The sequence below is a fragment of the Pantoea stewartii subsp. stewartii genome, assembly GCF_008801695.1.
Taxonomy (GTDB): domain Bacteria; phylum Pseudomonadota; class Gammaproteobacteria; order Enterobacterales; family Enterobacteriaceae; genus Pantoea; species Pantoea stewartii.
On sequence record NZ_VZPF01000021.1, the window covers coordinates 1 to 56,657 of the forward strand.

The window sequence follows — 56,657 nt, forward strand, 5'->3', positions numbered from 1 at the left end:
ATCACCAGTGCAGTTCAATGTGGCAACTGTTGAAAAAGGTCCATCACTTTATGAATACCGTCAGCCCATTCCCCGGGGGAAAACATGGGCTGGCTAAAGTGTAGCGGTATTAGGATCAGTTATTTAGCTCAGACCTGATCTGACAGTTACCGGTTATTTATACAGGTGTCTGTCAGATTAAATCTGGTTCAGATTCTTTTCTGCCCAGACTCGTTTTCCATCAAGTAAAGTTGCCATCGGCGTACGCCCGCAGCACATTTTTCCCTGATGAGTTCGCTCATTATTGTAATGCCACAACCAGTTATCCAGATCTGCCTGCAGGCTTTCCAGGTCTCCGCATAACTTCTTGCGGAACGTAACCTGATAAAAATCCTGCAAAATGGTTTTATGGAAGCGCTCGCAGATGCCGTTCGTCTGCGGAGACATCGCCTTCGTTTTTGTATGGTCGATATCGTTGATAGCCAGATAAAGCTGATAATCATGCTGCTCCACCTTACCACAGTATTCTGTCCCCCTGTCGGTCAGTATTCTCAGCATCGGCAGCCCCTGGGATTCGTAGAACGGCAGTACGCGATCATTGAGCAGGTCGGCGGCGGTGATCGGCGTTTTACTCGTATACAGCTTGCAGTGGGCCACTTTCGAGTACGTATCCACGAACGTCTGCTGGTAGATACGGCCCACGCCCTTCAGGTTACCAACATAGAAGGTGTCCTGCGAGCCGAGATAACCCGGATGAGCTGTCTCGATTTCACCACAGGCTTCGTCGTCGTGGGCCTTTTTCTCCAGGGCAGCGATTTGAGCGTCGGTAAGCACGATGCCTTCTCTGGCGACCTTTTCCTCAAGCGCCCTCAGGCGTTTACGGAAGTTCTCCAGATCGTGTCGTTGCCAGATAGAGCGCACGCCGCTGCCGGAGATAAACACGCCTTTTTTACGCAGCTCATTGCTGGTCCGGTGCTGCCCGTGGGCCGGAAACTCAACGGCATATTCAACAACCGCGCGTTCAGTGGCTTCGTCGGCGCGGTTCTTCAGGTTGGGAACCCGACGGTTCTGGTTAACCAGCGCATCAATACCGCCTTCAGCAGCCAGTTCCTGATAACGGTAAAACGTGTCGCGTGACACGCCCATGATCTTGCAGGCTTTTGATACGTTGCCGAGTTCTTCGGCGAGATTGAGCAGGCCCGCTTTGTGTTTGATGATGGGATTGTTAGTATGATGCATGAGAGTTACCTCGTGTTTTGTATAAGGATTCGACACCCATATCAAAACCGGTAACTCTCAACCTTTCAAGGTCCAGTGTCAGATCAAGTCGCGACTAATACACCTTATATCCGGGATCATATTCGACGGTTTGGTCGGTATCATGTGGATATGGAAAATATGCCGCCATTACTTAACCCTAGGTCTGTAGCTGTAAGTGTATGATATAAGTAATGTTATGAGCGCTACGCCAACATTTTACACGTATTATGAACAGACCCGTTGAGTGTGGCCAGCGCTGCCGTATTGGCGCCACTTTTATCAATGGTCACCACCTCCGGTTCACCGTGGTGGCGGATGGCCTTGCGGAAAAAACGTAGTGCTGCCGCAGCATCCCGTTTAGCCGTCAGCAGAAAGTCGATGGTCTGACCATCAGTGTCAACTGCCCGGTACAGGTATTTCCACTCACCTTTAACTTTTATGCAGGTTTCATCCATCCGCCATCGACGACCCACTGTGCGTTTACATCTGCGAAACACCTTATCCAGCAATGGTACCAGGCGAATAACCCAGCGGTGAAGCGTGGAATGGTCGACGATAATGCCGCGCTCCGCCATCATATCTTCGAGATCACGCAGGCTTAGGGTATAAGCCAGATACCAGCGGACGCACTGGGCGATAATATCGGTGGGATAATGCAGGCGTCGGAAAGATTTTCGGATCAGAGACATGGTCAGGCAACATTACAAAAAAAACAGCATGTTACCTGACGGTACCTTAATGCGACAGAACCGTATGACTGGGTGTATCACGTCCTCAGCGACAGCGAATGGAGCGGCAGGCGTCAGATCCAGTCATCGGCGTCGGTAAACAGCATCTGTCTGCTGAAAAGTGCGCTGGATATCGGTTTTAATGATGACGGGACGCAGGTTATGCCGGTGCCGGCCAGAATTGGTGGACGCGCCGAAGGGCTGAATGCACTCCTGAAAAGCTGTGGCTGGGAGGCCGTCAGCAACGACGACCACTGGAAGCTGGTGACCATCAGCGCTGGATGAGCAGTAAAGAACGGGTCGCCAGCAGGCAACCCAGTAGTGTCAGTGGGTGATGCGCTGCAGGTCTTCTTCAGTCAGACCTGTCATGGCCATCACTGTATTGCGGTCGATGCCGCTCTGCAGCATCGTGCGGGCAATTTTCAGGGTCGCTTCGCGCTCACCTTTCTCAATGCCGCGCTGTTCGCCAAGCTGGATGCCCTTCTCGAGGCCCTTCTCGAGGCCTTTCTCGAGGCCTTTCTCCAGCCCTTTCTGTTCCAGTCGTTGTGCAATAGTCATTAAAATCTCCTCGTGTTGCGGTGACCGACGGGCCAGTTCCTGCAGGAATGCCTCGGGTCTGGCCGTGTCTCCCGTCTGCAGCATCCAGTTCATCAAAGTGACCAGCTGCTCATCGGTAGTGTAACCCGCAATCAGCAGGGTGACCAGATGTTCGGTCAGCTCAGCCAGGTCACGGGTCTGCGCGTGCTTGAGCATCAGTTCCAGCAGGGCCATCCGGCGGTGCTTCATGATTTCATCGTCATCGATGGCGCCAACATCGATGAGGGGAAAATCACCGGTATACAGTTTTCGTGCTGTTCCCGGGCTGGCAAACAGCTCTGTCCAGTTCAGCGTCCAGGGCCAGGGGCTGCCGCGTCCGTGGGAAAACAGCAGCGGAATAACCAGTGGCAGCTGCTCATGACCGGCGTCCAGGTGTTTCTGCATGGCGGCTATGGAATACCGCATGAGTCTGAACGCCATATGCCTGTCAGGACTGCTCTGGTGCTCAATGAGCGTATATATGTATCCCTCACCCTCGGCGGTTTTCAGGGAGTACAGCACGTCGGCAAAATAGGTTCGCAGGTTTTCCTCAATAAAAGAGCCTGACTCCAGCTGCAGGGTGGTCAGGTCGCACAACTGCAGCAGCTCTGCGGGCAGATGCAGGGCCAGAAAATCCCGGGCGGTATCCGTGTGGGTCAGGAAGGTTTTAAACAGCCCGTCATGGGGAACCGGTGACTTCCCACCCTTTCCTTTTCTGCCTGACATTCAGCGTCTCCGTTGGTTTAAGTGTGCTCATCTGGCAGTATTATACCGGAGCGGAGGTCCTGGTACCTTCTGTTTCACAGGGGGCCGTTCCGGGGTGGTTCGGTCCCCTCCACTGTTATTCTGGTCACCCCGGGCTGACCGCATCGTCACGCAGGCGCATGATGGTTTGTCGTGAGGTTCCAAACTGGCGGGCAACGGCGCTGATACTGGCCCCTGCCTTCAGTTGCTCAAGCGCGGTCTGTCGCTGTTCGTTATTCAGCGCCGGTGGCCGACCAAACCGTTTCCCGGCTGCTCTGGCCCTTGCAAGGCCTGAATGCGTGCGCTCAATCAGCAGGTCCTTCTCAAACTCAGCCACCGCCGAAATGACCTGCATGGTCATCTTGCCGGCCGCGCTGGTGAGGTCCACGCCGCCCAGCGCGAGGCAGTGTACGCGAATACCGGCCTTTGCCAGCTGCTCCACGGTCTTCCGCACGTCCATTGCGTTGCGGCCCAGCCGATCAAGTTTGGTCACTATCAGCACATCGCCATTTTCCATGCGGTCAAGTAACCGCGCAAAGCCGGGCCGTTCGCTGGCAGATACTGAACCACTGATTTGCTCTTCAATCAGGCGCTGGGATTTAACGGTAAAGCCAGCTGCTTCAATTTCCCTGCGCTGGTTTTCAGTGGTCTATTCCAATGTGGATACACGGCAGTAAGCAAAAACTCGTGACATGGCGTAACTTTGTGTACATCGGTTATGCCCGGGTTTCGACACAAGACAGCTTTCCCTGCTGGAGCATAGCTGCGGAGGTTGTCACCGGTAACACGCTGACGCTTGAGCTTAACCGGGGGCGCTATACACCGGTTTACTATCTCAATGATTTTGAAGAACGGCTTGAAAGCCAGCGCAGGATCAAAGCGATGATGGCTTTTATCAGAGGAATGTCGGAAAAAGATGTAAATAGCAATAATGCTAAGTTAGCTCTTGAGCTAACTTAGCATTATTGCTATTATTTCTTTCACGGAGGAGATAAATTGTTTAACGTAAAATTGCACGACAATGCCGGTGATGAACTGGAAGCTCTGCCCGCAGAAATAGCCGCCAAAATGGTGCGACTGCTGGAGAAGCTGGAAAAGAATCCCCGCTCCCTGAGAGAGCCACACTGTAAGCCTCTCGGTAACGGTCTGTTTGAAGTTCGCACAATGGGTGGCGATATAGCACGCGGTTTATGGGTATATCAGACCGGCCAGAATATTTTCGTGTTACGTATCTTCATCAAAAAAACACCTAAAACGCCACCTGCAGAAATCGATCTGGCGTGGCGCAGACTGGAGGACATGATCAATGGCACATAAAACTCTCGCGGAGATGAAAGCAAAGCTGATGCAGGGTGATGAATTTCGGGCAGCCTATGAGGCGGAAGTCCGGAAAGAGCGTCTCCAGGAACTGCTTGCCGAGTGGCGCAGCCATGCCGGATTAAACAGCGCAGATGTAGCAGCAAGAATGGGTATTGCCCCGTCAACGCTTTCACGCATGGAAAAAAATATCACCTCTGCCAGTGTCGAAAACCTGTCCCGGTACGCGCGGGCATGCGGCGTGAACACGGCTACGCTGTTTTTCAGTTAACAGCATTCAAAGATGCGCGATGCCTGAGAATATGCGCGCGTCTGAAAGCGAAAAGCAGCCTTCGGGCAGGTACACATAACCTGATAAAGATGACTGAAGGCCATAGTGATTTTCGTTACACATGAGCGTCGTAATCGAGATTCAGTACCATACGCAGCAAAGCGGCAACGGGTTCAAACAGGGATTCAGAGATCGCCTCGCCCGATTTAACGCTAAAAAATAGCTTGCGCGCCAACGCAATATTCTCCACCACAGGAACAGACTCCCTGATGGCGAGAGCAACAATATGTTCTGCCCTCGCCTCTACGCCTTTTTCGAGAACCGTTGGGATCGGCGTGTCTACAGGATCGTAGCCTAGGCAAATGGCGATATGCGTAGGGTTGCGAATAACGACCGCAGACTGCTTCACATTCTGCGCTAAACTGCCACTTTGCATTTCGCGTTGTACTTCACACCGACGTTTTTTAACCTGCGGATCACCTTCAAGATCTTTGGTCTCCTGTTTGACATCCTCCTTACTCATTCGCTGCTGTTTCATCGTATTGTGCGTCTGAAAGGCATAATCAACAACGCTCAGTACCACGTAAAACGTCAGCAATGCATACCATATCCAGCGGATCATAATCCTGAAAAGGGGGATCGCGCAGCTCGCATTACAGTATGGAAGTACCTCATAAATTGCCAAAAAATAGCGGAAAAGAGAGATAAAAATCAGACATAATGCGATGACTTTCAGACAGGATTTAAATAACTCCACTAGGCTGTGCACTGAAAAAATCTGTTTAAGATTGTTCACCGGATTAATTTTTTCGCCTTTGAAGCCGACCGCCTTTATGGCAAGCATAAATCCGACCTGTGCGACCAGGCTTGCAATGGTCGCCGCCGCCAGCATACCGCCAAACAGGGCAAAAAATTCGCCTCCGGCATGCACTAATACCTGCGTCAACAGACTGAAGGCATAGTCAAAGGGTTGATTGATCAGTCGTGAAGCCAGCAACATCAGCTCAGCAATCTGATGAAACACCTCATCAGCAAAAAAATGAAAAAAAGCCAGTATTGTCAGCAGCTGGATGCCGGAGGTTATCTCCAGACTTTTGATAACCTGTCCCTCCTGGCGGCTATCACGCTTTTTTTTCTCGGTAGGCTGCTCGGTTTTTTCACTCATGACTGGCTAACCACTGGCTCACATGGCGGTAAAGGGTTTCACTCTCAAGCTTATAGTGGTGGAAAGCGTATGGTAATGAGAGCATCAATAGCAAGAGCGCCAGCGCACTTTTCACCGGCATGGATAAGAAGAACACGTTGAGCTGCTGAGCGGACCGATTGACCAATCCGAGCGCTAGGTCCGCCAGCATCATACAGAGCACCGCGGGCAGAGAAAAGCTCAGACACAGCTGGTACAACACGCGCCACTGTGCCAGCAAAAAGTGTAAAAATGGTATGTTGAAAGCCAGCGCCTTGCCGGGAGGTAAATAGTGGTAAGAATCGTACAACGCCGTCAGGAGTTGACTGAATCCCCCGGTAATAATGAAAAGCGCACACAGAAACTGGCTAAACAGCAGGCCGAAAATCGACGTCTGTACCGACATCGCCGGGTTGAACACGATTCCTATTGTGGCACCGCGTAGGGTGTCAATCAGGAATCCCGCCATGTCGACGGCCCAGAAGGGGAGCGCGGCGCAAAACCCCAGCATCAAACCAATGACCAGTTCGCCTGGGATCACCCTCAGCCATGACCATCCTTGGTGAATCACCGATTGAGTATAAAAAAGCGGTAGTACCGGCAGCACTATCGCCAACAGCACCCCGTTGCGGATCAGCGTCGAGCCGAGATTACCGGTCTGCAACAGCGGGAAAAGCAGCGTTAGCCCAAGCGGTCTCATCATCGCCAGCGCCACAGTGACCAGCCCGTCACTGAGTGAGAGAGTCACCTGTGCATACCCGTCTGTAAAAACACCTGACGGGTATAGGCCAGAAGTAGCCCCCCCAGCCAGTGATAGGTCGCCATAATAACCAACGCCACGGCAAGCAACTTGATCATAAACTGCAGCGTCTGATCCTGAATCTGGGTGAGCGCCTGAAGGAGGCTCACCGCAATTCCGACGACCGATGCGATCAGCACCACCGGCAATGAGGTCATGAGCACCAGCCACAGCAGCTGTGTAACGTAATGGATTAGATTGGTATCCGTCATCTAAAGCTCTGTACCAGTTGAGAAAGGATCAGGTCCCAGCCGCCAGCTAACAGGAAAATCAATAATTTGAACGGTAAAGAGATGGTCATCGGTGACATCATCATCATCCCCATCGCCAACAGGACGTTGGATACCAGCAGATCGATGGCCAGAAACGGCAGATAGATAAGCAGACCAATGCGAAACGCCTGCGACAGCTGGCTGACGGTGAAGGCGGGCAGCAGGATCAACAGTGAATCCGGCTTAACGCGACGCCGGGCCTCTTCCGGCCATGTGCTGGCTATCAGATGACGAAAATAATGCGCCTCTTTTTCATCGGAATTTTTTTGCAGAAACTGACGGTAAGGACCAAGTGCGTGGCTGTCCCAGCCCTGTAACCAGGGTAAAGTCGCCTCTTCTTTCGCCGGATGCCACTCGGCTTTTACCGCCATCACCGTCGGTGCCATGATAAAGAGCGAGAGCACCAGCGCCAGGCCATAGAGCGCCATATTGGGCGGCACCTGCTGAATACCCAACGCATTACGTAAAATCGAAAACACCACCGCCAGCTTCAGAAACGAGGTCCCCATCACGATGGCAAGCGATAGCAGAGAGAGTAAAAACAGCAGCGTTATCAGCTGCCAAGGAGAGTCAGGTAAAGGCATTATCTGTCCTGTTTTTACGGCGATAAATCAATTATCGCTGCACCATACCGTGCTCCCTATCAGGTATTAACCGTATCCTCCCCAATGCTCTGAGCGTCAGACGGATGCACAAACCATTGGGTGACTCGCACCAGATAACTCTCCCCGCAGGCGATCAGTTCACCCTCTCCTATCACACGGCCATTGAGTCTTAGCTTCACGTCGGGTGAGAGCCTGGCTTCGGTCGCAATAAGGTCCCCTTCACGTAATGTCCGCAACGTGCCAAGGGCGATATCAATTTGTCCTACCTCTACCAGCAGCTTTTGCGGCAGGGCGTCCAGGTGATACGATAAGGGCGAGGCAGGACCCGCACGATCGCTGTCCTCGGCCAACAGGCTTTCCATATCATTGACCAACGCTTCAATTTTCACGTCTCCCCCCTCTTCGATTCGGATACGCGCTGCACTTCCGGTCGCCAGTAGTACAACCAATTCACCCTCGCGCGGACGGCCGAAAGGACTCATCCGCAACCCTGTTCCAGGGCCAATGCTTGCCAACTCGTGGATCGAGGCCTGACACCAGCCGGCGTAACAGTCGAACGCCACCGGCGGTAAGATACGCACTGGCCGGACGCCGGGGCCTACTTGTCGGGCAATGGCGCGAAACCAGGTGGTGGGCCAGCCAAACAGCACACAGCGGAACGCGTAGCCATCAATCTGCCAGGCAAATACCAGCGCAACGTACTGGCTAAGCATGCTACAACGGCGCGGTTCTCCCGGCCCGTTGTGTAATTTCGCGCCGCTTGCCTGCAACAGCGGCGATAGTCCCCATAGCGCAACTCCCGCCAGCAGTTGGGCGTCGACGTCTTGCTCTGAAGCGGTCCCTAGGATCCCTTCACACCACTGCTGCCAGTCGCTTTCAGCTAACCAGACGCCGCACGGCGTATCTTCGGCAGTGACTGAAAACAGTCTCCCCTGCGGGCTGTCGGTCCAGCGCTGCGCCGTAACATGCACGGCTCCAAGTTTCATCCCTTCGGTTTGCAACATTCCTACAAGGATGCTCTCTTCAGGAGAGAGTCGCGTCATACACCACCTCCAGCGCAACGTTGTGCCCGGCGGCCAGCAGCCCGGCGTTCAGCCAGCAGGAAAAGTGCTTCAGCTGGCGGCATAAATCGCGCTGGGGCACAAGCACCGTCAGAAAGGTTTTACCTTCCCGCGTTTCAATCTCGCAAATAAGCCCCGCCACGGATCCGCCCACCAGCCGGTAGCGTTGTTTTTGCTGTCTCAGCGCAGACTCTCCCGTTCTACGGTCGGGCACCATCTGCGCTATCAGTTGAATAAACCGGGTGGTTTCCGTTGGCTGCCGTTTGTCCGGTTCAGGCTGCCTGGCGTGCCAGAGGCAACCTTCAGTTCGGTTAACGTTCATCGCTCAGCAGGCTCCTTAGTTTTTCTTTTTTCTTCAGAACGCTCACCAACTCCCGCTGCAGCTCGCTAAGCTGCCCCTGTAGCCGTTTTTGCGCATCCGCAAGCAGGCGCTGCTGCTGCGCCAGGCCGTATTCCTCATGAAATAAATTATTCATAGCCTGTTTCTGCGCCATCAGTTCGCCCGAGGGCAACGTACCGGACCAGAGAAGGAGCTGATTGAGCGCCTGTATTAGGTCTTTACGACGGCTCTGGCACTGAAAACACAACTGTTCCGTTTGCTGAAGCTGCAGCGTTAACTCCGTCATTTGCCGTAGCAGGCGATGCTCGCGACGGTCCTTGATCCTGAGTAAACAATTCAGCATCAGATGTCCGTCAAATAACGCATTTGCGCCAGCAGTTCGTCGAGATTGCATGGTTCATTACTCTGTTGTTGCAGGAAGTGACAAATATCGAAATAGCGGTCTACCGCCCGGTCGGCCTGAGGATCTTCTCCGCGCACGAACTCACCTATCCGCACCAGAAGCTCCACGTCGCGATACACCGACAGCAACTGCCGGATCGCGTTCGCCAACGCCTGGTGTTCACCGCTGGCCACCATCGGCATCAAGCGGCTCAGGCTAGCTAACACGTCAATGGCTGGAAAGTGGGCCGCTTCTGCCAGGCGGCGTGACAATACGATGTGGCCGTCGAGTAACGACCTCACTTCATCGGCCAACGGTTCATTCATGTCGTCGCTTTCCACCAGTACGGTGTAAAACGCGGTAATGCTGCCGAGGATGCCCTTACCCGCCCGTTCGAGCAGTCGTGGTAGTGCCGCAAAAACGCTGGGAGGATAGCCGCCGGAAACCGCAACTTCGCCACCGGCGAGCGCTATCTCGCGGGCGGCGCGGGCGTAGCGGGTTAAGGAATCGGCAAACAGCAGAACTCGCTTGCCGCGATCGCGAAACGCTTCGGCGATGGTGGTCGCCACCCATAGCGCCCTCATGCGTTCAAGCGCGGGCCGGTCGGACGTTGAAACCACCATTACGCAGCGCCGTCGGGTCGCTTCACCCAGCGTTTTCTCAATTAACTCAATCACTTCTCGACCACGCTCACCGATAAGCACCAGAACGTTGATGTCGCTATCCGGGCTGCGGCACAGCATCGACATCAGGGTGCTTTTCCCCACCCCCGCCGCCGCAAAAATCCCCATGCGCTGTCCTTCACCACAGGTCAAAAGACCGTCGATGGCGCGGATCCCGGTAAGCATCGGCTTCTCAATCAGCTGGCGCAGTAGCGGCGAAGGTGGCGGTGCATCATAATCTCGCCAGGGCCCCTGCGGGGCGGGGCCGTCATCAATAGGTAATCCCATACCGTCCAGCACTCGGCCTAAGAGATCTTCCCCAACTGGAACACGATGTCGCCGCCCCAAGGATCGCACCTGCTGTCCACAATACAGGCCTCCGGTACTGGCAAAAGGTGAAAGCTGCGCCGTTGCGCCGTCGATACCAACGACCTCCGCCAGCGCACCTTCTGGCAACAGGCAACACACCTCTCCCATAAAAACGCCTGGCAGATACGCTTTGAGCAGCGTCGCACCAACGTGCAATAAACGCCCAGTTTTTAGATAACCTTTTGGTACGTCCCGCAGTGGCGTCAGAGATTTTTCAATGGCGGCCAGCACCTCGGCTTTAATCATCGTCACCGGCAAGCTCCTGTGGTGTGAGATCGATACTGTACACAACCTGTACCGCACAGTTTTCTCCCAGCTCCTGCCAGGAGAGTACGGGAACATTAAACAGCCTCGTTTCCGTTATTTTGCGCAGAAAGCGGCGAGTATCGATCGAGGTCACAATGTTCAATTCACCGTGCTCTGCTAGTGCCTCCTGAATTAAGCTCAGAATGCGCGAACTTTGCCCAAGGCTCAGGGCCGCATAGGTCCCCATCGAGGTCTGACGGACAGACTCGCGGATCAGGTTTTCGATTCCTTCCCCCACGCGCAGGACGCGCAGCGCCTCACCGTTCGGCTGCAGCCGGTGCAAAATATGCCGACGCAGCGCCATGCGCACATATTCGGTCAGCATCAGTACATCTTTCTCACGCGGCGCCCATTCAATCAGGGTGCCAAAGACAGTGCGTAAATCGCGGATCGAAATACTTTCAGCCACCAGCCTCTGAAGGGTTTCCGTAATCTTGCTTATCGGCAGCTGCCGCTGCAGCTCTTTAACCAGCTCCGAATAGCGCTTCTCCATGGCATCCATCAGATATCGTGCCTCCTGCACGCCGATAAACTCTGCCATGTGACGCAACAGGACCTGGCGGAGCAATGCCGTGATGCGTTGATTACCCTCGGCAATCGCGAGCCCCATGCTCTGCGCTTTTTTTCCGGCCTCTGCTGTCAGCCAGCAGATACTTCCCATCCCGTCCGGCAGCGGTTGTACTTCGTACCCCAGCTGTTTATCAGGCTCCAGCAGCAGGTATGCGTTCTCGGGGATGGCGAATGAAAAGACCGGCTCCTGGTAGATCAGCACCGACATCCCCTGCACGTAGTCCCGGCAATCTGGCCTGATAGTGATTTCCGGCAGCGGTACACCGTACTCTTCGAAAAGCCTCCAACGTAAGGCATCAATATCCCGGGCCAGCGTGCCGGTATTGAGCGATGGCATTACGTGCAGCGTTAACGGCCTGGCACCAGGCTGCATTCGGTCTTCACTCATCTCTCCCGTCTGCGGTATATCGTGTTGTGTGTGCCTAGAGCGACGCCAGAATAAAAAGAACGGCAGCGAGGTGAACGCCGCCAAGACAAAAAAGTCCAGGAAGGGAAAACCGGGGATCAGGGCGAATAAAATCAGGACCGCGGCCGTCAACATCAGCGCCTGCGGCTGTCGACCAAGCTGGGTGGTTAATTCGCTGGCAAGATTCTGTTTCTTCTCCCCTGGCACGCGGGTGACGATAATTCCGGCGCTCAGTGAGATAAGCAGCGAAGGGATCTGCCCGCACAGCCCATCGCCAATCGATAAAACGCTGTAGGTTTGTATCGCATCACCCAGCGGCATGTCGTACTGCACCACGGCGATGATGATGCCACCGATTATATTGACCAGAACCACAATAATTCCGGCGATCGCATCGCCTTTTACAAACTTCATGGCGCCATCCATGGCACCAAGAAAGCGGCTCTCCTGCTGAACCTGCTGGCGAAGGTGCCGCGCCTGAACCGTGTCAATCCCCCCTGCCCGCAGATCGCCATCAATGCTCATCTGTTTTCCAGGCATACCGTCGAGCGAGAAGCGGGCGCTGACTTCGGCTACGCGCTCGGTCCCTTTCGTGATGACGATAAACTGGATGATGGTGATTATCATAAAAATAACCAGCCCCACCGTCAGGTTGCCCCCCACCACAAAGTGGCCGAAGGCGTCCACGATGTTGCCCGCATCGTGCTGCAGCAAAACCAATCGCGAAGTGCTGATGGTCAATGACAGTCGGTACAGCGTGGTAATCAGCAGCAAAGAAGGGAAAACCGACAGATCCAGCGGGTCATTGATGTAGATGGCAATCAGCAGCAAAATGACCGAAAACGCGATGTTAACAGTGATCAGGATATCCACCATGAACGTCGGTAACGGCAGGATCATCATCACGATGGCAATCAGCAGCACCAAGGCCAAAATAATGTCCTGACGCCCGGCGCAGGCGGCGAGCGCCTTCTGTAGACCTTGCATACTCATGCTTTTCATCATTGAGATTTGCATAGCGACTCCAGAAAAGCTTGCTGCCGGCGATGCACCCGCAGCCACAGTTCCGCCGCGCTATCGACAGCCGGACAACAGCTCATCGCAAGGGAATCACGCAGCTGAAAAATACGCTGCGGAATACCGGCAAAGTCAGCGGGCTTCCAGCGCTGAAGCGCCAGTAACAGCAGGTTGTCATCATAGGGAGCGAGCGGCATACACTGGCTAATGTGGAGTCGGTCATCCTGCCAGCTAAGCCAGGTTTGAAACCTCTCACCCTGCCAGTACATCCCGGCGGCGGCTGGGCGCGCGGGCAGTTCGGCTAGCTGTATAAACAGTAGAATATTAAGCTCTGTCACTCGGTCTAACGCCATTCGACCTCCCGCTTGCGTAGCGGCTACAGTGTTCCAGATAAGGCGCGCGCAGGTAATCAGGTGATAGCCCGATCTCCCTTCATACCGCGCAATACGGCGAGAATTTGTTCACGCTGATCTTCATCGTTAAAACAGGCTTCGGGCATCAGCGAGAACAGCGCATCCAGATGCTGTAAAAGTCGGTTGTATAAACGCACAGACGCGGCCCGCTGCGCCAGCCGTGGCGCAAGCCATTCATCAAACAGCCAGCTTTCATTGGTCATCTCGATAAGAAACGGAAGCAGCGTTCCTGAAGCCATCTCGCACGCGGATTCGATTCGCAAGCACTCCTGCTCAAGCCCTAAAAATACCAATAAGCGGCGAAGACGTACCAGCACCCCCGCCAGCCGCTGTTGTTGGGAGCCGACCACGCAGGCGGAAAGCTCAAAGGCCATCATGCGCAGCAGTACCTTCAGCCGCTGGCGACGGTCCGGCCAGTTCATGATGCGCTGAAACCACTCGGCTAATGAGGTAACCTCCTCGTCCATTGCCTGCTGGAATAGACGATTGATTTGCGCCAGCGCGCCTTTGCTCACTTGTCCCAGCTCCAGCATGCCAAACAGCGATATCTCCCAACCCTGCTCGCTCATCAGTTCAGCCAGCTTCTCGCTTAGCGCTTTACGTCTTTTGCTGTTTGGTTTTTCAGCGAGTAGTAACACTGCAACGCCCAACAGCTGTTGACCAAGGGATGAACCGGAATGTGGTTGCGTCAGTTGAGTGGGAATACCGTCCGCCTGCTCTTGCATCCGCTGTACCATCCGCAACAAGGCCTGCTGCCGTTGCTCCAGCCGCTCTTTGAGATCTGCTTGCTGCAAATCTTTGAACCGTCCGCTCAGCGCCATCCCCATGTCTTCGAGCGTTGCTATAAGCGCGCTGCCGGAGGTTTCTTCAAGCTCAATAAGCGCCTGCGTCATCGGTGATGGTGCATCTTCCACCTGCACCTGCGGTTCCCGCAGGCTGGCGTCATGATTCTTTAGCGCGGCCGTCTCAGAGACTCTCATCCTGCTCTCCTGTCTCTGAGCAACCTGGACGCAGCCATTGTAATAATTGTTGAAAATGGCCTTCAAGCGAGAACGCCACCGACAGCTGTGACGACGATAAAACCACACTGTCCCGGGGTAGCTCAGGGGCCGCAAGCAGCACAAAGCGCGAGCCGAACGCCTCCCGCATGCTCTGCTGAAGGTCAGGATGGCACTGCAGGGTCAACACCCCCTCATTCGCCATCTGTTCTGCCTGCAACGCGAGCCGGGCGCACAGCGTTTTGTCCGGGGGTTGCTGTTCAAACCAGACGCTTAATACCTGCTCTATGCAGTGATGGATGCGACCCGATACCGCGCTGACCAGCGCCCGCTCCTGGGCTTCATCCCCCAACAGGCGGATGACATGCTTTCGCAGCCAGCGGACTTCCAGGCGCCTGAGCGTATCGCGTTGCGATACGCGGGACTCACGCTGTCTGGAGGCCTCCAGGCAGCGGCAGTTTTTCTTCGCTTGCCGAATGAGGCCCTCGGCTTTCCGCCGGGCCGCATTGACTATCCCTTTTGCCTCAAAGTCCGCACGACGTACGCAGGCGGCCTGTTGCAGCAGCGCCGTTAACTGTACTGCCGGGATAATGCGCCCACCCGGCAGTGGCGCGGCAAGTTCAATCAGCGGAAGTCGACACATAGCGTTCGCTCCAGTAAATTCATCGCCAGCGGCGGTATCGGCAACCATAACGCACGTTCACAGGGCGCAAGCGTAATCAGCAGCGCATGCAGCACAGGATCGTTTTGTGCGGCGCGGGTCAGTACGGCAGTGCCCAACTGCAATGCAATTTCAACCGTCTGTGTCGGCGAAAACAGGGCACTGTGGTTTCCCTGGCAAAGTCCGAACAGTTGCCAGATAAGCCCGTCATCAAGCAGGTGTAATAGCTCCCGCCGGTAGTCCGGCAGCAGAAAATAGTCGTTGCAGCCGAGTACCAGCAGCCCCGTGGCCAGCGCAAAGGCCTGAAGACGAGGAGCAAGCTGAACCATGCGCTGCTGCCGGAGGCTAAGCGTGACAGGAAGACGCGGCGTTCCTCTGCGTACCTGCAGTGCCTGATTCAGACACCGGTCGAGCGGTGGGTTGGCTCCGTAGCGCCACTTCGCCGCAGGAGCAAAGCCAAGCAGTGTCAGCCAACGAGGGTGGGCGTAGCGCGCGGGTGTCCACAGATAACGATGCATCCGTAACAGGGCTTCATCGGGGATCCGGGTGGCTAGCCTCTTTTGCGCCAGACTATCAGCATCAGCGAAATCAGCAGCAGCATTGCCAGCAGCAGTGGGGGGAGCAAAGCCCAACGATGTAGATTTATCCACGCGATTGCCCTCCACGGGGTGGCCGTTGGCGCGTTAGCCATGCTCTGCATACGAAACTCGGCTGGCTGCATCAGAATGCCGATATGCTCTTTCTGCACGCTAGGGATAGACTTTTCAACTAGGTTGCTTATCTGCACCCGGAAAGCTTCAAGATTGACCTGCGGTGAATACTTGATAAATACCGCCACGGAAGCCGCTCCAACGGCCCCGTCGTCGTTGGCACTGCCATAAGCAATGGTCACGTCGGCGTGGATCACCCCGTCCATCTGACTCAGCATCCGCTCAATTCTCTGCTCGTTGAGAAAAACAATTTTTTGCTGCTCCTCAGCGGGCGATACCACCAGTTGATTCGGGGGGAACATGGTTTCCGCAGAAACGTAACTGTGTCGTGGAAAACCGTTCAGGCGCAACAGTTCTACGGCGTTAATAAACTGCGATTGTTCCACCCGTAGCGTTACGCCCCCGGCCTCGGGCTGCTTATCGGCATCGATATGGTTCTGCATCAGGATCGCCAGCATCTGATTGGCATCATCCTCGGGCAGTGCGCTGTAGAGCTCAACGCGGCAGCCTGTTAGCAGTAACGCCAGCCCGAGGATCAGAGCCAGACGCAGAAATTTCATGTCATATTGACCAGTTTGTTGACCGACTGAGAAACTGCACCGACCACCTTAGCGCCCAAGTCCACGCCTACGGTAGCCCCAAGCGTCGTGGCCTGCTGCACAAGCATCTGATAGGGGGCCAGACTGCCTACATCCCCCTGCGGCGTACCGGCAAAGAGTAATTTATTGAAGGCGGTAATTTGCTCGCCATCCGGCGCGGGTACGGCGGTTGCCGATGGCGCTGCGGCCATGGTGGCAACGTCCATCGCGGTTACGCTGTTAATCGCACTCATTAGTCACTCCTGTTAAGCTTATTTAAGCCAGTTTTTCACTGTTTCAGCTTCTGGAAGGGCAACGTCTGCAAGCGCCTGGCGCGCCAGGACGGATTCGTTCAAACCGGCCAGCAGCACCGCGCGGCATAACGCCTGCAGGCTGGTGTTCTCAACCAGCAAAGGCAACGCTGGCAGAATGGCACGGACTTGTCGTTGCAGACCGTGGTTTATTCCGGCAAAGGCCGCCTCGGCCATCAGCCGCCTCTCCTTCTCCGTCAGCATCATATTTTGGTGATAATGCCACTGAGCATATCTTTGATAGTTTTGATCATCGCACTCTCGTAGTTAATAAAAGTGGAGTACTGCTGTACGGCAAACTGGGCTTTGAGCATGGCCTCCGGATTTGAGATGTCCTCGCTGTTCATTTTGCCCTCAATCGCCTGTCCGGACTGATGCGCCAAGCGCGATAAGCTGTCAACAAGCTGCTCAACGTTCATTGCCACCTCCGATTACGCGAGCCGTTACGGTTTCAATTATGACCGCCGTGGTGCGGTTACCTATCAGGTGATGACCTGAAAGTGACGACAGGTTGTGCCGGGTTGTCCGTTGGCGGAAACAGACGAGCCAGCAGGCGGAAAAAGGGTACGCTCACCTGCTGTCCGGTTACCGGACAGCCTGCTGCCCCGAAGCGCAAAAATGCCAGCGTTCCCCAGGCGGCATTGCTCACCGGGCGGAAGATCGGGAAGCTCAGGCCGACGGAGGTCATCATAAACGGCTGACCGACAACCGCTGCCGTAAGTAACGCACGTGATCCCAGAGACACCATTCCGGCGATACTCTGGCTCTTGCTCACGTCATAAAAAAGGTGCGCAATGAGGTACACCGCGTTGGCGATGCTGTCGTGCCCCATCGGCAAGCCATGCTTGCAGTGATAAATCAGGCAGGCAATATCGGCAATAGCGATGGCCAAGCCAAATCCGGCGAGCAGCAGCAGCGGTGCCGAGCTACCGCTGAATACCTCCAGCACGATCCCCGCACCACAGCACAAAATCTGCCCTCCCAACACCATGCTCTGCCAGCTGAAAAGGCCTGCAGGGATCATGTTTGCCGCCCGTTCAGTCATTCTGGCGAGCATACTCTTCTGCCCCTGCTTGCAGGTGTCTTCAGCTTCCTTATTCGCGGCATCATGCTGCGGTGCGGGTAAAACCGGAACCGTCAACCCCTCGACCATCTCCCGCACCATCTGCTGCACTTCAGCACTAACCGCCACTCCATAACCAGTGCGACCAATATCTACCATGTCAGACTGATCGTGGGTGCGTTCCGCTGCGCCCGATAACGTTCATAGCAAGCAACCACTAAATCAACCATTCTCTGAAGCTCTTCCTGACTAGGTGTATCGCTCTTTTTATAGGCCTCGACTAAGGTGGGCGCAGGAGTAGATGATAGGGCAATACAGCCCTGCATGCGCTTAACCCGTTCTGTGTACATGTCAATCCCACCGCCCGCGATGGTGAGCACCACCGTGATACCGGACGAAATTTTGGAGAGCATATGGACGGTGTTTCCTGACAGATGTGCGGATGGCAGAAAGATAGAGGAGACCACAATTCCGATGCGGAATACGAAGGAAGCGACATCACCGGCTGTTTCCGCGTTTGAGTCGCTCATACCGCAGGTCGTCATCAGAATCTTCGCCGCCAGCACGATAGAATCATTTCCCGTTTTCAGCTGTTCGCTGTCGTTTCGCACCTGAATAAGGTTATAGAGCGCGCAACAGGCATCACCTGCCGCAATAATCATGGCTGTACCGGCCACAACGGTAAGAGGAATTCCAGCGCCGCCGGACAGTACCGCCGCCGCTAACGACAACCCAAACGAGACGCTAGACATGGTAAAACGCACCAAGTGCTGAATAAAATACCCGGTATAAGCCTGTCGCTTCAGCTGTTTTTCCTCACTCAACGGCGTCGCGATAATAGGTTGCGCCGAGCCAGGCGGAAGCAACACCGGGTAGGTAACGTCGGCATCATAGCCCTCGGGATCGTCACTGTATGCACTTGTTAGTGATGGCAAGCGGGAATAGTTGTCTACTCTTAGCATGTTGTTCCACATTGATTTCCCCCTGTACGCTATGCCAGAAGCTGGCTCAGCATCTGCTCTGCATAGACGCGCACCGTGCTATAAGAAGGGTCTTCGTAGCTCATCATCAACGCGGTCTGCAGCGCCTCTCTGGCTTCAGAAATTTCACCCATCGCTTTCAGACAGACCGCTATCTGATACACAGGCTCTGGATGACAGACGTCCAGCATCAGCGCGTAGCCGTAGTAGTTCATCGCCAACACATATTCCTTTTGCATCATCAGCACGCCAGCAAGCGCAATATGCGCGCGCCAGCTCCAAGGATGAGTCATTACACCATCCAAGAAAAATCAACTAGCGCACGATCGTAATCCCGCTGCTGCCAGGCGGCATAACCTCTGGCATAAATCTCATCCGGGGAGAACTCCAGCGCCTTTTTGATTACCGGGTTGTGCCACAGCGTCTGCTCAAGAGATGTTGTATCCATATTCTTCTCCAACTCATTCAGTAGTGTGATGAACGTCGCTTTCTATGGCTACGTAGTGTATCGGCGGTTATTTCCAGCCAATTCTCGCCGTTGTGAAACACCATGGCCGCCCCCAGTTTGTACAACAGTCGCACCATTTGATGCCGCTGCATCGCCAGCAGGCGATCCCACACATCGGTTATCACCAGCATTCTGACGGCGCGCAGCCACGAGACTTGTTGAAACAGGCGGCGGAGTACCCTCCATAGTTTCACCAGCGATGAAGGCTGGGGCTGACTGTCCGGTACGAGATGAAAACTGCTCAGGATCAGGTTATCTTCATCGATACGGTAGACGAGACGGTAGGGATATCGCTCCACTTGCTGCCCAAGCAGCAACCCGCAGCCAGGCAAACAGGCATAACGCGGAACCAGTCCCTCCTTACGCAGCAGTCGCGCTATTTCGTCCATACGATAACCTCCGGCTTTTAGCGCGAAATCGCGCGCAGGACCTGACTAAACACCTCGACGAGATTGCGGCCCATCTCCATCATTTGCCGCATGATTTCGCGGGCCTTCATCAACGTGTCGTCCAGCGTTTTGGCATACGACTGCGCCCCTTTGTTCTGCAGCTCGGCAATGGCTTTTTCCACATCTGCTTTGCGGGTTTCACTTCCCGAAACCCAGCTACCAATGCCGTTGGCCACCTGCCCCATGGCGTTGCCTACCGTCATCCCGGCCTCGCCAAAAAAGGATCCGCCGACCGTCAGCGCCCCGGCAAACATTCCGCCAATCGCCCCGGCTTTAGCGGCATCATAGCTATCGTCGATGGCTTTAACACTTTGCTGAAAGGTGTTGATCTCAAGCCCCCAGCTCAGCTTCTGTTTCTTTTGGTTATAGAACTGCATCGTGTCGCGCAGCTGCTTCGCAAGCATCAGCAGCTTGCTCCAGATCTCATCGAACATAGCGAAAAAATCGTTCGCATCGAGCGCTCCTTTACCACTGCCCTGAACGTTAACGCTGTCGTTAACGGATAACGTCCGATTTGCGGGGATCCCGGTCTCCTCAATGGCCGGGCTAGCATCCAGAAATACCATTGAATTTTCAGAAATAACTGCTCTGGACATCTCTCCTCCTCAGGCCCGTTGTCCTGCAATATTTGCCAACACCGTGCCGCTGTTATCGATAATTTTTGAGGCAATTCTTAGCGCATTGGCGCCATCCTGATACGCTTCATTGAGCCGCTTTTGCTGCGTTTTCTTACGGTCTTCCGTCCAGTTCTGCATAAAATCGATATAGCCCTGCTGCACAATCAGCCGTTCAATCTCTCTTTGCAGTTTTGCGTTGGTGACGGCCACGATGGATGCCGAAATACGATTCGCACCGCCGACCGTAGCCCGTGTGATAAGCAGGGCTTTGTGGGCACAATCGCTAATAACGGATTTCACAATGCTGCGGCGGAGCTTTTGCAAAATGGCGTCGAGAAGTTTCTTAGCCACCACCTCTTCGCTTTTTTTCAGCAGATCCTTACCGGCACCTTCGATAGCCATTTCCACAAGTTTCGCAACGCCTTCGCGGGTAAAACTTTTACTGATGCCGCGTACCATGTTCGATTCGGCCTCCAGCTCATGAGCTGCGGCTTCTATCGCCATATCGCCAACCTCAACCATCTCGCGCTCAAGCGCCATGCCAAAGTCTTTGCCCATCACCCGGCTGACTTCCTGTCCCGCTTTCTCCGCCAGTGTTTTCAGTTCACTCTCTGCACCTTTGACAACGGCATCGATAAGCGCTTTACCCACCCCCGAGTCCAGCACCTCTTCTGTGGCTTTGGTGATAGCTCGAGCGGCGCTAATACCGCGGCCGATCTGCATAATATCCAGCGCCAGCGCCACGCCTTCACAAGCGGTTTGCACCGTCCCTGCCGCATTGATGATGTCGTTGCAAACCGACTTATTGGCCCCCAGCAGCAGCGCGGTCTCTGCGCCCGCTTTAACCATCCCGGCCCCCCCTGCCGACAAATATGCCGCACCATCGGCAATCGCCAGCGGATCGGCGGTCAAAACGCCTTCAGCCATCTTCAGTACGCCGACCACGGCCTCAACGCCGCTGATTATCCAGTCAAAGACCGCGCTGAAGATCCCGGCTTTCCGCGCCTGGTCGGCCTGTTCAATCGCTTTATTGATTTGCTCCTGATATTCCGCAACCTGCTTGTTACGCAGTGCTGCTTGAACCTCAGTTGCACGTTCCAGCTGTTGGCACAGAGCATTGGCGTTGTTACCAGAAACGTTCAACACTAGCTGCGTCATCATCATGGATAACATCACGGGGTCCATTTCTAGTACGTTGCGCACCGTGGGGCGTTTCGCACCTTCAGACTGAGCGCCCACAAGCCTGCGTAGCGCGTTATCCGCCTCCTGCAGGCTCACGCGTCCCCGGCGTTTCACGCCCTTATCCTCGTCAGTAAACAGCGCCAGCGCGTGGAGGTGTTCACCTAATGCCCCGCAGGTGATGTGGGGTGTCTGTATCCGAGCGGTGACAGGTCGATGGAAAGACTCATCGCTGGCGGCTGGAGCACCGTTAATTTGCATCCGACTCATGATCTTCTCCTGTTTTGCTCAGGCCCGCGCGCGCACGTCGGCGTATATCCGCCACACCCTTGTTCTCATGGTTATCTCCCTGATGCTCCACGCCGCATACCAGCAACGCTGCCTGAAAGGCTTTGGCCGCCAGCGGAAAATTACCGCAGGCGAGATAACACTCCCCGGCGGCGCAGGGTACCTGCGCCGCCGATACTCTTATTTTCGCGGCACGCCCATAGGCGTAGATGGCATCACTCCAGGCAGCATCAGCTTGGCAACAGGCGCCCAGTTCAAACCAGTACTCAAAAGACCACGCATCGTAGATAGTCAGTACCTTAAAGATCCGGGCCGCTGCACCGTATTCCCCTGCGTTTGCCAATTGCCGCGCATAACGCTGCAAAACATCTAAATCAGCACTGATATCCGTAGCAAAAAGCATCCGCAACGCGCCGCCCTGCTGAAAAAACCGCAGCACTATCTCTGACTCCCGACCGTCCGTTTTCATCATCAGTACATCTTCTGTGCAATCATGCTGAGTAAGTCACCCCATTTGCTGAGTAATCCGGTCATCTGGGTGACAACCGCATTGATCTCCTGGGTCATTTTCTGAATGCTGAGTTGTCCCTGGGTCATCAGGTCGGTATCGCGGTTCGCGCTGTTATCAAGAGCCGCTTTGACCGCCTGCAGCGAGCCCTTATCCAAGCCATCTGTACCACCATGCTTGCTGATGTAATCGTCAATCGACATACCATCGACGAGAATGCCGTTATCGCGCATATATTTGACGACCTCATCGGGTACTGGTTTACGGGTTTTATCATCACCTTTTGCGGCGTCGGCAATAACCTCATCCATTCGATTAGACATATCCTGTGTATTGCGCGCACGATCGGTGCTGGTATTTATTTTGCCAAAAAGCGCGTTGGCACTTTTTTGCAAAACCAATTGCAAATTATCAAGAACCGAAAAACCGTAGGCGAATGGATTATTAATATCCTGATCATCCGCAACGGTATTATCATCGCCTGCGCCCAACTTGATATTCGACGTTGTTAAGCCCGAGGCGTTAAAGTCAAAACGATGACCTACTGATAGATTTCCACTCATATTTTCACCTCAGTAGCACTATTGGTCATTAACCATATTTTTAAGTCGCGATTGCAGTTGCTTTAGAGCAACGTTCAATGCTTGCATATCCTTCCCGGTCTGACGTTCCAGCCCCGCGATACCTTGAGGCATCAGAGCCTGCAGGTCGTTAAGCTTTTTCGCGGCGGCAGGGTCAGTTGCGGAACGCGCCACGAGTTCAGCCATCGCCATCTTCAGCTTGGTGAAGTTTGAATAGCACTGACACAGTCGGGAATATTCTCGCTCCATTCTTTTTTGTTCAGCCTCAATATTAGTTTTCATCATCAGGTTCTACAGGTTGATTGTGATAGCGATATGCAATCACCTTGATAATATCCTCGGCCTGAATCACCGCTTCCAGCAATAAGGTGAACTGCTGATATTGTTCCTGGGTGGCAGGTCCCTTCATCGACTGCAGCAATCGTATTTTTGCTGCCTGCAATATTTTTAATCTGTCCTGCGCCTGGTTAATCGAATTTCGCACACTATCTTCTAAATAAGTCAGCGTTGGCATCGCGTTATAGGCTCAAAAATTGAAAGAATAGTTAACCAATGCGTCAGGGAATCTGAGCGCCACCGCCGCGTCGGTCAGGGCAACGACTTCGCCTCCCTGCGGTAGCTGACTCCCCGTCCTCAGGCGCTCGCCATCTTCCAGCAGCAGGTAGAGCCCCTGCTGACCATGGACAATAGCGGCAATCGGCGAGGGGAAGCGCTGAATGCCCTCCCCGGACGACGCCACATTCTGGTAGCTCAACGCAATTCCGGGGAATTGCTGGCGCAATTGCGCCAGCAGATGGTTTAAAGATTGCTGCTCATTCATATTCAGTACGCCGCTGATAACGAACGCCTGACCGACTGAGGTCACGCTGACTTTTTCCGCCAGCCTCTGTTGCAACAGGCTGGCGATCAACGCGTTGATTTGGGTTTCATGAAGGTTGTCGATATGCAGATGTTTCAGACCGGGGATCGTCGTCAGCTGCTGCTGGATACCCGCCCAGCGCTTGCCCATCATGATATCGGCGTTAATGCTAATCTCGCCCGGTGCGTGGCTTGTGAGTTCTATCTCGTCATACCCCGCTTGGGTCAGGACATCTCGCACCTGCCTGATAAGCTGATCGGTGCACTCCACATTATCCTGATACAGCACTCCCCATGCGCCCAGCTTCAGGCGCACGCTTTGCAGCCTGTCGCTCTTTTCACAGTAGCCAGAGAGCCGAAGCGTGCCATTCTTTTCCCAGGTTGCGGCGACCTGCGTCAACCCGTTTTGCTGCAGTAGTTCCGCCACCCGTGAGGGCATCGGCGGCGGTGACGGTGGGGTCCCGCGACAAAGCAGAACCAATCCGGCAGCCCCCATTAATATCAGGCACGCAAATGCCATCCCCCAGAACAGGGCTGGACTTGTTCGAGGAAGCGGATAGCGAGATAGATTAGCGTGGTGTTGACCAAACGCCATTGTTAGCCCCAGAGCATGCACCACGCCCTCTTCGGGTAATGGCTTGTCGGGCTGATGCCGCCGACCATTGACCCACACCGGAGCATTCCCTGTATTGATCATTAGTCCTTCTGGTGTCGCGGTGAATTCAAGTCTGTCGCCGCCGCACAACGGAATACAGAGATCGCAGCCACGCTCTCCGACCGAGAGATGCCCATCCGCCAGCCACACTTCACGGCCGTGCAGCACCCCACCGAGTAAACGGATTTTCCACTCGCTATTCATGGCTGCTGTCGCTATTTACTACGGTGGCCTTGATGAGAAACAGACGGATAACGCTATGGGTTTGGTTGAAATCGTTGCGGAACAAATGCCCAATAATCGGAATATCGCCGAGCAGCGGGATCTTGTTCTGCGCTTGCGCCTGTTTATCCTGCTTAAAGCCCCCCAGCAGTAGACTCTGCCCAGGATGAAGGGTAGCCTGAGACGCTATCTCTGAGTTTTGAACTTCCGGTAAAGGCTCATCCTGACTCAACGGCGGGTTTTGCTGTCCGTCCTGGATATTAAGACTAAGCATGATATTTTGCTTACCCTGCTCCACAAGCAGCCGTGGGGTGACCCTGAGGAGCGACCCCGTGGTGATGGATTCAAGTTTTGCGACTTTATCGCCCTGCAGTTTGGTGTAAAACGTTATGTTTTTATCCAGCACCGCCTGAATGTTATTGAGCGTCACCACCGACGGTTGCGACAAAATATAGGCGTGGGAATTTTTCTCGAGTGCCACCAGACGCGCCATAAAGCTGGGCGTATTGCTAATGACGGTGGAAAATCCTCCTCCGGTTTTACTGTCCGGGCCGTTAAACGAGATGGAACCTCCACCCAGAGAAAGCGCTGAACTCCAGTCAATACCAAGCTGGCTGAGATCCCCAGCATCAACATCAATAATCGTGACTGAGATTTCTATCATCTGTGGCCGTCTATCCAGCTCACCGATGAGTTTGCGGTAACCCGCCATATTAACCGAACGATCCCGCACAATGACGGCATTTTGTCGCGGATCAGCAGAAAACATCGGTAATCCCTGCGTTGCAGCAGAACTGCTGTTCGTGGTCGGCGCACTATTATGGCTCATATCGCGCAGTACGCTGACAATCCCTGGGACGACGACGTTTTGATCGCGGTATTGGTAATGGTCATCCACCGCAGTGGCATATTTGAGAGGGTACACCACAAGGCTGACCGCATCATCCCGGCGGCGAGTCATCTCTCCATCCAGCATGGACGCAAGCTGGGTAATGCGATCGGTGCAAGCGGGTACGCCGTTAATATCGATGACATTAAAACCCGGGATGGTACGTGCTTCGCAGCTACTTTTTTCTGGCACGTCTCGTTTACGCAGATAACGAATAAAAGTGCTGGCAGACAACGTGTTTAACGTAATGACTCGATGCGCCACACGTGATGCGGGGTAGACAAACAGCGTATTGCCATCAAGCCAAGTCACAAGGTGATATTGCGTGGTTAATCTATTCAGAATTACATCAGGAGAAGCTGGCGGGATTGCACCGCTAAATGTTTCCACAATGGCCGGGTCGATAACCACCGGCGTGTCATAGTTATCTGCTAAATTTTGCAAGATCGCTGCCAGCGAAATTTTTCGGGCACGCAGAGAAAAATCTGCCCCTTTCCAAGCTAGCGTTTGCGCATGAGCACACAGACAAAAAAACAGCGCAGGAAATACCACCATTTTTATTCTCATATTGGCCTCAAATCTTTCTATCTTTGTTAAAAACAATGATGATGTTTGCCAAATATCGTGTTAGCGCCAAATGCTTTTCAATTTCAATGGCCATTTTTTCAGCTGACATATTTTTGTCATAAAAACAACACAACCATCCGCCATCAGGTGTTAACTGAAAGGCGTGATCGTGAATTTTCGTGGAGGCAGCAAGTAACAGAGTGATATGCTTCACAGTTTCAAGTGAAAAGTTATCGATACTGTCGATAAAAATAGCCAAAATTAAAGACAGCGCACACAAATATCCACGCGCTATCCTGCCATCTAACTTCATCAGCATGATTGCACTATCAGATGAAATACGTAGGTGCTCTACCGCAGGGATTTTCTTTAATTTATCAAACATAGGCAGGGCCTCCTGAATAGCGTCCATATTCGTTCAGGATCCCCTGGGTGTACATCAGTAAAAGACCTGATACCCTTTCTTCAGCGCCTTGCCATCATTTTCACTTACAAATTCACATGATGGTTTTTCGCGGAATTTATTACACTAATTTAGACTTTATCTGAATCGAAAATAAGGCGGAAACTTTCGTATTCTGACATCACTAAACCTGACAACGTCCAGCGTTGTAAAACCACCTAAGGATAACAATGATGAAAAATCAGCACTCCCTGGTGGGGAAATTAACATTACTAATATCTATTAGTCTAATAACCATTTGGTTGGTTACTATATTTGCCATAACCTCTTTTTCACTAAACCAAAATCGGCGACGGATTATTGAAAATTTATCCCATATGTCGCGCCTGCGGGTGGGCCTAACCAACCATCGATTTGAAGGTGCGGAACGAGATGCGCTGGCGCTAGCACAAAGCTATGGCCTCTACCACTATGTGCCTACAGGCACTCATCCTGCAGTAAAAAGTGAAAGTCGCTATTTCCCCATCGTTCCCGGCATCTGTACGCCGCGTGACAAACAGGCCCAAGATCTGAATTTCATTCAGGTTTATGGCACAGCAGGACAGACATACTATCTTGATAGTTTTATTCTTGACCGACGCTATGGTATTTCTCTTTTGCCCCCGCTTTATCATTCGCCCGATTATTTTATTCTCCGGCAAAAAAATCTGTGTCAATTTCCACGCCGCGCGACGCACGACAACCTGTTCTGGGGTAAACCAGAATACATTCAAGGCACCGGCTGGATCGTCTCTATCGCGGCGGCAGTAGGCTCTCATGACATCCTGGTTGGCTTAACTGTTAAGCTGAACGACCTGCTCTCCTATGGCCACAACGTCTCCGACAGCGATATCAATCTCTGGCTGGATAAACACAATAAAATCCTGCCCTTCTCGGACCTTGCGGAAAGTAACAGCAAAACGCTTCAAAAACTGTTACTGAACTTGCCTCTTCACGACGGATGGCAGCAGATCCCTGGCTATTTGCTGCTTCGCAGTGAACTTAAAGGTCCTGGCTGGCAGCAGGTTATCCTGTACCCGACCAGCGGGGTGCTAAAGCGGTCATTTAACATCGTGGCAGCGCAGCTACCTTTAGCCCTAACGAACTTGCTACTGCTGGCGATGATGCTGTTTTGGCTGCTTCACCGCCATCTGGCCCGCCCACTGTGGGACTTCGTCAGCATCATTGAGAAAACCGGGCCAGGCACCCTCTCCGCCCGATTACCGGAAAATCGCCACGACGAGCTGGGAAGCATTGCCCGCGCCTATAATTTGCTGCTTGATACCTTTCACGAGCAGTATGACAACCTCGAAAATATCGTCGCCGAACGCACCCGCGAACTGACGATCGCCAAGCAGCAGGCCGAGCAGGCCAATAAGCGTAAAAGTAGCCATCTGACGACGATAAGCCACGAACTGCGAACGCCTTTGAGCGGCGTACTGGGGGCTCTAGAACTTCTGCAATTAACCCCCATGAGTGATAAACAGTCGCAGTTGTCAAATACGGCCAGTCAGTGCACCTTGTCGTTACTCAGTCTCATTAATAATCTGCTCGATTTCTCACGCATTGAATCCGGACAGCTCTCGCTCCATGTCGAGGACACCGAAATACTCCCGCTATTGGATCAGGCGATGCAAACCATTCAGGGCCCAGGGCAAAGCAAAGGATTAACACTGAAAACCTTTGTTGGTCACCAGGTACCGTTAATATTCGAGGTGGATGGGACTCGCCTGCGGCAGATCCTAGTTAACCTGCTGGGCAACGCCCTCAAATTTACCGACAAGGGCGCGATTTGCCTTAGCGTTAAGCGAAGCAACGATTTTCTTATTTTCGCCGTGAGCGACAGCGGGCGAGGCATTGCCCTTGCAGATCAAAAAGCCGTTTTTGAGCCTTTTTTCCAGAGCCAGGGACACAGCCCAGGAACGGGCCTCGGTCTAACGATTGCCTCAACCCTCGCAAGAATGATGGGAGGATGGCTTGAGTTATGCAGTACGCCGGGATTTGGCACTTGCCTCTCGCTGTTGCTGCCGCTTGGCAAATATCAGCCTCCCGAACCGCTGATGGGCGAGATTGCCGCACCGCTAGTTCTGCATCGCCAGCTATGTGCTTGGGGGTTAAAGTGCGAAATTGCCAGAGAAGAGAGCGTATTTAGCGCCGATGATCTGTGCTTTCTGCCTGGAAAGCTTCGTGAAACCGTACTCCATACGCTTTCTGGCGTAGCGAGTGAGCGCGCCGATCAGCTTCCGGTACAACCCTGGAAGTTACAAATTTTGCTGGTGGATGACGCAGCTATCAATCGGGATATTTTTGGCATGATGCTGGCTTCTCTCGGCCAGGAGTTTACCCTCGCAGCGAGCGGCGAAGAAGCGCTGGTGCTGGGTAGGCAGCATCGGTTTGATCTGGTATTGATGGATATTCGTATGCCAGAGATGGACGGCATGGCGTGCGCCCAACGCTGGCGACGGGACGCACAGAATCACGACGCCCAATGCATGATTATGGCGCTCACAGCGAATACGGCGCCGGAGGAGATAAGCCGTTGCAAGGAGGCTGGTATGCAGCATTATCTGACCAAACCCGTATCTCTCAATCAGTTGGCTAATGGGATCTCTATTGCCGCGGAATATCAGTTGGAACGTGATATCGCTCTCCAGGAACAGGATCACAGCGTCGAGCACGCACTGCTTCCTTTGGATGATGCGGAAATGCGCCGCAAAATACGCCACTCGCTGCATTTGTTGCTTTGTGAACTCGAACATAACCTTGGCTCCCTGCCAAAAACCAGCACCCTGCTGCATACCCTCAAAGGGTGTCTCGGCCAGGCGGGGGTGAGCCCTCTGGTTTGCAGCGTCATCGATATGGAAAATCGCGTACGGCATGGCCTGACGCTGACCATAGAAGACATTTCCGAGCTTCGCCACACCCTGAACTTAGCACTGGACGCTTAAAACAGCGCCGGCCAACAAAACCGTCTATCAAGAGGTAATATAATGCACGATCACAGAATCCTGCTGGTCGACGACCACGAACTGATTGTCAATGGAATCATTAACCTGCTTTCTCCCTACCCACGCTTTCACGTGGTAGCGCACATTGATGATGGACTTGAGGTTTACAACGCCTGCCGCATTAATGAGCCGGATATCGTGGTGCTTGATCTGGGCTTACCCGGCATTAACGGGCTGGAGATTATTCCGCAGCTACGTCGTCGGCTGCCACAAATGGCGATTCTTGCCTATACCGCGCATATGGAAGAGACGATGGCAATACGCACACTAAGCGCGGGGGCGCTGGGTTATGTATTAAAAAATAGTAGTTGCCAAGTGCTGTTAGCGGCATTACAAAATGTCGCGGTGAAAAAATGTTATATCGATCCGACACTAAATCGGGAAGCAATAAACGCCGCACTTCGCGCCAAAAATGACAGTACGGAAATACTCACGCCGCGCGAACGGCAAATTCTCAAACTCATCGCCAACGGTTTTACCAATCGGCTTATCGGCGAGCGACTGTATATTAGCGTTAAAACCGTGGAAACGCATCGATTAAATGTCATGCGAAAACTCAACGTCCATAAAGTCACTGAATTACTTATCTGCGCGCGGCGACTAGGTTTAACAGAATAACGCCGTTATCCGTCGTGCATATAACAGGATGTATCCCGCTTTCACCCGATAGTGATTGACAGGTGGGACTCATACGATGAACTTTTCACCAACTAAGTGAAGGAAACGCTCATGAGTATAACTATCGGGACCACCCTTGGTGTTAATGAATCACAATTACAGGCCATGCTGACAGGCCAGTTTAAGGAAGCTACCCGTCTTGAAGGCTGGGAGGCATTCAAAAACTTCTTTATAAAATTACTCAATCACCTGCCAGGGATGAACTTAGAGGATAAAGAAAAGAACCTGAGAGATATTTATAACATTATTTATGGCGAAAAAAAGGCAGACGTGAGCGCAGAATCCTATTCAATAGAAACGCTCTGGCCGGCAGTTGTAAGGCTTGTTCACCTGATTGAAGGTGAACACGTTCGCGCGATGGAATTTGACCTGATCAGCCATAACGTTTCCGGTATGACTGGGCAACTTCATACTCCGGACCACCAGAATCTGATCATTCGCGTAGATGGACATACGCTACCCGAAATAACATTATCGAATTCGGATATGCATCACGAAATGCTTTCAAACGTACTCACCCACAACATGATCAGTAAGAATGGTGCGCCTGGAGTGTACCTGTTGGATCCGGAAAAGTTGATTTCTCAGGGCAACAGCGTTGAATTAGTTTCCTCTGCCGTTATAGCTACAAGGCATGGCTTCAAGGTGGCCAAAACACTTGAAGCTGCGCGTGTACTGGTGAAAAAGCCTATCAAAGAAATAAGCAACTTGGACGAGCAGATAGCGCAGTTAGAACACTATCAAAAATTGATAGCGGACCTGACCCAGTTAAGGTCCGTTCAGGACCCGCACGCACGTGCCGAGTTACACATTGAATTTATCGACGATAAGTTGGCAGCGCTGGATACCCACAGGCAGCAGCAGCTTGAAAGTCATCAACGACTCAACCATGCGTTTGTTGACACTCTCGTCGAGAAATGCGCCGATAACCTGCAACATGAAGACCTTCTCTGCAAGGACGCCATCAATGAAAAAATGTCCCTTCTTTCCACGCTCACTCTATACGCGGAATTGTTCTGCGAGGCAGATGATCATCGTCTGCAACAAATCCAATCCCAACTGAGGTTGGCTTACCAAGTCGCCGACTTGCAAGCGCAGATCCGTTCCTCCGAAACCTTCCCTCAGGAGCAATTTTCGAATCTGCAGGTCGCAATGAGACAGGCTGAGGCGGGACCACTGACAACGCTATTGAATGCTGCTCTCAATGCCATTCGGCAAATCTCCCCACCCAACATTGCCAGAGAAGAGCTCAAGGCTCTGGCACATCAAGCCTCCGGAAAATTGATTCAGCCTCTGGAAAAGGCAGAGGCAACCATGGCAAAGCTCCTGAGTAATCCAAGTTTTCGGTCAGATATGGATATCAACACGACCAAGAGAATGGTGACGGAGGCTAACCGCCTGCCCCCGTTTACACACGATAAAACTACACTTATCAGTCGCACTGAAACCGTCCATCACCAAAATGACGTCATCACCAAAATTGACAGGCTTCTAAATGAAGGACTGACGCTAGCCGATCAAAATATTTTAGATTTTCCACGGGAAACGGTCATTTGTAAATTGCAAACCCTGAATACTCAGTTGCCAGAAAGTCAAAGAAAGTCAAATTATCAACTGATAATTGATGAACTTAATGAAGGGATTTTACGCCGTAAGGTCGGTATCTGGCAAGAACGCGTCGGGAGTGTGCCGGATGAAGGAAAAAGCCCGGCGTCGGAGAATCTCGTTCAGTCCCTAAAGAAATTAAAAGACGAAGTACAACAACTCACTATTTCTGGACAGGGCAAGAATGAATTAAAAGGATTAATTGCTGGCCTGATTACCCAGCACCAGACCATGGAGTCCGTCGAAGCCATATTACGCCATCATACAGAAAGCAATACATACGCCTTTAAAGAGATTGTCAGCGACCTCTATAAGAAAATGAGCTCCATCGGAGATTATCCGCGTAAGCATGCACTGATGCAGCGTATCAATGCGTTGCAGACAAAGTGCGAAGAACTAGATAACATTAAAAATGATTTTGCTGATATTGACCAAAAAATTAACGCAGTTGCCAAATTTCACGCCACTTGGTCAGAAGACTTGGCGATAAAATTCGCCAGTCTGAAAAATCAGACGCAAGGCTTACCCGGCGGAAAATCGAAAGAATTCTTGATAAATAAAATTAGTGCCACTGAAATTGAACTCCTTGGAGTACAGAACTTGGAAAGAATATTTTCAGAGCCGGGAATGCTGTTAGCAAAAGCGAAGGAGAAAAATGGCTATCTCTCACAGCACTGGACACAAGCCTTATCTCTATTGGATAAGGTCGCTGCAGAGCTTAAAAAACTACCCAAAAGCCCCAGAACTAATGGTCTGGCAACACGTTTAGGTAACGATACGAAAAATGCGCTTAACCTGCTTAAAAGGATGATTGACGCGTGCCCCGAGGGGGATAAAAAATATATGGCTGCAAGAGAAAAGGAATATAAGCATCTGCGATACTTTATCAGTTCCATGGCAGGTTATTTGCCTAACGACGGCGAACTCACCAACGCAGTCAAAGAAATAAAACACAAAAATAATTTCAGCAGCAGAACGTTACTTGAAAGGCTCGCCTAGCCACTCACGTAGCCGGAAAGCACAATCCTAAAGCCTGTGGTATAAAGAAGATGACTTTATGCCACCCATTTTTCTACTTTCGCATATTATTTAACAGGCAGAATAAAAATCCAGTTATGGTGACCGACATGCGGTCACTTTATTTAGAGTCATGAGAATATCCTATTTTTATTTCCTAATCCTGCCTTTGATTATTTTATAATGTTGATCTTCTAAATCTTCGCACTTCCAGATAAATATCCCTTTACGATCTAATTCAGTACCTGAGCGATGAAATAATTCAAACTCCTCTCATTCAGCCTACATGTTGTCAGGGCTAAATAACTGATCCTAATACCGCTACACTTTAGCCAGCCCATGTTTTCCCCGGCTTTGTTGAATAATAGGTAATCATTCTGTTTTGTCTGCACTGTTTTGGTAGAAAACGCTGATGCCAGACAGAACACCGTCATACGCAAGCATGTAACGCATTGATTTTATGTTATCTGAAACAACCGTTTTCATAGTACCACAGCATAAAATCCATTTATTCAACAAAGCCCGTTTTTTGATATAGTCGGCGCGCTATTTATTATACATTTATCTCAAATAAAATGGAGAGTAACCATGACTAAGATTACATCATTTCAGCAAACGAATAGAATGCACTTCGAGATAAAAGCAACTGACTCTAAAAATAAGAGAAACAATAAATCCAGTTTTATTAATGTGTTGAAGGGCATTGTAAATAGCAGCGCCAGACTTAAAGTGTTTTTATTCAGACGAGCATCATGCAAAGATAATTTAAATAATATAAAACCATTCTACAGTAACATTAGGAATAACGTAATTAACTCTAAAGTTACGATGGATTTCATCACTAAAAAGTTAATAGAGTTAGATTTACCTGGAAAGGCAAAAGAAGATCCTGTTTACGCCAAACAGACGTTTGACGCTGTGCTGGCTTCAGTATATAGCAATAAAAAGGATTTCTTCTGCAAAAAAATGATTTCAAAAGACATTGACATTTCAGGTTATCTGAAGGCTGCTGGAGAAGCCGCTCTGCAAGCGGGTCTCGAAGGTAAAATAGATAATAATGATACCTTTATTCCAAATGGGGCTGGAGCAAATCCATTTGTAACTGCAGTTATTTCATCCGCTCAACGAAAGTTTCCTCGTTTTTTTTTAAACAAAAACCAACAGGATTTTTTTAAGCAATACGCTGAAAAAAAGATTTCATGTGAAGTGGGAGAAATATGTAAAGACAAAGGATTCATTTCTCCTGTTGAGTTTGGTGTTATGCTGGATAAAATTGCGAGAAGATATCTATTAAGCTAAATAACTGCTCGGAATAGTAGATCACTTAGAGGGAACTCAGTCCGGTTTATGCGATCTGATCAATCGCTGAATATCCCAAATCACCAGCCGGACTGAGCAATGTCGATCATAGCACCAATACGGCTTTGTTGAATAAATGGATTTTATGCTGTGGTACTATGAAAACGGTTGTTTCAGATAACATAAAATCAATGCATTACATGCTTGCGTATGACGGTGTTCTGTCTGGCATCAGCGTTTTCTACCAAAACAGTGCAGACAAAACAGAATGATTACCTATTATTCAACAAAGCCGGAGCCACGATTAATCAGGGCCTTGTTGTAGTTGCACCAGTTGGTGATTTTGAATTTCTGCTTAGCCACGTAACTGCCTGCATTATCAGGATTATGCGTGATCTGATCCTGCAACTCAGCAAAAGTTCGATTTATTCAACAAAGCCGCACAGACTACACATTGATAGTCAAAAAATTCTACTAACGCAACCTTTGCATCAAGGGGGCCATATGAAGGAGTGTCTATGTCGTTCAAAAGCAAATCGCGATATCGCAGTGTTGCCTGACCGATTGCTTTAGTTTGTTGCTTTAGCTGCTCTTGCTGAAGTTTTTCACTGACTTCAATAAGTATCTCTGGGTGAGATATAAGGTAATTTTTTGCGACTTCAACTATGTGCGCATCTAACTGAGGTGTATACGCGGGAGTGGCTTGATCAGCGCCAGTTGCAACTCCGGTAATCAGGCTGTTCAAAAGTAACGCGGCAAGAACAGTATTTTTTTATTTAACATCTTTTCTCCATTTCTTTAACTAATATTACCTGCTTCCTGATTATAATTTTCAATGCTATCCTTTAGTTGTTGCTTTTATAACCGCAGCCTTTATTACGCCTGAATTTACATAACCAGGAATTACCGTTAGGTTATCTGCATTTACCCCTTGGGTTGGCATTATGATAATAGCTGGCGTACCAGTAAAACCTAACTTTCGTGCCAGTTTATCTGTATTATTCATCTCTTCCTCTACATTGAATAAATACTCAGATTTATAACCGACAGATTCTGATACTTTATTGATATCATTAACTGTGAGTAGTCCCTCAATGTGGCCCGTAGAAAAAATACCCATATGCCATGCCAGATATGCATCCGAACCGAGTTGGTTCCAGATATTTAATCCTGTCCGGGCAGCTATAAGAGAGTTTTCCCAGCGCTCTTTAAATATCGGCCACTCTTTATATACTATCCGTATATTAGGATTGTTTTGACGTATTTGTTCAAGCTCATGAGCCATCCGAGAGCAGAAGCTACACTGATAGTCAAAGAAATCAACTATTGTTACTTCTGCTCCAATGGGGCCATACGATGGTGAACTTTTGTCTTGAAGAAGTTGTGCTTCATCTTTAATTACTTCTTTTATCAGATAAGGCCTTGATTTAAGGTATTTTTCCGCCTCCCGCATTATTCTCATATCCTGGTCTGTCACGCCTGATGATTCCAATTGCGTTGTGGTGTTGGCCTGCGCTGAAAGAGTTAATAAATTTAGCAGTACAATACCAAAAAAGGCTTTTATTTTCATTTACATACAAATCCTTTTAAATTTAAAAAAGCTGACTTTAACCAATTTTTTTACTTTTCTAAGCAATTCCTGAACCTGTAATACGTAGTCACAGTGGTCAGGATTATAAAAACAGGAACTTACAGTATCCAAAAGTTCATATGGTACATTTTGTATCCAGCATACTTTTAAGTAAACTCATATTTTTAATCGTTTATCATTTGTTTAATCTTCTGCTTTATAGGGGCTTTGTTGAATAAATGGATTTTATGCTGTGGTACTATGAAAACGGTTGTTTCAGATAACATAAAATCAATGCATTACATGCTTGCGTATGACGGTGTTCTGTCTGGCATCAGCGTTTTCTACCAAAACAGTGCAGACAAAACAGAATGATTACCTATTATTCAACAAAGCCAGTAAAGGTTCATCCTTATTTATCAGACTGTTAAAACATCTGAAGGCGACATACCGGCGTGCAAAAACGATTACGCTCATTGTAGATAACTACATCATCCACAAAAGCCGTGAAACGTTGCGCTGGCTGAAAGCAAACCCAAAGTTCAGGGTCATTTACCAGCCGATTTACTCGCCGTGGGTCAATCATGTCGAACGGTTGTGGCAGGCGCTTCATGAGACAATAACCCGAAATCACCAGTGCAGTTCAATGTGGCAACTGTTGAAAAAGGTCCATCACTTTATGAATACCGTCAGCCCATTCCCCGGGGGAAAACATGGGCTGGCTAAAGTGTAGCGGTATTAGGATCAGTTATTTAGTCGTTCACAGACTTAATCGTCATGCGATCAATGACACCCCGGACGGCGGCATCAAGCTCAGCCTGACAGGCCGCGGAAAGACGAGAGAATTCATAAGTGACAAGACGTTTATCAGCATTAGTTTTTTTTCGGGCGAACTGCTTTTTATCCGTAAACACCGCCAGCTTCTCTGTCACGATTTTTTTGCTGCCCGCAGCTTTGCGGGGTCCTTCGCTTTCAGCACGAAAATAGCTGATTATCCGGTTCTTATAAGCGGGCTCGGTAATATCATGAGAAGCATCCTCTTCCATCCGGCTGCGGACGCAATCAACCAAGACGTCAATTCTAATTTGTCTTGCCCGTGCTTTATCCGTCATCTCCAGCAGGGCCCGGTAGTCACTGATGGAAAGCTCGCTGACAGAGGGAAAAACCGCGATGATTTCATCAGGCACCGCGGCAGCCTGAAAAGCCCGGGTCACCTTGGCGGCAGACAGCCCTTCTGCAGCGGCTATCTCTGACTGATTCATGTCTTCCGGATACATGAGCCTGAGGCGTTTTCCGAGTTCACGCAGTGTATGCTCTTTAGCTGTCTGAATGTCCACGGCCAGTTGTCTGGCATCGGAGAGTGACAACGCATCACGCGTCACCAGCACCTCAAACGCGGTTCCGTTGTAAAGGCAGGCGGCGCGACGTCGTGAACCATCCAGTATCTCAGTTCGACCATTAACCTCACGTCCGATGGCAGGAAAGAACTGCTGAAGCCGAATGGTCCGGGAAATATCACTGACCGATTCGCGCGTCAGAAATGCTTGGTCACGGCCGTTTACCGTAGCATCAACGAACGTCTGCGTTTCGATTTCGTCATGCAGTATCTTGGTCAGGACAAACCGAGCCTGAGCACCGGACTTGAGAGTAAACACACGCTCGCTGTCTGACTCGTTCATCATTTTTGAAAAACTGGAATTACCCAACTGCCGGCCCAGCTTGACCATTTCTTTTTTCATTTCACACCTCTGATGAATTCAATCCTTTTAAACACAGCCTGAGTGAAACGCTCCGCCTCACGCTTCGCTTTCTTTAGCGCCTCGGCGCTTCCCGGATAGGAACTAGGATCGGCACTCACAATGGTGTCAAAGCTCTCGCCGCAGCGTTCAAACCCGTCAAGCCTGGGAAATGTCGCGTCAAGAATGTAAGAAGTAAAAACATCACGGGCGAGGCCGTGTGTCATTTCATGATCCCGCTTCGAGGTCATTTTCGACATAAAGCCAATATTTCCCTTTATCCGCGGCGTGATGCCCTCTTCCTCAAGCTGCTCAATCATTTCAGGCAGCCGCGTGAGGTACTTAAGGGTTGAGTGAAAATCAACCTGTGCGGGCGGTGTGGGCGTGAGCAGCAGGTCACTAGCAGCGAGAGCATTCAACATAAAGGCATCGAGATGAGGACCAGTATCAATAAATATGAAATCGTAATCTGAGCCGACACGATCAATAATCGTCTGGCGCAACACTTCAGAGGGAAGCCGGTCAGGCAAATGCTCTCTGACAAGATCATTCCACTGACTTGCAATAAAACCATCGTCAATAGAAGCAGGAATAACATCAACACCGGTGATAATGGTGGGTTTAATGATGTCCTCTCTGAGCTGGTCAGCATCCAGATCGTTAAGCATTGCCTGTGCAGCAGTTTCCATTATGGAACCTATGCTGTTTTCCTGGCTAAGAAACATAGTACTTGAGGCCTGGGGATCGAGATCAACAACCAGAATACGAAGATCGTGCTGAAGAAGATCCTGATGAACTCGCAGGCCATGCGCCAGAGTCACCGTACTGACGGTTTTCGATACACCGCCTTTAAGGTTCACAACAAAAATAACAAAAGGCCCATCCCCCGCGTGCACATCACGATATTTAGGCACTTTACGGTGAGCATAGATATCGACAACGTCCTGAATGGTCAGGGCGTAATGCCGGGTGTTACCGGCATCTTTTTTACCAAAAACATGTCCCTGCGATTCCATTTCTTCGATAGCTTGCTCAACGGCACGGCGGCTGAGTTTGGGAAGGTTAGCCACGGAATTGCGCGTGAACGTCTGATAGTACTGATCAAGACCAAACTCATTTCTTCTGACTGAAATATCGTCGCTCATGCTGCGCAGCATCGCGCTCGCTCTGCGGGCCGTCTCGTCCACACCACCGTAATGACTTTTCATTTAACCGTTCCGTTGTCAATTTTGAAACTGATTGTACATCTGAAAAAGGTCAGTTCAACTTATTTCGTTAAAACATAAAAGTTTTGTACAAACGGAGAATGTTTCAACTGACAGTTTTATTTAGCCTATCATTCAAAAGTCATCCATGTAAGGAAAAAATTCAAAAAAATTTCATCAGGTGAATACAAGCTGACAAAAACCCACCCTAAATCAATAATGAATCATGCATTTGATTTTATTGATATTTACTCTTCAATTTCAGATTGAAATTCCCATATGTATTGTCTGCAAAGCTCAGTGAAAGGGAATACTACCTCATTTATCATTACTGGGTTCACAGGATTGAGGTTACGTTAATTATTCAGATAAAGATGTGTGCTGAAGGGATGTTATATCCCCTTCCTCAAACATGTGCGCTATAGGAGTGATGGATAAGTAATGAACAAATATGTGTCTTGGCGGGGAACCTGTTTTGTATACATGATCAGACAGAATGACCAGTATCCTTTTTTTTAAGGGTATCGATACAGCCGGAACTAATCAGGCCTAGACAACAGACATATGGCAGGGCAAACCATTTCTTAACCAACAAGCTGGATATGTGTGCTAGCGGGGTGGTTCTGCTCTCTGCGCTAAAATACGTGACTACATGTCCCACGGATATATTCCTGAAATTATGTGCGCTGATGGGGGACAGGCGAAGTAATCAAATGCTTGATGTGTGCTGACGGGTTTAGCACACCCAAACGTGTGTGCTGGAGGGCACTTCACATGCATTATCATCACAATTATATGTGTGCTGGCAGGCTGCTGATAACTGAGACTTGTCCTGAAGGAAAATAACTGTGAAGCAACCGGTACTGCTATGTGTGCTGACGGGTAGCAATTGTGTGCTTAAGGTACGAAAATGTGTGCTGGTGGGGGAATCTCCCAGCTGAATGATCGAACATATGTTCTGGCAGGTGCACCGGCTGCGAAGTTGCTTCAGAGCCGGACACTGCCTTGACGAACACGTATTTTTCCCAACAGCAAACATTTAAATGTCGGAAGGTTTCAGCTTAGGGTTACGTTTATGGATGATAACAAAGTTTTCGCGAGCTTTACGAACGAGTGAAAATTCCAGATAACCGATGTTCTGTAACTGCTCAAGCGCCTTTTTGATCGTACGGTTTTGTTCACTGACAGAACTGCTCAGAGAAAGGCGCTCACGCAGTCTTGAGAAACTGACAGGAATCGGGTTGGCAGGAAGACTTTCAATAAAAGTATAGATAGCCTGAGCGGCTTCCTTCTTTGGAAGTGCTTTAATGGCGTGGTGCTGCAAAAGGACTCTGTAGTCTAACTGGAACAACTCCCATAGTTTTTCATCAGCCTCCAGCTGAACAATATCTCTTTGAGCATCAAAATAGCCCGTCTTCAGAAGGCCTGTTTGATAACTTCCCCTCGCATCACTACCGCGCTTAAAAGAGATTGATTTATTGCGTAATTTTCCTAAGGACTCGTGAATAGTAAGCCGCAGACGGGCGTCAATTCGTTTAGCAGAAAATCCACACCCTTTGGCAAACTCAGTAAACTTCAGTTCGATCTTGTTTGATGCCAGACCATATTTACTGAATGCATAAATAACCCCAATCCAGACCTTAAAATCGTTGTCCATATTGAGACGTGGTCCAGAAATGTTAATGTGATCGTATCCCTCAGCCCGTACTATCTCTAACTGAGAGAATAATTCAGATGCATCCACAACATTGTTTTCGCCATGAGACTTCGTGGGTTTAGGTACAAAAACACCGAGGCGCATAAGTGCTACAGGCTGAACGGTGTTGCTGGAATTAACTGTGAGTTGTTTGTCTTTACTGATCATGTCACTGTAAAGTGCATCAACGATAAATGACTCATCTTTCATATAATTATCTCACTTAGTAGTCACAGGATCTTACTGTGAGTAAAGATCACCTCGATCCCAACAGCGCACACATTACATCCCGCCAGCACACATTACCAGCCTACCAGCACACATGTTAATCCCGCCAGCACACATGTTAATCCCACCAGCACACATCTGAAACTGGCTTGAAGTCAGTCACTACAAGGCCTGAGAGATACCGGGATCTATTTGGAACTATAAGGATCTTACTGGAATGTTTATTGGATCGAGCCTGTGCACATGTGGATAAGCGAGCGTCTCTACTAACGCGCCTTCGGCTTGTTCAACTGGCTCAACGAACACAAAAAATTTGTATTCGCTGAGCCAGTTTCTGATGAAAAGCTTCTGTGACGGGTTCACTCAACGAATTTCCACACGTGAGCAGGAACACGGTCATACAGCTTGCCTGTGGCCAGTTCCGCCTTACGGTGATCGTAGGCACGGGTAATTTCATATTGTTACTCTGTGTGATCTGAATACATCAGATGTTCATACACAGTTTCAAGCGTCTCCGCTGAACGACAGCGGAGAAATCTCAAGAGCCAGTCAGTTTTGTTCATTTTTCCCAATGAAATCAATAAACATTAAAACCGGATGGCACGTAAACACATTCAAATCGGCTCTGTCAGCACCTTTCCTTGGTTATGTATATTTCCTACTGCATTATCTATTTTATGCCAATCAAAATCGCTTTCTGGAAGAGCGCACTTATGCGCTGTTTCGCTGGCTCTTGCTGAACTGGTGTCTTCGCTCAGCCATTCTCTTACGCTATCAGGCTGCATTACCAGCGACAGCCTGTCATGGATATCGACCATTCCCTTATTACTTTGGGCCGTCACAATGACAAATCCCTCATGGCCATGGTCCTGACCAAATGGTGCTTTGCCAATCGCCGCGAAGAAAAGCGGCTGTCGTGAGCAGTGGAAGGGCTTTGTTGAATAATAGGTAATCATTCTGTTTTGTCTGCACTGTTTTGGTAGAAAACGCTGATGCCAGACAGAACACCGTCATACGCAAGCATGTAACGCATTGATTTTATGTTATCTGAAACAACCGTTTTCATAGTACCACAGCATAAAATCCATTTATTCAACAAAGCCCAGTGGAAGATAAAATACGGCTGTTTGCCTTCATCCGTCAGGGCTCCCTCAAACCAGCCATTTGCCGGCACGACAGCCCTGCCGTGCTGCCACAGCGGCCTGAACATTTTGCCGGAGGCAACCGTTTCCCCTCTGGAGTTAATCAGCATGGCTTTGTGCCACCAGTCCGGCTTGTAGCCCCAGAATACCGGCTCAAAATGAAGCTGCCCTTCCCGCTAATTCAGCAGCATCACGCGCGTTCCGGGCGCAATGTTGTACCGCCCCAAGGGTTCTCTGTCGAAAGGCAGTTCTTCCGGTAAGATACCTGCGGCTTCAAAATGCTCGTCTCTGCAGCTGTAATGCGCAAACCGTCCAAACATAACGACCTCCATCGTTATGAATAAGGATAGTGCGGTATACTGATTTCAGGAGGAGTTACCATGTCACATAATCTGGCCGCCAGAGAAAAGGCCGAACGGGATAAAATTAATGTGGACCTAGCCGCGTCAGGGGTCGCTTACCGGGAGAGACTTAATCTGCCGGTCATTCCTGCCCAGGTAGAGCATCAGCAGCCTGAAGAACTGAGAGACTACTTTAGAGAGCGGCTGACCATGATTCTGCCCTCCTGTTCCAGCAGCCGGCGGCAGCCTTGATAGATGACCTGCCCAAATACCTGCTAGCAGCGCGGGCATAAAGCCGCCCGCGATCCCGGAAAAACGCCCGCCGGCGTCGTGCCTCACCTGCTGGTTTCGCTGTCCGATCCCCAATATATCGCCCAGATGGAGATGATGGTTGACAAGCTGCGCATCCCTGCAGAGCGCTGGAGTCCGGACAAAGGCCGCATGTAAAAAGTCAGCTGTGGAACGTCACCGGCCACACCGTACGGACCTGGAGCGGGAAAGCTATCAGTGCGGCGGCGGCCGACGGCGCGTCGTTTTCCGTGCTGGTAAACCCACGCAGCTTAAGGCACAGCTACGCCGCACATGCTGTAGCTGGTATCCACCCAAAGGCGCAGCAGAGCATGCTGGGGTACAAAAGCTTCAAGTCGACGGAGGCCTACACGAAGGTGTTTGCGCTGGACGTGGTGATACTGAGAAAAGAATGACGGTAGGTATACCCTAAATGCCCTTATTACTGAGGCAGACAGCTGAAAGCTTTAAATTTTTGTGAGAACTCTGAGCATGTCCGGAAAAACAGGCCCGGCAGCTGCTGGCCTGGAAGGCCTGTTTGAAAAAAACATAGATTGTTGCCTGCTCAGGTTTTTAAATTCAGCGCCGATATATATCTGTCATTTACTGACGAATTAAAACCCGGACCCATTCAAAATTAAGGAAAAATTTTATGGCCGTGATTAACACAAACATACTTATCCCTGATAACCCAGAATAACCTGTCCAGAGCACAGAACGCGCTGGGTACGGCGATTGAACACCTGTCCTCCGGACTGCGCATCAACGGCGCGAAAGACGATGCGGCGGGCCAGGCGATTGCCAACCGCTTTACCTCGAAAATTAACGGCCTGAACGTGGCCTCCCGCAACGCCAACGACGGTATTTCACTGGCGCAGACGGCAGAAGGTGCCCTGACTGAAGTGAACAACAACCTGCAGCGTGTCCGTGACCTGACCGTTCAGGCGCAGAACAGCTCAAACTCAGCGTCAGATATCGACTCTATTCAGGCTGAGGTTAACCTGCGTATGCAGGAAATTGACCGCGTTACGAAGCAGACCGATTTTAACGGCATTAAAGTCCTGAATACCGGTTCCGGCAGCACCACCTATAATTTCCAGATTGGCGCGAATGACGGGGACACTGTCGGTATTACTGTGACTGCGAGCGACAGTTTCAACCTGGCTGGCGCCGCACAGTCCGGCACCACCCAGAACACCGCCTCTTCGTCAGGTCAGAGTGTCAACGGTATCTCCCGTAGTACCTCCGCCATTGGTTTCGACGTGTTAAAAGGCGTGGTTACCGGGGGAAGCGGTGGAACGGCATCCAGCACCACCCCCCTGGCCGACATTGACAAAGCAATCAGGGTTGTCGAGGCTTTGTTGAATAATAGGTAATCATTCTGTTTTGTCTGCACTGTTTTGGTAGAAAACGCTGATGCCAGACAGAACACCGTCATACGCAAGCATGTAACGCATTGATTTTATGTTATCTGAAACAACCGTTTTCATAGTACCACAGCATAAAATCCATTTATTCAACAAAGCCTTGAGGATGTCGACAGTCAGCGCAGCCTGCTCGGGGCATCCCAGAACCGGTTTGAGTCGATAATCAGCAGCAACAATAACACCGTGGCCAACCTGACCGCTGCACGTAGCCGTATTCAAGATGCGGATTACGCGACGGAAGTGTCGAACATGTCACGCGCGCAAATCCTGCAGCAGGCCGCTGCATCTGTACTGGTGCAGGCTAACCAGATCCCGCAGACGATGCTCTCCCTTTTGCGTTAAGCATTCAGTGCACGGAGTGGATAAGCACAGGGCCGGTAAGAGAGTTTCTGACGGCCCTGTTTAAAAATATCCGTTGCTTGCGCCAGTGCAGCAATTAATCCCTTAAGGCAGGGAACCTGCCATAAATTGCTATACTGCCGATTCCGGCATATTCGCTTATTCTCCGTAAAGCTATCTTTATCCTGAAAATTTTCGCTGACCATGTTGCGGATTTTCTGCTATCCCTCTTTTTTCTCTGAGCTTCCTGTCAGGGAGGTAAACACGGAGTGAATCGACATATTTATAGACCAGACAACATCGTTTAGACCGGATTTAACATCAGGCCCTGACAGGATGATTGTGGCTCTTAAAAAAACAGTAGAATGGTCGGTGAACGGAATTAACAACACAGCGAGGCTGTAAAAACGAAAAATAGCATTCAAAAATTTAACACTCAAACAAAAAATTTAACATTTAACATTTAACATTTAACGCAATATTTAAACCGTGGTATTCAACTGGGGCTGGCTGGTTAATGAATCATGTTCAGGGTTTTTCATTTTAAAGGGGCGAATAACGTGATTAAAAAATTTGATTTTAAAATAAAATGATGACATTCAATGTCTTAATAATTTTATACCCATGCTTAAATTGTCAAAACTAATTGTTAAATTAATAATTAATAGGATTTATCTATCATTTTTGCAATATTGATCTCCGTTGAGGCTTTGTTGAATAAATGGATTTTATGCTGTGGTACTATGAAAACGGTTGTTTCAGATAACATAAAATCAATGCATTACATGCTTGCGTATGACGGTGTTCTGTCTGGCATCAGCGTTTTCTACCAAAACAGTGCAGACAAAACAGAATGATTACCTATTATTCAACAAAGCCCGACGGTACAGAACAGGCCCGCTCCTGCCCCCGGGAAAAATACCCGTCTTTCTGTGCCTGAACAGGCGCATTATCTGGCTGTGGAGAAACTCCGGCAGGAAAGCGGTCTTGAGATACTATCAAAATACGAATTCCCTGAAGGAAGTCAGCTTTACACGGAAGGAACCTTTGCCATGTCAGTCAGCGATACCGGTAGATTCCCCGAGTGGTCTAAAAGTTTTAAAAAATTAGAAGCTAATGATTATGTTTCACCTTACACAGAAAGCAAAATTATTGATAATGGGCTGCAAGGGTTTAATGGAAAAAGTGATTATTTTTATAGAGTAGATAACTCCCCACCAGAAACAGTATTAAAAAATGGGTTTAAAGCATCAAAAGATTATACTGCAATATGGCTTTGTTGAATAATAGGTAATCATTCTGTTTTGTCTGCACTGTTTTGGTAGAAAACGCTGATGCCAGACAGAACACCGTCATACGCAAGCATGTAATGCATTGATTTTATGTTATCTGAAACAACCGTTTTCATAGTACCACAGCATAAAATCCATTTATTCAACAAAGCCGGTGTATCATTAAAAGATAATTTTTATAAGAATGAAAAAGGACTGAATGATTTTTTGGGAGAACCATTAGATAAAAAACACTCCACCTTAGAGTCTCTTGCTGAGGATACCAATGGTGCTATCTATCTTGATGAAGTCCATTTAAGAAAGGAAACCATTAGGCCAAGCGCAATAAGCATCGTTCCCGCTCATGAAATTAGTGGAGATTTATCGCCAGGGCCATGGCAAAAATATTTATAATATAGTGCGTATGGGACTTTACAGAGTCACAATTATCATTGTGACTCTGGTTTTCTGGTTGAGAACCCAGATCAGTTAATGTTGAAAAGCACAAAAAATAGCCTTAACTTACAATAAGTTTCGATATCCAAACTGCCCCTAATCAGAATGCCGCTTAAGCGGCATGGAGGCGCCAGAAATCGTTCAGGACGGCGCTGAGGCCGTGAGCCCGGCGGAGCCGGTTACGTTATGAAAGGTTCTGCCTGTCGGTCACTTCGCCCTGCAAAGCCAAACCCGCTTTCCGCCACACGAAAGTCACTGTACGCCGTCGGAGTGGCCACGACAAGGCGTAAGCCGCAGTCGGGGCGTATCTCCGCGTCAGCGGGCCGCGAGGGCCGCTTAGGGGCGTGTTCACTGTACCCTGAAGCGATACTACCCACAGCAACACCAGAGCCATTAGTTACAACACCCATTAATCAGCAACTGCAGTTCCGGCCCTTCGGGCCGGGCGGCGGCGGCTGGTCAGTGGGGGCGATGGGTTATCAGGTCCGGCTCCGGTCTCTGCCCGGAGGGGCACTCAGGGTGCAGGACTGCGCCGGTGCTGTTTACAGTGAATGAATGTATGCTGTAACTAAAATGGCTGGTTTCGGGGCCCGCGTCAGCGGGAGCTACCTAAAAATATCTCAGCCGCATTATATTTCACACGAATAAAGGCTTTGTTGAATAATAGGTAATCATTCTGTTTTGTCTGCACTGTTTTGGTAGAAAACGCTGATGCCAGACAGAACACCGTCATACGCAAGCATGTAACGCATTGATTTTATGTTATCTGAAACAACCGTTTTCATAGTACCACAGCATAAAATCCATTTATTCAACAAAGCCCTCCTGACCCCTGCGAAATCCCTGTCGCCCGTAAGCGGCCCGCCGACTCAACTAATTGGATACATTACCAAAATTTGCAATGGCTCTCGGTATTTACATTTTGTAAACAAAATAATCACACTATGGTTACCTTTCGTGGTGTACATTAATGTCAGTTTTTAATTTTTAATCCGGCGGAGCTTACTCATTATGCCCTTTATAGTAATCTCTCTCTTCACTATTTATTTTATGTGCGGTACCTTCCTACTTGCAGCAATCAAAGGGGGGCTTGAATTGCCAGCAGCGCTACCTGTAAGTGGATTGTTTAGTATTTTCCTTGAATTATTCTTTTATGAAGACCAGAAAGCAGCTGAATTGAAAGCCAATCTCAATAATATATCTTATGCATGGTGCTAATTTGTTGAAGAGATATCAAGCAAATCTTACAGAAGACGATAGTCTTCATATGCTCTTTTCAAGAGAGACTGAAAAAACTTACCGATACACATAAACATGGAATTCACTGGGAGTGGAGTGGTCTGCTTAAAAATAAGTCAAGAAGTGCTACGATACTCAGAATTGTTAGAATTAGCAAAACTTGACGTTGGGTAAATAGCTTGGGGTATAGATAATAAAGTGGCAATGGTCGCAGAGGATAAACATCTTACTATTGCAGCTGGAAAGAAAATTAGCACAAGCCTACGTGAAACTATATGTGTACAACAACACTTAATCTAAGTCACGACAGGTCTATACAGTATATGGTACGTTTTACATGGCTAATACTTTTTGAAAGAAAAGTTTTTTTTATTATTTCGCTGGCTTCTTTTTTGTTTGTTTTAACGTGCATCAGTGAATCAGTTTTACGGACAACTTCCAAGAATCTTTCAGCCTTAACCATGCATGAGAAGCGTTGGCCGATGGTGCAGGACATCAATCACATTACGCAGATGCAGCTGTTTGGCATCAAAGCAACACCGGCAATCAAACCCAGTGGTAACGACAAGCCAGTAGCTTGCCGCATCGCTGAACCGGATACATTCTATTTCACTGTACCGAGAGCAGAGAGCATTGCCAGAGTACGCGCAGTGGTAATAAGTACACAGGTACGTTTTTCAGTCGTCGTCATCGACATTTCTGGACATCAGCAGTTATTTAGCCAAGGTGACACTTTTAACAGCAGTGGTGAAAAAATTGTTAGGATCCTCTCGGATCGGGTGATAATCAGAAAAGATGGTCACTGCACTGCGTTAATTTTTGTCGAGTGAATTCAATACATAAGCTCAGTATAAGAATATATGATTTTTATGGAAAAGATTATATTTTCAAAGAATAGCGGTCTTTTATCCGTTGTCTTTTATTCATGTTTTTTATTTACGCATTTTGCTTGCAATGAAGCTGCTGCTGCCTCCATGGCGATCGAGTCCTCGCAAGATAACACAGAAAACAGTGTGGTTACTCCGCGCTTTACGGCGGCGTTTAAAAATACCGATATTCGCGAGTTCATCAATATTGTCAGTAAAAACCTGCATAAAACCATTATCATTGATTCGCAGGTGCAAGGCGAAGTCTCGGTGCACAGCTACGAGCAGCTCACGGCCGATCAGTACTATCAATTTTTCCTCAACGTGCTGGAGGTGTACGGCTATACAGTAATTACCAACAGCGATAACATTCTGAAAGTGGTGCCTTCTGAAAAGGGCCAGCGTGCGGCTCTGACAGCGCAGCAAAAAAAACTCAACGGCGCGGACATCGTGGTCCGCGTCGTGCCGATGCAAAACCTCTCAGGCGATTCGCTTGCGCCGATCCTCGACAAGTTCAACAACAACATGGGCGTGGGCAGCGTTCGCTACTATAAGCCAGGCAACTCGCTGCTGATAACTGGCCGTGCCGATGAAGTACGGGCACTTGAGGCCATCGTGTTGGATCTCGATAAAAACAGCAGCAGCCGAACCTCGGTCGACATTATTCCGGTTCGCAATACTAAACCTTCCGTCATTAAAAAAGCGGTCACCGATATCTACAGCAATAGTGCCGACAGCAGCGCCGACAGCAGCACCGACAGCGAATTCTCGCGTCCGAAAGTGGTGGCGGAGGATCAGGAAAAAGTGCTGCTGGTCAATGGCACCGATAAGGCGCGCCAGGCGGTACGCAGCATTATTGCCCGGCTGGATAAGGTCGCCAACGCGGAGGACAATTCCAAAGTTTTCTTCCTGAAATACGCCGATGCGGTAGATATGGCAAAACTCCTTTCTTCCGGCGGAGGAACGAGCAGCGATAGCAATGTACAAAACGCAGGTGACGTGGTCAATGACACTGGCAGCGGCGATGGTGATCATGCTCAGAACGATAGCGGCAATAACTTCGGTGAGCAGAACCAACTCCTGTCCAACAACAGCACAGAGTCCAGCAGCGACTACGGCTCTTCACTCAACAATGGTAGTCCGATATTTAAAGGGGCCAGTGTGCAAGCGGATAAAGCCAATAACGCGCTGGTGGTTCACGCCCCCGAAGAGGAGATGCGTCAGATCGAGTCCATAATAAACAAGCTGGACATCCGGCGCAATCAGGTGCTGGTGGAAGCAATCATTGTTGAAATACAGGATGCCGATGGCCTGAATCTCGGCGTTTCGTGGTTCAACTCCCGGGGGGGCGGCTTCGGCTATAACAGCGACGGCAGCTCTGACCGCACCACCAAGGCGGCTAACGGCTTTGGCGAAAACCAGCCGATTGCCTCGGCGCTGAAGGACTCCGGCGGGCTGGTGGCTGGTTTCTATCACGGCAACTGGGGTTCTCTGTTCAGCGCACTGGAGAGCAACAAGCACAATAACATTCTGGCTACACCGAGCATCGTAACCCTCGACAACCGCCAGGCAGAGTTCAACGTCGGCCAGGACATTCCGATCCTAACCGGCTCTCGAACCACAAACAGCGATAACATCTTCAACACCGTTGAACGCCGCACGGTGGGGTTCAAGTTTAAAATTCGCTCGATGATTGACCAAGGCAACACGGTACAGCTGTACATCAGCCAGGAGATATCCAGCCTGACCGATGCCAGCACCGCCAACATTGACAGCAAGCTGGGCGCTGTCTTTAATATCCGCACCGTCAACAACGTGGTGCAGGTTGAAAACGGCGAGACCGTGGTGATCGGTGGCCTGCTGGACAAGGAACAGAACAACCGAGTCAGTAAAGTGCCGCTGCTGGGGGACATTCCGTGGATCGGCGGCCTGTTCCGTTATACCTCCCACAATGACACCAAACGCAACCTGATGCTGTTCATTCGCCCGCACATTATTCGCGTTCAGGATCGCTATAACGATTTAACCGCCGATCAGTATGACAGCTTTAAGGAAGAACAGCGGAAAGACAACCCCGATCTGGTGAAATCGTTAGAATCGCGCTTCTCCGGCAGGGGCGCAAGTAGCCGTGAGTCGATCGCTTACATCCAGAGCAATATTGCCGAATTCGCCCGGGAAGTAGCTGAATAATGAAGGGGAAACGGCTCAGTCTCGAGTGGTCGCAGCAGCAGGGAATATTGCTAGGCGAGCAGGATGGTGCCCCCTCGCTGTTCTGCCGCCCCGGTGTCACCCCTCTAGCGCTGATGAGTGTGATGCGCATCATGGGGTGCGAAACGCCACTGTTGCATCTGGACGATGAGAGTTTCTCCAGCCGACTGATTGCGCGCTTTCAGCATAGCAGCTCTTGCGTCAGCGAAGTGATGGCCGAGCTGGGCAGCGAGCTGGATATGTACCAGCTGGCAGACGCCATGCCGAACCACGAAGAGCTGATGAACGAAGGCAGCGATGCGCCCATAGTCCGGCTGATTAACGCCATTCTCAGCCAAGCGATCAAAGAGCGCGCGTCGGACGTGCATATTGAGCCGTTCGGGCAGGTCATCGCGGTGCGTTTTCGTATCGATGGCGTGCTGCAAAAAATGCTGGAGCCCGAGCGGCGGCTAGCCTCTATGCTGGTTTCACGCATTAAGGTGATGTCCAAGCTGGACATCGCAGAAAAACGTACACCGCAGGACGGGCGTATCAGTCTGCGCCTTGGCCATCAAGCTATCGATGTGCGCGTCTCGGTGATCCCCTGTAGCCACGGTGAGCGGGTGGTAATGCGTCTGCTGGATAAAAATGTGGTGCCGCTATCGCTTTCCCACTTGGGAATGTCAGAGGTGTTGTGCAATCGGGTAATGACGCTTGCAAACCGCCCTAACGGCATCTTTCTGGTCACCGGCCCCACCGGATCCGGGAAAAGCACCACGCTGTATGCGGTTATCTCGGCGCTCAACCGCGCCGAGCGCAATATCATGACCATCGAAGATCCGGTGGAGTACGACATCGCCGGCATATCCCAGACCCAAGTTAATCCGAAAGTTGAGATGACTTTTGCTAACGGGCTCCGGGCCATTCTGCGCCAAGATCCTGACGTGATTCTGATTGGCGAAATTCGCGATCGCGAAACGGCGCAAATTGCGGTGCAGGCCTCCCTGACCGGCCACATGGTGCTTGCGACCCTGCACACCAACACCTCCGTGGGAGCAATCACCCGCCTGCAGGACATGGGAGTAGAGCCTTTTTTGCTATCCGGCTCGCTGGGCGGCGTGCTGGCTCAGCGGCTGGTGCGGCTGTTGTGCAAGCACTGCCGCCGTCCGGTGACCCTGCTCAAAGAAGAGTGCCAGTTGCTGGGTGTCCCTTGGCGCGATGGCCTCGCGGCGTGGGCACCCGGCGGCTGTGAACACTGCCATCACTCGGGCTACCGGGGGCGCACCTCGCTTCACGAACTTCTGGTGCTCAACAGCGCCATGCGCAGCATGGTGCATCAGAAGGTCAACGAGGTGGAGCTGGTGGCACTGAGCGACAATTTCATGTCGCTGCGCATGGACGGCTTTGCCAAGATTCTGGTTGGCGCCACCAGCGTTGAAGAGGTGCTGCGCGCCACCGACGAGGTTGAAGGCAATGAGATATAGCTTTCTGGCCTCCGACGCGCAGGGACAGGAGATCCGCGGCATCCTTGAGGCGAATTCGGAATCACACCTGCGCGACCTGCTGCGCGAGAAAAAAATGACCCTGCTTGCTGCCCGGCAGCGGAAAAACGCCACCGGCCTGCGCTGCAGTCGGCTGCGCATAAACGATACCGATCTGTCGCTTATGACCCGCCAGCTAGCGACCATGGTCGCCTCGTCGATGCCGCTGGACGAAGCGCTTCACGCGGTGGCTCATCAGTCGGAAAAGCCCGCAGTGGCCCACGTGGTCCAGCAGTTGCGGGAGATGGTCGTCTCCGGCCTGAGCTTCGAGCAGGCGCTGCTCAGCTTTCCCCACATCTTCGAGCGCTTTTACTGCGCAATGGTGGCCGCCGGTGAAGCCAGCGGCTATCTTAACGAGGTTCTGCTGCGTCTCGCACAGTACATCGAAAAGCGTCAGATCATGAAGAACAAGCTGGCGCAGGTACTTCTCTACCCTGCGGTGCTGACGCTGGTGACCATCGGCGTCGTGACCATTCTGCTCACTTCGGTGGTGCCGCAGGTAATGAGCCAGTTTATCCAGATGAAAGTTGAGTTGCCGTGGACTACCCGTCTGCTGCTGACCCTCAGCGACTCCATTCGCGACTTCGGTGTTCCAGTGGCGGCGGTTCTGGTGGGCGGCCTGATGGCCTGGCGCTGGTCTCTGCGAAAGCCGGAAAATATGCTGTGCGTTCACCGGCGGATGCTCAGGATTCCCATCGTCGGTCGGCTGGCGCGGGAGAGCAATGCTGCGCGCTACGCCAAAACGCTCTCCATTCTTACTGCCAGCGCTGTGCCGCTGCTGGATTCGATGCGCATCGCAGCCCGTGTGCTGGCCAACAGCTATGCTCGCCAGCAGCTGACTGACGCCTGTGAGCAGGTATATGAAGGCAAAAGCTTGCACCAGGCGCTGTCCGCCACTCGCCTGTTTTCACCGATGATGAACCACATGATCGCCGCCGGCGAGCGCAGCGGCGAGCTGAACCAGATGCTGGAGCACGCCGCCGCTCTGCAGGACGAGATCCTCAACCACCGACTGACGCTGTCGCTGGGCATTTTTGAACAGTCGTTGATCATCGTGATGGCCTCGGCAGTGCTGTTCATCATCATGTCGATTCTGCAACCGATTCTTCAACTCAATACCATGGTTGGATAACGACCTAACAGGAGCACTCTGTATGGCACATTCGCGCTATCTGCGTCGCGGACAAAAAGGTTTCACACTGCTCGAAGTGATGGTAGTAATTGTGATTATAGGACTGATGGCGATGCTGGTTATACCCAACATTATGGGCAGCAAGGCCAAAGCCGACCAGCAGAAGGCGAAGGCCGATATCAGTATGCTGGAGAGTTCGCTGGAAATGTACCATCTCGATAACAATCGCTACCCCACCACCGAGCAGGGGCTGCAGGCGCTGGTGAAAAAGCCGGTAGACGAGCCGCTCCCGGCCCACTATGACGATGGCGGCTATATCAAGCACCTGCCCAAAGATCCGTGGGGTCACGATTATCAGCTGCTTAATCCGGGCAAGCACGGCAGCATCGACGTTTACTCCATCGGAGCGGACGGTAAAGAAGATACAGAAGACGATATCGGCAACTGGGCCGCGGAGTCACGCTAGGATGACGGAATGCTCTGCCACGATCGCGACGCCGGACTCTGGTCAGCGCGGCATTGTGCTGCTTGAAATACTGGTGGCGCTGGTGATCCTCGCTGTCACCGGCAGTGCGGTGATTTGCTTTGCTACCCAGCAAATTACCCTTATGAACCAGCTTAAAGCGACGCTGTACGCGGATTGGGTGGCTGATAACCAGCTGGTGCAGCTGCATCTCGCCCCCGGCCCTCGGACCCGCGAGTGGGTTCAGGGCGAAAACCTGATGGGCGGCATCAGCTGGCGCTGGCGCTACCGCTACGCCGATAGCTCCGTGCGCGGCACGGATACGCTGGAAATTGAGGTTTTTCGCCCCGGCGCTCGCAGTTCGCTGGTCTCCGTCAACACGCTGGTAATGGCACAATGAACCGCCAGCGCGGCTTTACCCTGCTGGAGATGCTCCTTGGCATGACGCTTATCGCCATTGTCTCCCTCAGCGCTTGGTATTTGTTGGCCGGCATGAGTCGCAGCCAGCAAATGATGCTATCGCAGGGGGGAAAACTCAAGGCCATTAACCGGGTGTTCAACATCCTGTCGGACGACTTCTCCCACGCGGTGATGCGCACTAGGGTAAAAGCAGACGCGACGGATCTTCAGGTGCAAACCGGCGATGTTTCGCAGGTTCGCCTGCTGCGCAAGCAGTCGCGCAGCGCAGGAGTAAAACTGGAGCAGGTGGAGTGGTATCTTCAAAACAACACCCTGTATCGCCGAAGCTGGCTGCTGGCACCGGGCACGCAGGTCATTAACCAGCAGCAGCTCGTCGGCGTCAGCGGATTTCACCTGCGCTTTTACCAGCAGGGGTTGTGGCAACCGCAGCTGCTAAGCGGCGATACGCTGCCGCAGGCGGTTGAAATCACCCTAGCGGTGAACGGGCTGGGCGAAGTACAGCGACTGACGCTGATGGGAGAGCAGTAGTGCGCACGCCCGCCTCTGTCGGCGAGCGCGGTATGATTTTGCTGATGGTCCTGCTGGTCATCAGCCTGATCATGGTGATGATCGCGAGCCTTTCACGCACAGGACAAACCACGCGCCATAGTGTAAGCAGCGCCCAGCAACAGCTGCAGGCCAAATGGCAGCTGTTGGGTGCGGAAGTGGCGGTGACCGCCGAGCTACAGCGCCAGCTGGGCGGCAACGGCGGTATTCTGCCCGCCGCCGCCGACTGGCTGCAACCGCACTCGGTGCGGGTAAGCGGCGGCGACGTGCGCTACGTCCTGCGCGATCTTGGCGCATGCTTCAATCTCAATTGGCTGCTGGCAAGCGTAAAAAGAGGACAGAAAGGCAGCCAAGATATACTGACGCCAGACGCCTGGTTTCAGCAGTTGCTCGGGCTCATCGGCGCGGGCCAAAGCCTCAGCGTTCAGAGGCTGCAGGACATGTTGCAGGGATATTTGTTTCGCGATGCTAGCCAGCTGCTGGCAGTTGCTGCCATCCCTCAGGCACCATGGCAGCGGCTGTTGGGGCAGATTTGCGTTGTCAGCGGACTCGCCGACAACCCGAAGCTGAACGTCAACGGCCTGACATCCGATCAGTTGTTGCTGCTGCAGGCGGCGCTTAAAAAGCCGGTAGACGATGGTCGGCTGCGCCAGCTGCTGGTCAGCCGTCCCAGTAAGGGCTGGAAAGATCAGAAACAGATCCCGGTGACCCTGCTTGATGGTCTGCCGATCGCTGCGCTGTTTCGCTACAGCAGCAATGATTACGAGCTCTCGCTGGAGAGCGCCGTGCCCGGCGGCAACTGGATTTTGCGCACGTACCTTCATTATGATAAACAAAAAATGCACGTACTTTACCGTCAGTTTGAGGACAACGCAGAATGAAGATGCGCTTCCAGCTCGCGCGTCTGTCGGGCAGACGCCTCTTTTTGCGCCTGCCGTTGACGGACAACGGCCCGATGGCTTGGTGGTGCGGTGATCCTCAGACGCCGCACGAGGCGCAGTCCGGCGAGCTGGACTGCGCCGCCGCGCTGAATGAACTGCCGGATAGCATGCGTCCGCTTCCTGCCGTGCTCTGGCTGCCCGCCGAACAGTGCGTGCTGGAACCGGTAAGCTTCAGCGGTAAGTCGCGGCTACGCCCGGCGCAGCTGGCGCAGCTGCTGGGCGAAAGCCTCGGCGAAGATTTGGATGACTTTCTATGGTGGTGCCTACCGACCAAAGCAGCCCGGCAGTTGCTGCTGGGCTGCCCTGCGGCGTGGCTGAACGAGGTGCTGAGCGCGATAAACGCCTGCGGCCTGCACATCGTGCAGCTGCTGCCGGAGCTGGCGGCACTGCCTGATGACGATGCGGTGATAACCTTCGCCGGCGGCCGCTGGTTGTACCGCGAGCGCGACGGGCTAGGTGCTTGGTTGCATCCGGGCTGGGTGACCAACATCTTGCCTCAGTGGCGCGATCCCGCCCAGCTGACGTTGTACGGCCCGGCGCCGATAGCTGGTGTCAGCTGGGCAGCCCAGCATGCCGACTGCGGGGAGGCGCTGCTCGCTCGCTGCAGCGCCGACTGCGCCATAAACCTGCTTTCGCAGTTGCCTACATCGCTGCAGCCTCGCAGCAGCAGGCGCTACTGGCCTTGGACCGTTGGGCTGGCCGCTGCAACAATGGTGCTGGCCTTAGGCGCAACGCTTACGTCTGCCCTGCACCTGCACCTGCAGGCTAGCCAGGACAAGCAGCAGATAAGCGCGCTGTATAAGCACTGGCTACCGCAGGACAAGCGCGAAGACGCAGACGAAGTGGATCGCCTCCGGCGACATCGGCGCAGCTTTATACAGCAGTTCGGCAACGTCAATTTCTTCAACGCCTTCTGCCAATACGCCCAGTTTCAGAGCCTGTGGCAAGCTCCCCGGATTCAGAAGCTGGTATTTGACGATAAGAGCGCACTGGTCGTGGAAGTGAACCTGAGCGAAGCCGATGCGAAGCGCGCCGCAGAGCAGGCGAAGCAGGCGCACATTGCCGTAAAGTTCGGAGCTGCGGCGCAGGGAAGAATTACCGCCACTTTTACGCTGCGGGGGCCAAATGATGATTGATCTACACCGTTGGCGCACGCCGCTTATTGTCCTCGGCGTCTTTATCGTGTTGCAGGGCGTGGCATTCTGGCTACTCGCCACAGTCAGCGGCGATGCGCAGACCGCCGCCAGCCAGCTGGCGTGGATGCAAAAGCAGCAGGATGTTGTGAATTGGATAAACCACAAGCCCGACAGCGTCGCTTTCAGCAGGCCGATTGTCGATGCGGTCGCGCAGAGCGCCAGTTCGGCGGTGATTGCGCTGCAGTCGGAGGTCAGCCACGGCGAGACGGTGCAAATTACCCTAACTGGCGTCGAGTTTAACCGGTTGATTCTGTGGTTGCAGCAGCTGCAGCAGACCTATGGCACTGAGGTGCTGGAGCTGGAGCTGACTCCGGCCGCCGCCGGCGAAGTCAACGTGCCCCGGCTGGTTCTGGGGCGTCCGCCTAGGGTGCAGTAGATGCCTGTGCCTACAATGAACTGGTGTATACTGTCGCTGCTGATCGGCCTGTGCCTAGGCAGTATCATGAACATGGTAGTTTACCGACTACCGGTCATGCTGCAGCGCGACGAGCAGGAC

General features: G+C 51.4%; 58 protein-coding genes and 9 pseudogenes (1 of these 67 running past the window's edge). 25 read left to right on the forward strand and 42 right to left on the reverse strand.

Features of this window, described 5'->3' with window-relative positions; translation table 11 throughout:
• Positions 1–104: hypothetical protein (locus tag F7Q90_RS27095; RefSeq protein WP_249042808.1), on the forward strand; the 104-nt coding region annotated here is incomplete at its 5' end.
• A 73-nt stretch (positions 105–177) separates the two neighbouring features.
• Here F7Q90_RS27095 and F7Q90_RS07720 read toward each other — a convergent pair.
• Positions 178–1,218 carry an IS481 family transposase gene (locus F7Q90_RS07720; protein ID WP_006122133.1) on the reverse strand — a complete coding sequence of 347 codons (1,041 nt, stop codon included), beginning with the start codon at positions 1,216–1,218 and terminating at the stop codon, positions 178–180.
• A 260-nt stretch (positions 1,219–1,478) separates the two neighbouring features.
• Positions 1,479–1,928 (reverse strand): annotated as a pseudogene (locus F7Q90_RS07725) (IS6 family transposase); the annotation flags it as partial.
• A 72-nt stretch (positions 1,929–2,000) separates the two neighbouring features.
• On the opposite strand from F7Q90_RS07725, the gene F7Q90_RS07730 reads away from it, so the two are divergent.
• Complete coding sequence (locus F7Q90_RS07730; protein ID WP_006122137.1) at positions 2,001–2,252, forward strand: hypothetical protein; 252 nt, start codon at positions 2,001–2,003, stop codon at positions 2,250–2,252.
• A gap of 39 nt (positions 2,253–2,291) precedes the next feature.
• On the opposite strand, the gene F7Q90_RS07735 is transcribed toward F7Q90_RS07730, so the two are convergent.
• Both F7Q90_RS07735 and F7Q90_RS07740 read right to left on the reverse strand, forming a co-directional pair.
• Complete coding sequence (locus F7Q90_RS07735; RefSeq protein ID WP_006122138.1) at positions 2,292–3,269, reverse strand: Rpn family recombination-promoting nuclease/putative transposase; 978 nt, start codon at positions 3,267–3,269, stop codon at positions 2,292–2,294.
• Positions 3,270–3,393: 124 nt separating this feature from the next.
• Positions 3,394–3,981: pseudogene (locus F7Q90_RS07740) on the reverse strand (recombinase family protein).
• Positions 3,982–4,046: 65 nt separating this feature from the next.
• Here F7Q90_RS07740 and F7Q90_RS07745 point away from each other — a divergent pair.
• The 3 genes and pseudogenes from F7Q90_RS07745 to F7Q90_RS07755 all read left to right on the forward strand — a co-directional run.
• Positions 4,047–4,247: pseudogene (locus F7Q90_RS07745) on the forward strand (hypothetical protein); the annotation flags it as partial.
• A 36-nt stretch (positions 4,248–4,283) separates the two neighbouring features.
• Positions 4,284–4,604: a type II toxin-antitoxin system RelE/ParE family toxin gene (locus tag F7Q90_RS07750; protein ID WP_006122142.1), complete on the forward strand. Its 321-nt coding sequence runs from the start codon at positions 4,284–4,286 to the stop codon at positions 4,602–4,604.
• The gene (locus F7Q90_RS07755; protein WP_006122144.1) at positions 4,594–4,875 is read left to right on the forward strand and encodes a helix-turn-helix domain-containing protein; all 282 of its coding nucleotides are present in this window, start codon (positions 4,594–4,596) and stop codon (positions 4,873–4,875) included. The genes F7Q90_RS07750 and F7Q90_RS07755 overlap by 11 nt, the downstream gene beginning before the upstream one ends.
• Positions 4,876–4,990: 115 nt before the next feature.
• Here the strand turns inward: F7Q90_RS07755 and F7Q90_RS07760 are convergent, their stop codons facing one another.
• From F7Q90_RS07760 to F7Q90_RS07905, 30 genes and pseudogenes are all read right to left on the reverse strand, one after another.
• On the reverse strand, positions 4,991–6,040 hold the full coding sequence (locus F7Q90_RS07760) for an EscU/YscU/HrcU family type III secretion system export apparatus switch protein (protein ID WP_006122145.1): 1,050 nt from the start codon (positions 6,038–6,040) through the stop codon (positions 4,991–4,993).
• On the reverse strand, positions 6,033–6,806 hold the full coding sequence (locus F7Q90_RS07765) for an EscT/YscT/HrcT family type III secretion system export apparatus protein (protein WP_006122146.1): 774 nt from the start codon (positions 6,804–6,806) through the stop codon (positions 6,033–6,035). The genes F7Q90_RS07760 and F7Q90_RS07765 overlap by 8 nt, the downstream gene beginning before the upstream one ends.
• Positions 6,803–7,069: an EscS/YscS/HrcS family type III secretion system export apparatus protein gene (locus F7Q90_RS07770; RefSeq protein WP_006122147.1), complete on the reverse strand. Its 267-nt coding sequence runs from the start codon at positions 7,067–7,069 to the stop codon at positions 6,803–6,805. Before F7Q90_RS07770 ends, F7Q90_RS07765 begins: the two co-directional genes overlap by 4 nt.
• Positions 7,066–7,713, reverse strand: coding sequence for a type III secretion system export apparatus subunit SctR (sctR, locus tag F7Q90_RS07775; protein ID WP_006122148.1), 648 nt, complete (start codon positions 7,711–7,713; stop codon positions 7,066–7,068). The genes F7Q90_RS07770 and sctR overlap by 4 nt, the downstream gene beginning before the upstream one ends.
• A 59-nt stretch (positions 7,714–7,772) precedes the next feature.
• Entirely contained in the window at positions 7,773–8,777 is a 1,005-nt protein-coding gene (locus tag F7Q90_RS07780; RefSeq protein ID WP_006122149.1) for a YscQ/HrcQ family type III secretion apparatus protein, read from the reverse strand.
• Positions 8,758–9,117 carry a hypothetical protein gene (locus F7Q90_RS07785; RefSeq protein WP_006122150.1) on the reverse strand — a complete coding sequence of 120 codons (360 nt, stop codon included), beginning with the start codon at positions 9,115–9,117 and terminating at the stop codon, positions 8,758–8,760. The genes F7Q90_RS07780 and F7Q90_RS07785 overlap by 20 nt, the downstream gene beginning before the upstream one ends.
• Positions 9,107–9,478, reverse strand: coding sequence for a hypothetical protein (locus F7Q90_RS07790; protein WP_006122151.1), 372 nt, complete (start codon positions 9,476–9,478; stop codon positions 9,107–9,109). The genes F7Q90_RS07785 and F7Q90_RS07790 overlap by 11 nt, the downstream gene beginning before the upstream one ends.
• Positions 9,478–10,791 (reverse strand): EscN/YscN/HrcN family type III secretion system ATPase, encoded by a 1,314-nt coding sequence (locus tag F7Q90_RS07795; RefSeq protein ID WP_377776147.1) that lies wholly within the window; start codon positions 10,789–10,791, stop codon positions 9,478–9,480. The genes F7Q90_RS07790 and F7Q90_RS07795 overlap by 1 nt, the downstream gene beginning before the upstream one ends.
• Positions 10,787–12,832 carry an EscV/YscV/HrcV family type III secretion system export apparatus protein gene (locus tag F7Q90_RS07800; protein ID WP_044243299.1) on the reverse strand — a complete coding sequence of 682 codons (2,046 nt, stop codon included), beginning with the start codon at positions 12,830–12,832 and terminating at the stop codon, positions 10,787–10,789. Before F7Q90_RS07800 ends, F7Q90_RS07795 begins: the two co-directional genes overlap by 5 nt.
• Positions 12,832–13,200: a type III secretion system protein SsaM gene (locus tag F7Q90_RS07805; protein ID WP_044243244.1), complete on the reverse strand. Its 369-nt coding sequence runs from the start codon at positions 13,198–13,200 to the stop codon at positions 12,832–12,834. Before F7Q90_RS07805 ends, F7Q90_RS07800 begins: the two co-directional genes overlap by 1 nt.
• A 56-nt stretch (positions 13,201–13,256) precedes the next feature.
• A complete protein-coding gene (locus F7Q90_RS07810; RefSeq protein WP_006122156.1) occupies positions 13,257–14,240 on the reverse strand; it encodes a TyeA family type III secretion system gatekeeper subunit in 984 nt (327 codons plus the stop codon).
• Complete coding sequence (gene sctL / locus F7Q90_RS07815; RefSeq protein WP_006122157.1) at positions 14,227–14,901, reverse strand: type III secretion system stator protein SctL; 675 nt, start codon at positions 14,899–14,901, stop codon at positions 14,227–14,229. The genes F7Q90_RS07810 and sctL overlap by 14 nt, the downstream gene beginning before the upstream one ends.
• On the reverse strand, positions 14,883–15,569 hold the full coding sequence (locus F7Q90_RS07820; RefSeq protein WP_241210088.1) for a type III secretion system domain-containing protein: 687 nt from the start codon (positions 15,567–15,569) through the stop codon (positions 14,883–14,885). The genes sctL and F7Q90_RS07820 overlap by 19 nt, the downstream gene beginning before the upstream one ends.
• Positions 15,470–16,189, reverse strand: a complete 720-nt coding sequence (gene ssaJ / locus F7Q90_RS07825) for an EscJ/YscJ/HrcJ family type III secretion inner membrane ring protein SsaJ (RefSeq protein ID WP_006122159.1) — start codon at positions 16,187–16,189, stop codon at positions 15,470–15,472. Before ssaJ ends, F7Q90_RS07820 begins: the two co-directional genes overlap by 100 nt.
• Positions 16,186–16,461 (reverse strand): type III secretion system inner rod subunit SctI, encoded by a 276-nt coding sequence (gene sctI / locus F7Q90_RS07830; RefSeq protein ID WP_006122160.1) that lies wholly within the window; start codon positions 16,459–16,461, stop codon positions 16,186–16,188. The genes ssaJ and sctI overlap by 4 nt, the downstream gene beginning before the upstream one ends.
• 18 nt (positions 16,462–16,479) lie before the next feature.
• Entirely contained in the window at positions 16,480–16,695 is a 216-nt protein-coding gene (locus F7Q90_RS07835; RefSeq protein ID WP_006122161.1) for an EscG/YscG/SsaH family type III secretion system needle protein co-chaperone, read from the reverse strand.
• A 26-nt stretch (positions 16,696–16,721) separates the two neighbouring features.
• A complete protein-coding gene (gene sctF / locus F7Q90_RS07840; RefSeq protein WP_006122162.1) occupies positions 16,722–16,937 on the reverse strand; it encodes a type III secretion system needle filament subunit SctF in 216 nt (71 codons plus the stop codon).
• Between the two features lie 56 nt (positions 16,938–16,993).
• Complete coding sequence (locus F7Q90_RS07845) at positions 16,994–17,710, reverse strand: hypothetical protein (RefSeq protein ID WP_006122163.1); 717 nt, start codon at positions 17,708–17,710, stop codon at positions 16,994–16,996.
• A gap of 23 nt (positions 17,711–17,733) precedes the next feature.
• Positions 17,734–18,543: a hypothetical protein gene (locus F7Q90_RS07850; protein ID WP_249042807.1), complete on the reverse strand. Its 810-nt coding sequence runs from the start codon at positions 18,541–18,543 to the stop codon at positions 17,734–17,736.
• Positions 18,544–18,572: 29 nt separating this feature from the next.
• Positions 18,573–19,009 (reverse strand): annotated as a pseudogene (locus F7Q90_RS07855) (SycD/LcrH family type III secretion system chaperone).
• A gap of 17 nt (positions 19,010–19,026) precedes the next feature.
• Positions 19,027–19,458 (reverse strand): type III secretion system effector protein SseE, encoded by a 432-nt coding sequence (gene sseE, locus F7Q90_RS07860; RefSeq protein WP_006122167.1) that lies wholly within the window; start codon positions 19,456–19,458, stop codon positions 19,027–19,029.
• 17 nt (positions 19,459–19,475) lie between these two features.
• Positions 19,476–20,114, reverse strand: a complete 639-nt coding sequence (sseD, locus tag F7Q90_RS07865) for a type III secretion system translocon protein SseD (protein ID WP_237166155.1) — start codon at positions 20,112–20,114, stop codon at positions 19,476–19,478.
• A gap of 9 nt (positions 20,115–20,123) precedes the next feature.
• Complete coding sequence (gene sctE, locus F7Q90_RS07870) at positions 20,124–21,584, reverse strand: type III secretion system translocon subunit SctE (protein ID WP_044243254.1); 1,461 nt, start codon at positions 21,582–21,584, stop codon at positions 20,124–20,126.
• A complete protein-coding gene (sscA, locus tag F7Q90_RS07875; protein ID WP_006122170.1) occupies positions 21,565–22,074 on the reverse strand; it encodes a CesD/SycD/LcrH family type III secretion system chaperone SscA in 510 nt (169 codons plus the stop codon). Before sscA ends, sctE begins: the two co-directional genes overlap by 20 nt.
• Complete coding sequence (gene sseB, locus F7Q90_RS07880; RefSeq protein WP_006122171.1) at positions 22,074–22,673, reverse strand: type III secretion system translocon protein SseB; 600 nt, start codon at positions 22,671–22,673, stop codon at positions 22,074–22,076. Before sseB ends, sscA begins: the two co-directional genes overlap by 1 nt.
• Before the next feature lie 18 nt (positions 22,674–22,691).
• Complete coding sequence (locus tag F7Q90_RS07885; RefSeq protein ID WP_044243257.1) at positions 22,692–22,976, reverse strand: hypothetical protein; 285 nt, start codon at positions 22,974–22,976, stop codon at positions 22,692–22,694.
• Positions 22,963–23,205, reverse strand: a complete 243-nt coding sequence (locus tag F7Q90_RS07890) for an EscE/YscE/SsaE family type III secretion system needle protein co-chaperone (protein ID WP_044243259.1) — start codon at positions 23,203–23,205, stop codon at positions 22,963–22,965. The genes F7Q90_RS07885 and F7Q90_RS07890 overlap by 14 nt, the downstream gene beginning before the upstream one ends.
• 12 nt (positions 23,206–23,217) lie before the next feature.
• Positions 23,218–24,408 carry a type III secretion system inner membrane ring subunit SctD gene (sctD, locus tag F7Q90_RS07895; RefSeq protein WP_052310162.1) on the reverse strand — a complete coding sequence of 397 codons (1,191 nt, stop codon included), beginning with the start codon at positions 24,406–24,408 and terminating at the stop codon, positions 23,218–23,220.
• Positions 24,401–25,882, reverse strand: a complete 1,482-nt coding sequence (locus F7Q90_RS07900; protein ID WP_044243265.1) for an EscC/YscC/HrcC family type III secretion system outer membrane ring protein — start codon at positions 25,880–25,882, stop codon at positions 24,401–24,403. The genes sctD and F7Q90_RS07900 overlap by 8 nt, the downstream gene beginning before the upstream one ends.
• A gap of 7 nt (positions 25,883–25,889) precedes the next feature.
• Entirely contained in the window at positions 25,890–26,267 is a 378-nt protein-coding gene (locus tag F7Q90_RS07905) for a hypothetical protein (protein ID WP_006122176.1), read from the reverse strand.
• Between the two features lie 248 nt (positions 26,268–26,515).
• Here F7Q90_RS07905 and F7Q90_RS07910 point away from each other — a divergent pair, with 248 nt between their 5' ends.
• The 4 genes from F7Q90_RS07910 to F7Q90_RS07925 all read left to right on the forward strand — a co-directional run bounded on the left by F7Q90_RS07910 (position 26,516) and on the right by F7Q90_RS07925 (position 33,931).
• Positions 26,516–29,272, forward strand: coding sequence for a two component system sensor kinase (locus F7Q90_RS07910; protein ID WP_006122177.1), 2,757 nt, complete (start codon positions 26,516–26,518; stop codon positions 29,270–29,272).
• A gap of 42 nt (positions 29,273–29,314) precedes the next feature.
• Positions 29,315–29,950 carry a two component system response regulator gene (locus F7Q90_RS07915; RefSeq protein WP_006122178.1) on the forward strand — a complete coding sequence of 212 codons (636 nt, stop codon included), beginning with the start codon at positions 29,315–29,317 and terminating at the stop codon, positions 29,948–29,950.
• A 111-nt stretch (positions 29,951–30,061) separates the two neighbouring features.
• Positions 30,062–32,614 (forward strand): hypothetical protein, encoded by a 2,553-nt coding sequence (locus F7Q90_RS07920; RefSeq protein WP_006122179.1) that lies wholly within the window; start codon positions 30,062–30,064, stop codon positions 32,612–32,614.
• A 606-nt stretch (positions 32,615–33,220) separates the two neighbouring features.
• On the forward strand, positions 33,221–33,931 hold the full coding sequence (locus tag F7Q90_RS07925; protein ID WP_052310163.1) for a hypothetical protein: 711 nt from the start codon (positions 33,221–33,223) through the stop codon (positions 33,929–33,931).
• A 294-nt stretch (positions 33,932–34,225) separates the two neighbouring features.
• On the opposite strand, the pseudogene F7Q90_RS07930 reads toward F7Q90_RS07925, so the two are convergent.
• The 3 genes and pseudogenes from F7Q90_RS07930 to F7Q90_RS07940 form a co-directional block, all read right to left on the reverse strand.
• Positions 34,226–34,339: pseudogene (locus tag F7Q90_RS07930) on the reverse strand (IS5/IS1182 family transposase); the annotation flags it as partial.
• 1 nt (position 34,340) lies between these two features.
• Positions 34,341–34,676, reverse strand: coding sequence for a thioredoxin domain-containing protein (locus tag F7Q90_RS07935; RefSeq protein ID WP_006122181.1), 336 nt, complete (start codon positions 34,674–34,676; stop codon positions 34,341–34,343).
• Positions 34,677–34,769: 93 nt separating this feature from the next.
• Positions 34,770–35,501 (reverse strand): DsbA family protein, encoded by a 732-nt coding sequence (locus F7Q90_RS07940; protein WP_052310164.1) that lies wholly within the window; start codon positions 35,499–35,501, stop codon positions 34,770–34,772.
• A gap of 397 nt (positions 35,502–35,898) precedes the next feature.
• Here F7Q90_RS07940 and F7Q90_RS07945 point away from each other — a divergent pair.
• Positions 35,899–36,234 (forward strand): annotated as a pseudogene (locus F7Q90_RS07945) (transposase); the annotation flags it as partial.
• A 19-nt stretch (positions 36,235–36,253) separates the two neighbouring features.
• Here the strand turns inward: F7Q90_RS07945 and F7Q90_RS07950 are convergent.
• The 5 genes and pseudogenes from F7Q90_RS07950 to F7Q90_RS27825 form a co-directional block, all read right to left on the reverse strand.
• The gene (locus F7Q90_RS07950; RefSeq protein WP_006122183.1) at positions 36,254–37,240 is read right to left on the reverse strand and encodes a ParB/RepB/Spo0J family partition protein; all 987 of its coding nucleotides are present in this window, start codon (positions 37,238–37,240) and stop codon (positions 36,254–36,256) included.
• On the reverse strand, positions 37,237–38,445 hold the full coding sequence (locus tag F7Q90_RS07955; protein WP_082999279.1) for an AAA family ATPase: 1,209 nt from the start codon (positions 38,443–38,445) through the stop codon (positions 37,237–37,239). Before F7Q90_RS07955 ends, F7Q90_RS07950 begins: the two co-directional genes overlap by 4 nt.
• 1,036 nt (positions 38,446–39,481) lie before the next feature.
• Positions 39,482–40,348 carry a RepB family plasmid replication initiator protein gene (locus F7Q90_RS07960; RefSeq protein WP_006122185.1) on the reverse strand — a complete coding sequence of 289 codons (867 nt, stop codon included), beginning with the start codon at positions 40,346–40,348 and terminating at the stop codon, positions 39,482–39,484.
• Between the two features lie 377 nt (positions 40,349–40,725).
• A pseudogene (locus F7Q90_RS07965) lies at positions 40,726–40,929 on the reverse strand (Hha/YmoA family nucleoid-associated regulatory protein).
• 51 nt (positions 40,930–40,980) lie between these two features.
• Positions 40,981–41,828: pseudogene (locus tag F7Q90_RS27825) on the reverse strand (SOS response-associated peptidase family protein).
• 60 nt (positions 41,829–41,888) lie between these two features.
• On the opposite strand from F7Q90_RS27825, the gene F7Q90_RS07980 reads away from it, so the two are divergent.
• From F7Q90_RS07980 to F7Q90_RS08065, 15 genes and pseudogenes are all read left to right on the forward strand, one after another.
• The gene (locus tag F7Q90_RS07980) at positions 41,889–42,101 is read left to right on the forward strand and encodes a DNA polymerase III subunit theta (RefSeq protein ID WP_006122186.1); all 213 of its coding nucleotides are present in this window, start codon (positions 41,889–41,891) and stop codon (positions 42,099–42,101) included.
• Between the two features lie 688 nt (positions 42,102–42,789).
• Positions 42,790–43,906 (forward strand): annotated as a pseudogene (locus tag F7Q90_RS27610) (FliC/FljB family flagellin).
• 929 nt (positions 43,907–44,835) lie between these two features.
• Complete coding sequence (locus tag F7Q90_RS07995; RefSeq protein ID WP_141119413.1) at positions 44,836–45,186, forward strand: hypothetical protein; 351 nt, start codon at positions 44,836–44,838, stop codon at positions 45,184–45,186.
• Positions 45,187–45,285: 99 nt separating this feature from the next.
• Positions 45,286–45,588: a hypothetical protein gene (locus tag F7Q90_RS08000; RefSeq protein ID WP_141119414.1), complete on the forward strand. Its 303-nt coding sequence runs from the start codon at positions 45,286–45,288 to the stop codon at positions 45,586–45,588.
• A gap of 1,604 nt (positions 45,589–47,192) precedes the next feature.
• Positions 47,193–47,699, forward strand: a complete 507-nt coding sequence (locus F7Q90_RS08015; protein ID WP_167387071.1) for a type II secretion system protein N — start codon at positions 47,193–47,195, stop codon at positions 47,697–47,699.
• Between the two features lie 39 nt (positions 47,700–47,738).
• A complete protein-coding gene (gspD, locus tag F7Q90_RS08020; protein ID WP_237166152.1) occupies positions 47,739–49,925 on the forward strand; it encodes a type II secretion system secretin GspD in 2,187 nt (728 codons plus the stop codon).
• Entirely contained in the window at positions 49,925–51,406 is a 1,482-nt protein-coding gene (gene gspE / locus F7Q90_RS08025; protein ID WP_044243231.1) for a type II secretion system ATPase GspE, read from the forward strand. Before gspD ends, gspE begins: the two co-directional genes overlap by 1 nt.
• A complete protein-coding gene (gene gspF / locus F7Q90_RS08030) occupies positions 51,396–52,595 on the forward strand; it encodes a type II secretion system inner membrane protein GspF (protein WP_006122114.1) in 1,200 nt (399 codons plus the stop codon). Before gspE ends, gspF begins: the two co-directional genes overlap by 11 nt.
• Positions 52,596–52,617: 22 nt before the next feature.
• A complete protein-coding gene (gene gspG / locus F7Q90_RS08035; protein WP_006122115.1) occupies positions 52,618–53,061 on the forward strand; it encodes a type II secretion system major pseudopilin GspG in 444 nt (147 codons plus the stop codon).
• A gap of 1 nt (position 53,062) precedes the next feature.
• Entirely contained in the window at positions 53,063–53,458 is a 396-nt protein-coding gene (gene gspI, locus F7Q90_RS08040; protein ID WP_006122116.1) for a type II secretion system minor pseudopilin GspI, read from the forward strand.
• A complete protein-coding gene (gspJ, locus tag F7Q90_RS08045) occupies positions 53,455–54,006 on the forward strand; it encodes a type II secretion system minor pseudopilin GspJ (RefSeq protein ID WP_006122117.1) in 552 nt (183 codons plus the stop codon). Before gspI ends, gspJ begins: the two co-directional genes overlap by 4 nt.
• Positions 54,006–54,905, forward strand: a complete 900-nt coding sequence (locus tag F7Q90_RS08050; RefSeq protein WP_006122119.1) for a type II secretion system minor pseudopilin — start codon at positions 54,006–54,008, stop codon at positions 54,903–54,905. Before gspJ ends, F7Q90_RS08050 begins: the two co-directional genes overlap by 1 nt.
• Positions 54,902–56,101, forward strand: coding sequence for a type II secretion system protein GspL (gene gspL, locus F7Q90_RS08055; RefSeq protein WP_006122121.1), 1,200 nt, complete (start codon positions 54,902–54,904; stop codon positions 56,099–56,101). Before F7Q90_RS08050 ends, gspL begins: the two co-directional genes overlap by 4 nt.
• Positions 56,091–56,537, forward strand: coding sequence for a type II secretion system protein GspM (gene gspM / locus F7Q90_RS08060; RefSeq protein WP_100208646.1), 447 nt, complete (start codon positions 56,091–56,093; stop codon positions 56,535–56,537). Before gspL ends, gspM begins: the two co-directional genes overlap by 11 nt.
• A gap of 15 nt (positions 56,538–56,552) precedes the next feature.
• On the forward strand, positions 56,553–56,657 hold the start of the coding sequence (locus tag F7Q90_RS08065; protein ID WP_277422615.1) for a prepilin peptidase. The gene runs 666 nt beyond the window's last position; 105 of the gene's 771 nt are visible here — the first part of the coding sequence; its start codon is at positions 56,553–56,555; the stop codon falls past the right edge of the window.

Excerpts from the sequence above, each read along its gene's own strand:
- F7Q90_RS07885 (WP_044243257.1), bottom strand. The coding sequence starts at position 22,976 with ATGATGAAAACTAATATTGAGGCTGAACAAAAAAGAATGGAGCGAGAA.
- sseD (WP_237166155.1), bottom strand. The coding sequence starts at position 20,114 with ATGTCCAGAGCAGTTATTTCTGAAAATTCAATGGTATTTCTGGATGCT.
- sctI (WP_006122160.1), bottom strand. The coding sequence starts at position 16,461 with ATGAGTGCGATTAACAGCGTAACCGCGATGGACGTTGCCACCATGGCC.
- F7Q90_RS07790 (WP_006122151.1), bottom strand. The coding sequence starts at position 9,478 with ATGCTGAATTGTTTACTCAGGATCAAGGACCGTCGCGAGCATCGCCTG.
- sctR (WP_006122148.1), bottom strand. The coding sequence starts at position 7,713 with ATGCCTTTACCTGACTCTCCTTGGCAGCTGATAACGCTGCTGTTTTTA.
- F7Q90_RS07950 (WP_006122183.1), bottom strand. The coding sequence starts at position 37,240 with ATGAAAAAAGAAATGGTCAAGCTGGGCCGGCAGTTGGGTAATTCCAGT.
- gspE (WP_044243231.1), top strand. The coding sequence starts at position 49,925 with ATGAAGGGGAAACGGCTCAGTCTCGAGTGGTCGCAGCAGCAGGGAATA.
- F7Q90_RS07920 (WP_006122179.1), top strand. The coding sequence starts at position 30,062 with ATGAGTATAACTATCGGGACCACCCTTGGTGTTAATGAATCACAATTA.
- F7Q90_RS07800 (WP_044243299.1), bottom strand. The coding sequence starts at position 12,832 with ATGAAAAGCATGAGTATGCAAGGTCTACAGAAGGCGCTCGCCGCCTGC.
- F7Q90_RS07835 (WP_006122161.1), bottom strand. The coding sequence starts at position 16,695 with ATGGCCGAGGCGGCCTTTGCCGGAATAAACCACGGTCTGCAACGACAA.
- F7Q90_RS08000 (WP_141119414.1), top strand. The coding sequence starts at position 45,286 with ATGTTATCTGAAACAACCGTTTTCATAGTACCACAGCATAAAATCCAT.
- F7Q90_RS07780 (WP_006122149.1), bottom strand. The coding sequence starts at position 8,777 with ATGACGCGACTCTCTCCTGAAGAGAGCATCCTTGTAGGAATGTTGCAA.
- F7Q90_RS07905 (WP_006122176.1), bottom strand. The coding sequence starts at position 26,267 with ATGTTTGATAAATTAAAGAAAATCCCTGCGGTAGAGCACCTACGTATT.
- F7Q90_RS07760 (WP_006122145.1), bottom strand. The coding sequence starts at position 6,040 with ATGAGTGAAAAAACCGAGCAGCCTACCGAGAAAAAAAAGCGTGATAGC.
- sctL (WP_006122157.1), bottom strand. The coding sequence starts at position 14,901 with ATGTGTCGACTTCCGCTGATTGAACTTGCCGCGCCACTGCCGGGTGGG.
- F7Q90_RS07770 (WP_006122147.1), bottom strand. The coding sequence starts at position 7,069 with ATGACGGATACCAATCTAATCCATTACGTTACACAGCTGCTGTGGCTG.
- sctD (WP_052310162.1), bottom strand. The coding sequence starts at position 24,408 with ATGAATAGCGAGTGGAAAATCCGTTTACTCGGTGGGGTGCTGCACGGC.
- F7Q90_RS07890 (WP_044243259.1), bottom strand. The coding sequence starts at position 23,205 with ATGCCAACGCTGACTTATTTAGAAGATAGTGTGCGAAATTCGATTAAC.
- F7Q90_RS07955 (WP_082999279.1), bottom strand. The coding sequence starts at position 38,445 with ATGAAAAGTCATTACGGTGGTGTGGACGAGACGGCCCGCAGAGCGAGC.
- F7Q90_RS07850 (WP_249042807.1), bottom strand. The coding sequence starts at position 18,543 with ATGCTAAGAGTAGACAACTATTCCCGCTTGCCATCACTAACAAGTGCA.
- sseB (WP_006122171.1), bottom strand. The coding sequence starts at position 22,673 with ATGAGTGGAAATCTATCAGTAGGTCATCGTTTTGACTTTAACGCCTCG.
- gspG (WP_006122115.1), top strand. The coding sequence starts at position 52,618 with ATGGCACATTCGCGCTATCTGCGTCGCGGACAAAAAGGTTTCACACTG.
- F7Q90_RS07940 (WP_052310164.1), bottom strand. The coding sequence starts at position 35,501 with ATGAAAATAAAAGCCTTTTTTGGTATTGTACTGCTAAATTTATTAACT.
- sctF (WP_006122162.1), bottom strand. The coding sequence starts at position 16,937 with ATGAACGTTGAGCAGCTTGTTGACAGCTTATCGCGCTTGGCGCATCAG.
- F7Q90_RS07720 (WP_006122133.1), bottom strand. The coding sequence starts at position 1,218 with ATGCATCATACTAACAATCCCATCATCAAACACAAAGCGGGCCTGCTC.
- F7Q90_RS07925 (WP_052310163.1), top strand. The coding sequence starts at position 33,221 with ATGACTAAGATTACATCATTTCAGCAAACGAATAGAATGCACTTCGAG.
- F7Q90_RS07915 (WP_006122178.1), top strand. The coding sequence starts at position 29,315 with ATGCACGATCACAGAATCCTGCTGGTCGACGACCACGAACTGATTGTC.
- F7Q90_RS07910 (WP_006122177.1), top strand. The coding sequence starts at position 26,516 with ATGATGAAAAATCAGCACTCCCTGGTGGGGAAATTAACATTACTAATA.
- gspM (WP_100208646.1), top strand. The coding sequence starts at position 56,091 with ATGATGATTGATCTACACCGTTGGCGCACGCCGCTTATTGTCCTCGGC.
- gspJ (WP_006122117.1), top strand. The coding sequence starts at position 53,455 with ATGAACCGCCAGCGCGGCTTTACCCTGCTGGAGATGCTCCTTGGCATG.
- F7Q90_RS07980 (WP_006122186.1), top strand. The coding sequence starts at position 41,889 with ATGTCACATAATCTGGCCGCCAGAGAAAAGGCCGAACGGGATAAAATT.
- sscA (WP_006122170.1), bottom strand. The coding sequence starts at position 22,074 with ATGATGAAAACGGACGGTCGGGAGTCAGAGATAGTGCTGCGGTTTTTT.
- gspI (WP_006122116.1), top strand. The coding sequence starts at position 53,063 with ATGACGGAATGCTCTGCCACGATCGCGACGCCGGACTCTGGTCAGCGC.
- F7Q90_RS07960 (WP_006122185.1), bottom strand. The coding sequence starts at position 40,348 with ATGAAAGATGAGTCATTTATCGTTGATGCACTTTACAGTGACATGATC.
- F7Q90_RS07805 (WP_044243244.1), bottom strand. The coding sequence starts at position 13,200 with ATGGCGTTAGACCGAGTGACAGAGCTTAATATTCTACTGTTTATACAG.
- gspD (WP_237166152.1), top strand. The coding sequence starts at position 47,739 with ATGGAAAAGATTATATTTTCAAAGAATAGCGGTCTTTTATCCGTTGTC.
- sseE (WP_006122167.1), bottom strand. The coding sequence starts at position 19,458 with ATGGACGAAATAGCGCGACTGCTGCGTAAGGAGGGACTGGTTCCGCGT.
- gspL (WP_006122121.1), top strand. The coding sequence starts at position 54,902 with ATGAAGATGCGCTTCCAGCTCGCGCGTCTGTCGGGCAGACGCCTCTTT.
- F7Q90_RS07755 (WP_006122144.1), top strand. The coding sequence starts at position 4,594 with ATGGCACATAAAACTCTCGCGGAGATGAAAGCAAAGCTGATGCAGGGT.
- gspF (WP_006122114.1), top strand. The coding sequence starts at position 51,396 with ATGAGATATAGCTTTCTGGCCTCCGACGCGCAGGGACAGGAGATCCGC.
- sctE (WP_044243254.1), bottom strand. The coding sequence starts at position 21,584 with ATGAGTCGGATGCAAATTAACGGTGCTCCAGCCGCCAGCGATGAGTCT.
- F7Q90_RS07900 (WP_044243265.1), bottom strand. The coding sequence starts at position 25,882 with ATGAGAATAAAAATGGTGGTATTTCCTGCGCTGTTTTTTTGTCTGTGT.
- F7Q90_RS08015 (WP_167387071.1), top strand. The coding sequence starts at position 47,193 with ATGGTACGTTTTACATGGCTAATACTTTTTGAAAGAAAAGTTTTTTTT.
- ssaJ (WP_006122159.1), bottom strand. The coding sequence starts at position 16,189 with ATGAAATTTCTGCGTCTGGCTCTGATCCTCGGGCTGGCGTTACTGCTA.
- F7Q90_RS07785 (WP_006122150.1), bottom strand. The coding sequence starts at position 9,117 with ATGAACGTTAACCGAACTGAAGGTTGCCTCTGGCACGCCAGGCAGCCT.
- F7Q90_RS07810 (WP_006122156.1), bottom strand. The coding sequence starts at position 14,240 with ATGAGAGTCTCTGAGACGGCCGCGCTAAAGAATCATGACGCCAGCCTG.
- F7Q90_RS07735 (WP_006122138.1), bottom strand. The coding sequence starts at position 3,269 with ATGTCAGGCAGAAAAGGAAAGGGTGGGAAGTCACCGGTTCCCCATGAC.